53 protein-coding genes are annotated in these 42,694 nt (G+C 44.3%); 11 read left to right on the top strand and 42 right to left on the bottom strand.

Translation table 11 applies throughout. From position 1 onward, the window contains the following. From pdxT to K1X84_08970, 20 genes are all read right to left on the bottom strand, one after another. On the bottom strand, window positions 1–263 hold a 263-nt coding region (pdxT, locus tag K1X84_09065), incomplete at its 3' end, for a pyridoxal 5'-phosphate synthase glutaminase subunit PdxT (GenBank protein ID MBX7151779.1). A gap of 86 nt (window positions 264–349) precedes the next feature. Continuing rightward, window positions 350–1,288, bottom strand: coding sequence for a pyridoxal 5'-phosphate synthase lyase subunit PdxS (gene pdxS, locus K1X84_09060; protein MBX7151778.1), 939 nt, complete (start codon window positions 1,286–1,288; stop codon window positions 350–352). 81 nt (window positions 1,289–1,369) lie between these two features. Then, window positions 1,370–2,323, bottom strand: a complete 954-nt coding sequence (locus K1X84_09055; GenBank protein MBX7151777.1) for an EamA family transporter — start codon at window positions 2,321–2,323, stop codon at window positions 1,370–1,372. Continuing rightward, the gene (locus K1X84_09050) at window positions 2,316–2,822 is read right to left on the bottom strand and encodes an MOSC domain-containing protein (protein ID MBX7151776.1); all 507 of its coding nucleotides are present in this window, start codon (window positions 2,820–2,822) and stop codon (window positions 2,316–2,318) included. The genes K1X84_09055 and K1X84_09050 overlap by 8 nt, the downstream gene beginning before the upstream one ends. Continuing rightward, on the bottom strand, window positions 2,822–3,172 hold the full coding sequence (locus K1X84_09045; GenBank protein MBX7151775.1) for a hypothetical protein: 351 nt from the start codon (window positions 3,170–3,172) through the stop codon (window positions 2,822–2,824). Before K1X84_09045 ends, K1X84_09050 begins: the two co-directional genes overlap by 1 nt. Before the next feature lie 20 nt (window positions 3,173–3,192). Further along, on the bottom strand, window positions 3,193–4,734 hold the full coding sequence (locus tag K1X84_09040; protein ID MBX7151774.1) for a PLP-dependent aminotransferase family protein: 1,542 nt from the start codon (window positions 4,732–4,734) through the stop codon (window positions 3,193–3,195). A gap of 27 nt (window positions 4,735–4,761) precedes the next feature. Further along, on the bottom strand, window positions 4,762–5,091 hold the full coding sequence (locus tag K1X84_09035) for a DHCW motif cupin fold protein (protein ID MBX7151773.1): 330 nt from the start codon (window positions 5,089–5,091) through the stop codon (window positions 4,762–4,764). Next, window positions 5,088–5,555, bottom strand: coding sequence for a GNAT family N-acetyltransferase (locus K1X84_09030; GenBank protein ID MBX7151772.1), 468 nt, complete (start codon window positions 5,553–5,555; stop codon window positions 5,088–5,090). Before K1X84_09030 ends, K1X84_09035 begins: the two co-directional genes overlap by 4 nt. 2 nt (window positions 5,556–5,557) lie before the next feature. Then, on the bottom strand, window positions 5,558–6,334 hold the full coding sequence (locus tag K1X84_09025; protein MBX7151771.1) for a PhzF family phenazine biosynthesis protein: 777 nt from the start codon (window positions 6,332–6,334) through the stop codon (window positions 5,558–5,560). Window positions 6,335–6,344: 10 nt separating this feature from the next. Beyond that, window positions 6,345–7,136 carry an MOSC domain-containing protein gene (locus K1X84_09020; GenBank protein MBX7151770.1) on the bottom strand — a complete coding sequence of 264 codons (792 nt, stop codon included), beginning with the start codon at window positions 7,134–7,136 and terminating at the stop codon, window positions 6,345–6,347. After that, the gene (locus K1X84_09015; protein ID MBX7151769.1) at window positions 7,133–7,882 is read right to left on the bottom strand and encodes a class I SAM-dependent methyltransferase; all 750 of its coding nucleotides are present in this window, start codon (window positions 7,880–7,882) and stop codon (window positions 7,133–7,135) included. Before K1X84_09015 ends, K1X84_09020 begins: the two co-directional genes overlap by 4 nt. Before the next feature lie 84 nt (window positions 7,883–7,966). After that, the gene (locus K1X84_09010; protein ID MBX7151768.1) at window positions 7,967–8,374 is read right to left on the bottom strand and encodes a GNAT family N-acetyltransferase; all 408 of its coding nucleotides are present in this window, start codon (window positions 8,372–8,374) and stop codon (window positions 7,967–7,969) included. Window positions 8,375–8,390: 16 nt separating this feature from the next. Then, on the bottom strand, window positions 8,391–8,819 hold the full coding sequence (locus tag K1X84_09005; GenBank protein ID MBX7151767.1) for an EamA family transporter: 429 nt from the start codon (window positions 8,817–8,819) through the stop codon (window positions 8,391–8,393). Between the two features lie 4 nt (window positions 8,820–8,823). Beyond that, window positions 8,824–9,351 carry a DinB family protein gene (locus tag K1X84_09000; GenBank protein ID MBX7151766.1) on the bottom strand — a complete coding sequence of 176 codons (528 nt, stop codon included), beginning with the start codon at window positions 9,349–9,351 and terminating at the stop codon, window positions 8,824–8,826. A gap of 26 nt (window positions 9,352–9,377) precedes the next feature. Continuing rightward, on the bottom strand, window positions 9,378–9,980 hold the full coding sequence (locus K1X84_08995; protein MBX7151765.1) for a DJ-1/PfpI family protein: 603 nt from the start codon (window positions 9,978–9,980) through the stop codon (window positions 9,378–9,380). Next, window positions 9,977–10,450, bottom strand: a complete 474-nt coding sequence (locus tag K1X84_08990; GenBank protein MBX7151764.1) for a GNAT family N-acetyltransferase — start codon at window positions 10,448–10,450, stop codon at window positions 9,977–9,979. Before K1X84_08990 ends, K1X84_08995 begins: the two co-directional genes overlap by 4 nt. 14 nt (window positions 10,451–10,464) lie before the next feature. Next, a complete protein-coding gene (locus tag K1X84_08985) occupies window positions 10,465–11,439 on the bottom strand; it encodes a GNAT family N-acetyltransferase (protein ID MBX7151763.1) in 975 nt (324 codons plus the stop codon). A gap of 10 nt (window positions 11,440–11,449) precedes the next feature. Further along, window positions 11,450–11,902, bottom strand: a complete 453-nt coding sequence (locus K1X84_08980; protein ID MBX7151762.1) for a GNAT family N-acetyltransferase — start codon at window positions 11,900–11,902, stop codon at window positions 11,450–11,452. Between the two features lie 61 nt (window positions 11,903–11,963). Next, complete coding sequence (locus K1X84_08975) at window positions 11,964–12,590, bottom strand: FMN-binding negative transcriptional regulator (GenBank protein ID MBX7151761.1); 627 nt, start codon at window positions 12,588–12,590, stop codon at window positions 11,964–11,966. A 38-nt stretch (window positions 12,591–12,628) separates the two neighbouring features. Beyond that, the gene (locus K1X84_08970; protein ID MBX7151760.1) at window positions 12,629–13,558 is read right to left on the bottom strand and encodes an EamA family transporter; all 930 of its coding nucleotides are present in this window, start codon (window positions 13,556–13,558) and stop codon (window positions 12,629–12,631) included. A gap of 487 nt (window positions 13,559–14,045) precedes the next feature. On the opposite strand from K1X84_08970, the gene K1X84_08965 reads away from it, so the two are divergent. Beyond that, a complete protein-coding gene (locus K1X84_08965) occupies window positions 14,046–14,624 on the top strand; it encodes a hypothetical protein (GenBank protein MBX7151759.1) in 579 nt (192 codons plus the stop codon). Window positions 14,625–14,697: 73 nt separating this feature from the next. On the opposite strand, the gene K1X84_08960 is transcribed toward K1X84_08965, so the two are convergent. The 12 genes from K1X84_08960 to K1X84_08905 all read right to left on the bottom strand — a co-directional run bounded on the left by K1X84_08960 (window position 14,698) and on the right by K1X84_08905 (window position 25,073). Next, on the bottom strand, window positions 14,698–15,093 hold the full coding sequence (locus K1X84_08960) for a type II toxin-antitoxin system death-on-curing family toxin (protein MBX7151758.1): 396 nt from the start codon (window positions 15,091–15,093) through the stop codon (window positions 14,698–14,700). Continuing rightward, window positions 15,093–15,317 (bottom strand): AbrB/MazE/SpoVT family DNA-binding domain-containing protein, encoded by a 225-nt coding sequence (locus tag K1X84_08955; GenBank protein ID MBX7151757.1) that lies wholly within the window; start codon window positions 15,315–15,317, stop codon window positions 15,093–15,095. Before K1X84_08955 ends, K1X84_08960 begins: the two co-directional genes overlap by 1 nt. A 126-nt stretch (window positions 15,318–15,443) precedes the next feature. After that, window positions 15,444–18,179 (bottom strand): pyruvate, phosphate dikinase, encoded by a 2,736-nt coding sequence (ppdK, locus tag K1X84_08950; GenBank protein ID MBX7151756.1) that lies wholly within the window; start codon window positions 18,177–18,179, stop codon window positions 15,444–15,446. Between the two features lie 98 nt (window positions 18,180–18,277). Beyond that, window positions 18,278–18,487, bottom strand: a complete 210-nt coding sequence (locus K1X84_08945; protein MBX7151755.1) for a hypothetical protein — start codon at window positions 18,485–18,487, stop codon at window positions 18,278–18,280. A 119-nt stretch (window positions 18,488–18,606) separates the two neighbouring features. After that, window positions 18,607–19,902, bottom strand: coding sequence for a 4-hydroxybutyrate CoA-transferase (locus K1X84_08940; protein MBX7151754.1), 1,296 nt, complete (start codon window positions 19,900–19,902; stop codon window positions 18,607–18,609). A 9-nt stretch (window positions 19,903–19,911) separates the two neighbouring features. Next, window positions 19,912–21,000 carry an alanine dehydrogenase gene (locus K1X84_08935; protein ID MBX7151753.1) on the bottom strand — a complete coding sequence of 363 codons (1,089 nt, stop codon included), beginning with the start codon at window positions 20,998–21,000 and terminating at the stop codon, window positions 19,912–19,914. A 14-nt stretch (window positions 21,001–21,014) separates the two neighbouring features. After that, the gene (locus K1X84_08930; GenBank protein MBX7151752.1) at window positions 21,015–21,380 is read right to left on the bottom strand and encodes a response regulator; all 366 of its coding nucleotides are present in this window, start codon (window positions 21,378–21,380) and stop codon (window positions 21,015–21,017) included. A 246-nt stretch (window positions 21,381–21,626) separates the two neighbouring features. Next, window positions 21,627–22,037: a hypothetical protein gene (locus K1X84_08925; GenBank protein MBX7151751.1), complete on the bottom strand. Its 411-nt coding sequence runs from the start codon at window positions 22,035–22,037 to the stop codon at window positions 21,627–21,629. Window positions 22,038–22,061: 24 nt separating this feature from the next. Continuing rightward, window positions 22,062–22,895, bottom strand: coding sequence for a universal stress protein (locus K1X84_08920; protein MBX7151750.1), 834 nt, complete (start codon window positions 22,893–22,895; stop codon window positions 22,062–22,064). Between the two features lie 45 nt (window positions 22,896–22,940). Further along, window positions 22,941–23,609: a Crp/Fnr family transcriptional regulator gene (locus tag K1X84_08915; GenBank protein MBX7151749.1), complete on the bottom strand. Its 669-nt coding sequence runs from the start codon at window positions 23,607–23,609 to the stop codon at window positions 22,941–22,943. A 164-nt stretch (window positions 23,610–23,773) separates the two neighbouring features. Next, window positions 23,774–24,484, bottom strand: coding sequence for a Crp/Fnr family transcriptional regulator (locus tag K1X84_08910; protein ID MBX7151748.1), 711 nt, complete (start codon window positions 24,482–24,484; stop codon window positions 23,774–23,776). 70 nt (window positions 24,485–24,554) lie between these two features. Beyond that, window positions 24,555–25,073 (bottom strand): biotin/lipoyl-binding protein, encoded by a 519-nt coding sequence (locus tag K1X84_08905; GenBank protein ID MBX7151747.1) that lies wholly within the window; start codon window positions 25,071–25,073, stop codon window positions 24,555–24,557. 140 nt (window positions 25,074–25,213) lie between these two features. Here K1X84_08905 and K1X84_08900 point away from each other — a divergent pair, with 140 nt between their 5' ends. Then, window positions 25,214–26,221 (top strand): ROK family protein, encoded by a 1,008-nt coding sequence (locus tag K1X84_08900; protein ID MBX7151746.1) that lies wholly within the window; start codon window positions 25,214–25,216, stop codon window positions 26,219–26,221. Window positions 26,222–26,254: 33 nt separating this feature from the next. Here the strand turns inward: K1X84_08900 and K1X84_08895 are convergent, their stop codons facing one another. The 5 genes from K1X84_08895 to K1X84_08875 all read right to left on the bottom strand — a co-directional run bounded on the left by K1X84_08895 (window position 26,255) and on the right by K1X84_08875 (window position 29,291). Continuing rightward, entirely contained in the window at window positions 26,255–26,620 is a 366-nt protein-coding gene (locus K1X84_08895; protein ID MBX7151745.1) for a 6-carboxytetrahydropterin synthase, read from the bottom strand. Window positions 26,621–26,626: 6 nt separating this feature from the next. Next, complete coding sequence (locus K1X84_08890; protein ID MBX7151744.1) at window positions 26,627–26,863, bottom strand: hypothetical protein; 237 nt, start codon at window positions 26,861–26,863, stop codon at window positions 26,627–26,629. 68 nt (window positions 26,864–26,931) lie between these two features. Further along, window positions 26,932–27,918, bottom strand: a complete 987-nt coding sequence (locus tag K1X84_08885; GenBank protein MBX7151743.1) for a diguanylate cyclase — start codon at window positions 27,916–27,918, stop codon at window positions 26,932–26,934. Then, a complete protein-coding gene (locus K1X84_08880) occupies window positions 27,918–28,700 on the bottom strand; it encodes a VWA domain-containing protein (GenBank protein ID MBX7151742.1) in 783 nt (260 codons plus the stop codon). Before K1X84_08880 ends, K1X84_08885 begins: the two co-directional genes overlap by 1 nt. A 150-nt stretch (window positions 28,701–28,850) precedes the next feature. Continuing rightward, entirely contained in the window at window positions 28,851–29,291 is a 441-nt protein-coding gene (locus K1X84_08875) for a hypothetical protein (GenBank protein MBX7151741.1), read from the bottom strand. Window positions 29,292–29,431: 140 nt separating this feature from the next. On the opposite strand from K1X84_08875, the gene K1X84_08870 reads away from it, so the two are divergent. Both K1X84_08870 and K1X84_08865 read left to right on the top strand, forming a co-directional pair. Further along, on the top strand, window positions 29,432–29,806 hold the full coding sequence (locus K1X84_08870) for a hypothetical protein (GenBank protein MBX7151740.1): 375 nt from the start codon (window positions 29,432–29,434) through the stop codon (window positions 29,804–29,806). 110 nt (window positions 29,807–29,916) lie between these two features. Continuing rightward, window positions 29,917–32,172, top strand: coding sequence for a TonB-dependent receptor (locus K1X84_08865; protein ID MBX7151739.1), 2,256 nt, complete (start codon window positions 29,917–29,919; stop codon window positions 32,170–32,172). Window positions 32,173–32,230: 58 nt separating this feature from the next. Here K1X84_08865 and K1X84_08860 read toward each other — a convergent pair whose 3' ends face one another. Further along, a complete protein-coding gene (locus K1X84_08860) occupies window positions 32,231–32,740 on the bottom strand; it encodes a BON domain-containing protein (GenBank protein MBX7151738.1) in 510 nt (169 codons plus the stop codon). 69 nt (window positions 32,741–32,809) lie between these two features. Beyond that, on the bottom strand, window positions 32,810–33,907 hold the full coding sequence (locus K1X84_08855; protein ID MBX7151737.1) for a PEGA domain-containing protein: 1,098 nt from the start codon (window positions 33,905–33,907) through the stop codon (window positions 32,810–32,812). 225 nt (window positions 33,908–34,132) lie between these two features. Here K1X84_08855 and K1X84_08850 point away from each other — a divergent pair, with 225 nt between their 5' ends. Further along, entirely contained in the window at window positions 34,133–34,639 is a 507-nt protein-coding gene (locus K1X84_08850) for a hypothetical protein (GenBank protein MBX7151736.1), read from the top strand. 55 nt (window positions 34,640–34,694) lie between these two features. Here K1X84_08850 and K1X84_08845 read toward each other — a convergent pair whose 3' ends face one another. The 3 genes from K1X84_08845 to K1X84_08835 form a co-directional block, all read right to left on the bottom strand. Beyond that, complete coding sequence (locus K1X84_08845) at window positions 34,695–35,330, bottom strand: MarC family protein (GenBank protein MBX7151735.1); 636 nt, start codon at window positions 35,328–35,330, stop codon at window positions 34,695–34,697. A gap of 50 nt (window positions 35,331–35,380) precedes the next feature. Beyond that, window positions 35,381–36,958 (bottom strand): GMC family oxidoreductase, encoded by a 1,578-nt coding sequence (locus tag K1X84_08840; protein MBX7151734.1) that lies wholly within the window; start codon window positions 36,956–36,958, stop codon window positions 35,381–35,383. Window positions 36,959–37,054: 96 nt separating this feature from the next. After that, on the bottom strand, window positions 37,055–37,462 hold the full coding sequence (locus K1X84_08835; protein MBX7151733.1) for a response regulator: 408 nt from the start codon (window positions 37,460–37,462) through the stop codon (window positions 37,055–37,057). 150 nt (window positions 37,463–37,612) lie between these two features. On the opposite strand from K1X84_08835, the gene K1X84_08830 reads away from it, so the two are divergent. The 6 genes from K1X84_08830 to K1X84_08805 all read left to right on the top strand — a co-directional run. Then, entirely contained in the window at window positions 37,613–38,164 is a 552-nt protein-coding gene (locus tag K1X84_08830; GenBank protein MBX7151732.1) for a GNAT family N-acetyltransferase, read from the top strand. 216 nt (window positions 38,165–38,380) lie between these two features. After that, the gene (locus K1X84_08825; protein MBX7151731.1) at window positions 38,381–38,992 is read left to right on the top strand and encodes a transporter; all 612 of its coding nucleotides are present in this window, start codon (window positions 38,381–38,383) and stop codon (window positions 38,990–38,992) included. A gap of 120 nt (window positions 38,993–39,112) precedes the next feature. After that, window positions 39,113–40,198, top strand: a complete 1,086-nt coding sequence (locus K1X84_08820) for a hypothetical protein (protein ID MBX7151730.1) — start codon at window positions 39,113–39,115, stop codon at window positions 40,196–40,198. A gap of 21 nt (window positions 40,199–40,219) precedes the next feature. After that, entirely contained in the window at window positions 40,220–40,657 is a 438-nt protein-coding gene (locus K1X84_08815; protein ID MBX7151729.1) for a nuclear transport factor 2 family protein, read from the top strand. Window positions 40,658–40,664: 7 nt separating this feature from the next. Next, the gene (locus K1X84_08810) at window positions 40,665–41,990 is read left to right on the top strand and encodes a hypothetical protein (protein ID MBX7151728.1); all 1,326 of its coding nucleotides are present in this window, start codon (window positions 40,665–40,667) and stop codon (window positions 41,988–41,990) included. Between the two features lie 14 nt (window positions 41,991–42,004). Next, window positions 42,005–42,694 (top strand): hypothetical protein (locus tag K1X84_08805; protein MBX7151727.1); only part of this gene is annotated, 690 nt, incomplete at its 3' end.

The raw sequence follows: 42,694 nt of genomic DNA, 5'->3' as shown, positions 1-42,694 counted from the left end.
TTTTTGGCTACGAGAATCGAACCGGCACATGTACCGAAAATCGGTTTGCCTTTTTCATAAAATTGACTGATCGGTTCGATCAGATCGAACGCACGCATGAGTTTAATCAAAGTAGTACTCTCGCCACCCGGAATGATCAGTCCGCCTATATCATTTAGTTGTTCACGGGTTCGAATTTGTAACGACTGTACGGACAGTCGATCCAGCATTTTTTGATGCGCATCGAAATCCCCCTGCAGCGCCAATACACCTATTTTTTTCAACACTCAGACACTAAGTTTGATTAATTTTTAAGTAGTTGCCGCAACAAATGCATTCAGACAATTCTGGTAACCCAAAATTTTAATTATTACCAGCCGCGGTTGGCCAAAAGTTCACTGGCATTCAAAGTGTCCAGGTTGATGCCGACCATAGCTTCACCGAGGCCTTTGGAAATATCCGCCAAAACCTGAGCATCGCGAAAATGCGTGGCGGCTTTCACGATCGCTTCCGCGCGTTTCGCCGGATTGCCGGATTTGAAAATGCCTGAACCGACAAATACAGCTTCCGCGCCAAGTTGCATGACCAAAGCCGCATCCGCCGGCGTCGCAATACCACCCGCCGAAAAATTGGGCACAGGTAATTTTCCGTGCTGGGCGACCCAGCGAACGAGTTCGTACGGCGCTCCGAGCGTTTTTGCTTCGCTCATTAACTCATCTTCTCCCATCACGGTCAGTTTTTTGAGATGGCCGACGATGGTGCGGATATGACGTACGGCTTCGACAACGTTGCCGGTGCCGGCTTCGCCTTTGGTGCGAATCATCGCCGCTCCTTCACCGATACGGCGTAAAGCTTCACCGAGATTAGTCGCACCGCAAACGAACGGAATTTTAAAATCGTGTTTGTAAATATGGTTGGTTTCGTCCGCGGGCGTTAACACTTCACTCTCGTCAATAAAATCGACGCCGAGCGCTTCGAGAATTTGCGCTTCGACAAAATGTCCGATACGCGCTTTCGCCATGACCGGAATCGTCACCGCATCCATGATACCGAGAATCATTTCCGGATCGCTCATCCGCGCGACACCGCCGTCGCGGCGAATATCGGCGGGCACACGTTCCAAAGCCATGACTGCGCATGCGCCGGCATCTTCAGCTATTTTTGCCTGCTCGGCATTGACGACATCCATGATGACGCCGCCTTTCAGCATTTCGGCTAACCCGACTTTGACTTTATACGTTCCTTTCAAAACGTTATCCTCCTGGCCATTGCCGCCGGAGACCGCTTGTTTTTGATTATTTACTGCCATGAGTTTTCCTTTCCTTGCTATAAAATATATGAATTTTTTAAAAAACGTGCGTTTTTATAATACGCAAAACGAGTAATCAAATTAAATTTTTGCCTCATTGACGACGTCAGCAACCTCTGCAGGTCCGGAGGAAACAGCTGTTTTTTTTCTAAACATCAATTGAGTTTTTAAAATATTAACAAGATATACTCCTGCAAGAATCAAAATTCCTCCGGCAATCACATTGATTCCCATCGCTTCATCGCGCATTGCCCAACCTAGAATTACAGCGGCAATCGGCGTCGTCAATGGAATCACAGAAGCTTCAATCACTGAAACTTTTTTAATAACCCACATGTACAAAACAAACGCAATCGCAGAGCCGAACAAACCAAGATACAGAATGGACAAGGCGCCATCCATTGTCAAATGGAATCGATTTACATCTTCTAAAATCAATCCCATCGTACACAAAACAACAGCCGATACGAGCATTTGCGTGAATGTATTCGTAATCGAATGAATATTATTGGCATGAAGTTTCGCGTAGACGCTGATAAACGCCCCACAAATCGATGCAGCAATAATCGCGATGCCACCCCATACAGAATTATCTGAAAGTGACATATCTTTGATAAAAATCAGAACAACACCAATGAAACTAATTGCAATACCTACGATTTGTACAGGCTCGACTCCGTGTTCATCGGCCATGAAATAATTAAGGATCACAACGAAAAAAGGCATTGTCGCAAACAAAATCGCGCCCAGCCCGCCGCTGATATACTGTTCGCCCCAAAATACAAATACATAATCGCCCGCCTGCGCGAGACCAAGAATCAGCATGATCTTCCACGACTCCCAATCGCGAGGAAACGTGATCTTCCATACTTTCATCATCAACCAAACTAAAATCGTCGCGATGATAAAGCGTGAACCTCCGAACAAGAAAGGCGGCAAATCTTCCAATCCAAATTTGATGGCAATCCACGTTGAGCCCCAGATGACGGAGAGAATGACGATCACCAGCGTCGGCCAATAGCTCTTTTTACTCATTAGAGGTAATCCTGTTAATTTTTTCAATCGCGTCACCGGTTTTGACGGATCCTTCTTTCAGTATTTCGGCATAAAAACCGGACATGCCCCATTTTTCAGAACGAAAATCATGTTCGTTCGCAGCTCTATCGAAAATAGCTTCGCCGATCGCAGCACCATAGACTAGAATAGTCCTGCAAGGCGCACGGCGTTTGGTAATGCGAAATTCCAAAGTATCGCCCGCTTTGAATACATCGCCATAACGAATATTTTTGTAATCAATGCCGGTCGTCGTAAAATTTTCTCCCAGTGCCCCTGGGAATATTGAAAAGCCTGTCTTTGCAAGTGTATCAATATTTTCTTGAGCAATCATCAAAATGACTTGTTGCGCCCCTCCATGCACATCTTTATACCGCCAATCATCACCCTCAACCCGTTCGAAGCTGACAAACGCCGATGCAACCGGTCTCTTGGGCACGCCACCGGAAGAGACATTAATTTGAATTATTTGACCAATCATCACTCGTGAATAGTTAGCGTTTTTTTAAGACGGATAGCCAAGTCAGTAACTTCCGCATCCGGTTCGATCCCAACACTGACATGGCCGTCTTTGATTCGAGACATGTATTCAAAAAAATGGCCGTAACGAATTACGATATACTCGCATCCGCCGCAATCGATATTGCCACGTTGCGTGGCCAGTGTAAGCAACGTCGGGTTGACAATCAACTCCTCATATTTATCCGATTCGGACGAACTGGTGTTTTGTAAATCTTGCTTGCTCGACGAAATCAATTCACCGTTTTTGTAAATCGCAACGTACCTAATTTTTTCCGATAGCTCGAAGATTTGATTTTTTAAATCGTTCATGATTTATTCTTCCTTTCGAACTAAATCACCGGTGCAATGTTTTCGCTTACAACGACCGTATTCGACTGAACAGCAATGGCACGCTTCAAATACTCACCAAGGATCCGCATGCCTTCCGCAATTTTCGAAGGCTCGTATGAAACGTAGCCGAGCCTCATACCGTTATCATCGTCTGCATGAGCGGAGAAAAATCTTTTCGGCGTAAACAGCACGCTGCGTTGGCGTGTTTCCATAAGCAATTCATAAGCGTTTAACTCGGGAGGCAGTTCCGCCCACTCGAAAAGCCCGCCGCACGCCCGTTCATAGAACACTTCTTCCGGAAAATAATTTCGTGAAGCTTCGTACATCGCATCACGGCGTTCTTTAAGAATTTTTAATTTTTTCTTCAGGTATTTATCGAAATAACCACGTTCGCAAAATTCAAGAATAGCGCCTTGAATTAAATAATTGTTTTGCCAGTCGGTAATACGTTTAGCGTAACACAATTTGTTAAAAAAACCTTTGTTGGGCGCAACGACCCAGCCGAGGCGGATTCCGTGAAAGAGAATTTTTGAAAAACTTCCGAGCACAATCACTTGTCCTGTTTTGTCCAGCGCCGCCAGCGGCAGTACTTCTTCACCGTCGAGCCTCAGTTCATTGGCGTACTGATCTTCGATGATTGGAATCTGGTATCGCTGCGCTAACTCCAGTAACTGTTTACGCCGTTCGAGCGGCATGACCGTTCCGGTCGGATTTTGGAACGTTGGAATCGTATAAATCATTTTAATTTTCTGCCGCTCAAGAATAGTTTCCAGCACGTCGGTTCTCATGCCTTGACGATCGGCGGGAATACCGATGACATTGACACCAAGCGAACGGAAAATACGCAGCGCGCCGCGATAGGTCAATTCCTCTGTAACGACTGTGTCGCCGGGATTAAGCAGCAAACGGCTGATCAGATCGATGCCTTGTTGAATCCCGCTGACAATGATGATGTCATCGCTGTGCACGGTCATACCGCGGCGGACAAAAAATTTAGGTAAGTATTCCAGAAATGGGCGAAATCCCTGCGTGTCACCCATTTCCAATAAATCAACGCCGTATTTCTGAATCGTGTGATACGTACAATTTTGAAATTCGCGTAAAGGGAAAATGTTTTTGTCCGGCACTACGGAAGAAAAAGCAATAACGTCTTTAGGTTTATGGCAGGTCCGAACGATGTTTTCAATGGTCGTCATCGTAATGTCTTCGGGGCTGATCCAATTATCAGAGTACAATCCGTCGTAAGAAAATTGTGCACTCGACATCAACGATGAAAAAGTCTCGCGATGCGATTCGGGTTTAATGTATTTGTTGACAAAGGTGCCACGCCCGACTTCAGAAAACACAAACCCTTTCACTTCTAATTCACGGTAAGCCTGAACGACCGTATTGCGATGCACATTCAGTTGATCCGATAATTCCCGAGTTGCCGGCAACCGTTCCAGCGGCTTCAGTATTCCCTGATGGATCAGCTGCGTCAAACGCGATTCAATCTGAATATACAGCGGAATACCGTTGTCTTTGTTAAGTTCGAAAAACATAATGGCTCCTTCAAAGAAGCTTGGACGTTAATCTACAATAAATAATTTTGCGCCTTTTTCCGTGTATGACCGATGCGGAAAAAGATCATCGGCTACCTGATAACTCATACCCGGCTTTAACGTAAATTTTCTCCCGTCTTCAAGTTCGGTAGTTAATTCACCTTCCATTACCAATAGTACGTGCCCTTTTTTGCACCAATGATTGGCATGATAACCCGGCGTATATTCGACCATACGAACGCGGATATTGCCTTCCTGAAAAGTTCTCCAGTAGGCCTTACCTGAATCGCCGGCATGTTCAGTCGTGTCAACTGCTTTCCAATCAACAACCTGAAAAGGAACAGTTTCGATTTTCATAATTCCAATTCCATTTTAATATCGGCCCGTTTGAATTCCATGTGATCGAGAGGAATTTCGCGGAAGCCTAATTTTCTATACAATTGCACGGCATTGGCCGAACCGGTCGTACTGGAATACAATTCAATTTTTTTTGCGCCCATCTGTTTTGCTTTATCGACAATGGCTTTTCCTAACTCATGACCGATTTTCAAACCGCGAAAACGTTCATCGACAGCCATTTTGATCATTTCTACGACTTCCGTATTCATTCTGATCAACGCGCATGTTCCTACGATTTGGTTATCATATTGAGCAAGAATAATGCATCCGCCGTCTTTCAAAATCGCTTCTTCCGGATGATCCAATTGATAATGATCGATGGGTTCCATTTCAAAACTTTTCTCGATCCATGCTACATTAAGCGCTTTGAACACCGGTTGATGTTCTTGGGAATAATCGATGATAAGTACTTTATTTTCCATTATTATATTTCAATAAAACCTTCAAAATATTTCGCCGCTTCTCCGGCAATGTGCACGCGATCCCCGTGCATTTCACAAAAAATTTCCCCGCCGCGTTTGGAAAGCTGTTGGGCGTACAATTCTTTTTTGCCAAGAGCTTCCGCCCAGTAAGGAATCAGATTGCAATGGGTCGAACCCGTCACCGGATCTTCAGGAATACCGGCGAGCGGAGCGAAATAGCGGGAAACGAAATCCGCCTGATTACCCTTCGCGGTAATAAGCACATCGGCGTCGAGAGTCATCAACAAATTCATGTCCGGAATAACGGTGCGAACTTGTTCTTCCGAATCGAGCACGCAAAAATAGTCCCGCGATTTCAACACTTCAATCGGTTGCACGCCAAGGCCTTTGATTAAATTGGCCGGAACTTCACAGGCTATCGGATCGCGCGTCGGGAAATCCATTACCAAATGATGACCACGGCGATAAACCCACAACGGCCCGCTTTGAGAAAGAAATTCAATCCGGTCGCCGTGATAGTGCATCAAATTAAAAATTACGTACGCCGATGCGAGTGTAGCGTGCCCGCACAAATCCACTTCAACACGCGGTGTAAACCAACGCAAACGAAAAATGTCACCTTCACGTACAAAAAACGCCGTCTCGGATAAATTATTTTCCGCAGCGATGTTCAGTAAGATCGTATCATCTAACCACGATTCCAACGGACACACGGCAGCCGGATTACCTGAAAACACACGGTTGGTAAATGCATCAATTTGATATAAAGGAATTCTCATAAATCTCTCCTTATTGAATCACTGTGACGGTATCGCCGGCGCGCACTGAGCCCGATTTCTGATCGTGAATGATATTCTGGCCAAACATGACTTTGCCATTGATGGTACGATACGTCGCCAGTGTGCGTAATGGTTCTTTTCCCGGCACTCCGGTTTCAAGGTTGATCGTCGGAACCACACAGCGCGCACATAATTTGACCGCGCGAAAAGTCATAGAACCGATTTGTATTTTTTTCCAACTGTCTTCGGCAAACGGTTCGCAACCTTCAACCACAAAATTCGGACGAAAGCGTTTCATCGTTATTTTTTCTTCGAGCTTTGAATTCAAGTCCGCGAGCGATGCCTCAGAAATGATCAATGCCGGATAAGCGTCGGCAAAACTTACGTGCTCGTCAAGTGACGAATAATTTCTGTCAATCAGTCTCGTAAAGCCATGAGCCATTTTTACCAATCGACACCGTAATTTTAAATATTCGCTGAACCACTCGGCTGCTTCATCGCCACAATCCTCGGCATCGCAACGATCATCCCACACTTGAACTTTTTGTCGAAAGTGATTATGAGAAACGTCAATTTGAACTTTGTTCATTCCCGGGGCTGACAGTGAAAGAACTTCTCCATCGGCTTGCGGCTCGACAAATGTCAAAGTATGAAAGTCACGTTGCGTCATCGCCACACCTTCCGAATCGACGATCAGAAAACGACGGTCTCCTTCAATTCCATATTCGTCAAACGTCACATGATCAACTAAAAGGCCACGGCACGCTTTGATCGGGTAAACATAAATTGATGAAAGATTCATACTCGTCCTATTCTGACGTATACCGGCCAACGAACCGGAATTTCTTTTCCGGGGTTTCCCCATGCGGTTAATAAATCATGTTTTATTTCATCAACCGGATCTTGGCCATTGATTTTAATGTATTGCTGCACGCTCGACCATGTGTGGAGATAACCTAAAAAATCTTCAAAATTAAAAAATTTATCGATGAAGAATTCCGGCGCTTTGAATTCGTCAATCGGAAAAGGAATGGTTTTATATTGTTCATCCACCCAGCGCCGTTCTTTCGGCCAATAAGACCCGACAACTTCCGTATAAAAATGATTGATAATCTGATCGATCTCAGCATTCACTTTTAAAAGATCATACGTCCATACCGCAACAATAGCTTTGGATTTAGCTACGCGACGGACTTCTGAATAGAATTGATCGAAATCAAACCAATGTAACGCTTGTGCGACGGCGACAAAATCAACGGTTCCGTTTTGCAGGCTCGTTTGTTCAGCCGGTTCGATTCTGTATTCAATTTTATCATGGTGAAAGGCTTTTTCGATTTGTTTGGCGCTTGGATCGGTGGCAATGACACGATCAAAATATTCAACTAATGCTGCCGCCACCTGCCCGTTACCTGTACCACAATCCCATGCAAGTTCTCGCCCTTGCACATGCGAAAGGATGAATTCGTACATTGCTTTCGGGTAATCGGGACGGAATTTAGCGTACAAATCCGATTGCTTTGAAAAATGATCTTTAAAAGTTGCTTCCATTTACTTCCCTTTGCTCTATACCGAACGAAGCGAGGAATCAGTTTCGTAATCTCTGCGCTTTCAGTGTTCTCTGGTATAAATAATTTATTTCACTCTCTCATCCGACTTCAACCACCACGCACTGAGATGCTGCGTAAATCCGATACGTGGATAATAATCCACAGCCTTAGGTGCGGCTAAAAGGATGACGCTGGCTTGTGGAGCCGCCGCTTGTGTCCGGCGGATCAATTCCTTTCCGATACCGGCTTTTTGATGCGACAATCGTACGGCAAGATCCGATAAATACGTTGCGTATACAAAATCCGTTATGGAACGTGAAATACCAACCATCAAATTTCCTTCCCACGCCGTCACAACTAAATTTGCATTTTTCAACATTTCGCCCATTCGTTTACGATCGTCCACGGGCCGCCGTTCGCCTAAAGTCGAAGCGCGATATAACTCAATCATTTCATCCAAATCCAGATCATTCCCGATGCGGTAGTCGATCATATTTATCCTTAAAAATTTATTTTTTTATAATCATCCACAATCCGGCAATGCACAACAGGATGCCGGTAATATTGATCCATGATATTTTTTCTTTAAAAAACAGCAATCCAAGCGGAATCAGCAGCAACGTTGCCGTCGCATTTGAAAAAATGGCGCCAAAGCTGACGTTCCAACCGATGCGGTACGCCAGCAAAAATCCAACTTCAATTCCTACGATTGCAATTCCAACCGTATACGTCGACCAGTTGATTTCCTTCACTTGATTGGCAATGCTTTGCCCATCGGCGAAAAACGGATACAAAACGATTGACGCCACGAGCGCAACTCCGTAGGCAACGATCGTCGATACTATCGGATTCACGCTATGCGGGATCGATTTTTGGGAGAGATGATAAATGATGTTAGCGGCGACAACCAGGACAATTGGCCAATAAAAAGCATTCAAAATTTTATCCTTTCAAATAACGTTCTTTAATAACGTTCATGTGATGCAATTCGTGCCCTGCGATAATAAAACCAAGAGCGCGTACGGAGATTTTATAATTGCTTGCCGTTCCGGTTTGCGCCAACATTTCACTGTCGAAATTTTTAAATAGTTCAATGGTTGCGCGGCGAACAGCTGAAAATTCCGATATCAGACTGCTGATAGATCGAGCAGAGGCTTTGGCGTTCGGTACGTATAAATTTTCGTCAAACCCGGGAAGAACGGTTTGATCTTTGCGTGAAATCCGCATCGCGCGGTAAGCAAATACCCGTTCGCCATCGGTAAGATGATTGATGATCTCCTTGATCGACCATTTATCCGGAGCATAACGGTGGTTTAACTGTTCTTCCGATAACGACAGGATGAATTTTTCCGTCTCACGAAAATCTGATTCTAATAGCTGTAACAAATCGCTTTCCGGGGGAATGCGATCGATATACCGTTTAAAATAGTCGTTGTAGTCACCGGTTGCGGGGCGCGTTTTAAAATCCATGTTTTCTCCTATGAATAAATCGTAACTTATTGATCGGTCTTATCGATTTCCCAACGATACTCCATGTATTGGGCTGTTTCAACCGCTTGCGCTTTGCCCAATAATTTTTCTACAACGTGAAGCGACATATCCAGTCCGGCCGAAATACCGGCCGATAAAATGATCCGGCCATTGTCAATAAAACGTTTTGATGTGTCGACGCGCGTTTTTGGCGCGACTTCTTTCAATAAATCGACTGCACCGTGATGCGTAGTCGCCGATAAACCGTCAAGCAATCCTGCCTTGGCTAAAATTAACGCGCCCGTGCACACAGATAACATTAATTCAGCTTTTTGATTAACTTCACGAATCCACTCGAGCAACACCGGATTATTCATTTCTTTGCGCGTTCCAAACCCTCCGGGCACCACCACAATATCGGGAGCCGGGCAATCGTTAAAATCAAAATGCGGTTTAACACTCAAAGCATTCCGCGCCAAAATTAATTGATGGTGTTGGGCAACCGTGTACACATTGAATGGATTGGAACCATCCCGTTGTCCCGTCACGGAAAAAACTTCAAACGGACCGCAAAAATCGAGCACTTCGACTTCGTCAAAAATAATTACGGCAACATTACGTTGTTTCATACGCCTACTACCTTACTGCGCCTTTCCATCAAAACGACGTCGCGCCACACGCCTTTGAGTTGTCCCAATTTTTCGCGTACGCCGACTTCGCGAAAACCACACGATTTATGCAATTCGATGCTGGCGGTATTTTCTTTTAAAATTCCGGCTTGCAGAGTCCAGATACCATTCGCTTCTGATGTTTCTACAAGCGATTGCAATAATTTTTTACCGATGCCTTTGCCTTTGAAAGAATTACCGATATACACGCTGACTTCGGCCACGCCGGCGTAGACGCAACGCCCTGAAACGGCTGTCAATGCGGCCCAACCTTGAACGGTACCGTTTTCTCTGAAAACAAGCCGGCATTCCTCCACGTGTTCGGCATCCCACTTCGGCCAATCCGGAACACTGACTTCCAGCGTCGCATGCCCGGTCGCAATGCCTTCCTCGTAAATCGCCTGAACAAACGGCCAATCGTTTTCAGTCATGCTTTGAATCACAATCACACCTTCAGAAAATATTGATGCGTTTCGACGTTCCTGACATAACCAAGTTTTTCGTACAAACGTTGCGCGGTGATATTTTCAATTCCGGTCTCCAATTGCAATCCTTTAGCATGCGTTTCCACTGCAAATTTCCGTGCCGTTTCCATTAAAGCTTCGCCAACGCCCTTTTTGCGTGCTTCCGGGATGACAAACAAATCATTCAAAATCCAAATTTTTTTGATTGAAACCGATGAAAACGACGGATACAATTGAACAAAGCCCAAAGCTTTCCCGGAATCATCCAAAGCCACAAAGACAATGGATTCAGAATTCTTCAGCCTGTCGGATAAAAATTTTTCTGCGCCGGTGATATCGGAGGTTTGATGATAAAACCCGCGATACGCGTCGAATAGCGGTGCAATCACTGCTGCGTGCTTTTCTGTACAGCGAATAACATTCATTGAAACCAGCCTTCCGTGCGCGGATCCGTCATAGTGTTCTTCAGTTTTGTAAATAGTGAATCCGCATTTTTGATATAAGGGCAAAGCCGTCGGATGATCGAGGCTGCATGTATGTACCCAAAAACGTTTTGGATTTTTTTTCCACGCGGCGTCAACGGCCCATGTGAGCAAATATTTTCCCAAACCTTGCCCGACAAAATCCGGAATCAGTCCAAAATATCCGAGCTCGATTTCACCCGGCTGGCGTAAATCCAACTCCGCATATCCCGCCGGCGTGCCTCCGACGTATAAGACATTCACTTCAATTTTTGGATCTTGAATGATCGTTCGCAACTCCACGTCTTTCATTTTTCTTCGATCGACCCACAGCCACGACGCGCCGACGGTGTTATATAAATAGCGGTAAAACGAAACCGTCGGTTTTTCTGCACGAATGACTGACGTCCCCGGTTTTTGTTCGAAAAAAAACTTCGGCTTTTCGAACATCTCCAAATAAGTCGTGATTACCTTTATTGAATTACTATTGTTCATTAATCATTACTTAATTGTTCATTGTGAACATTTCTGAATAAATAGTCGGTCGTGCAATCTCCATCACGTGTTGTGGACGCGCTGCAATCTGAAACCCGTATTGTTCATATAATCCGTGCGCATCGCGTGTCATCAGCATCCACCGGCGCAAACCCTGAAGATCGGGATAATTCATAATGCATTCCATCAACCACTTCGACAACCCGCGACCGCGGTACGTTTCGATGACGAAAACATCGGCCAGATAAGCGAACGTCGTGTAATCCGAAATCACGCGCGCAAATCCGATTTGTTTCGATCCGTCGTAAATGCCGAAACACAGCGAATGCTCGATACCGCGCAAAACAATCGTCGGCGTAATGTCTTTCGCCCAATACGACGTGGTCAGAAAACCATGAATCGTTTCGATATCTAATTTTCGTTTGTCCGTGCTGATCGTAAATTCATTTTTGTAATATTCCATATTTCCTCACACTGAGTTTTTTGTCACTCCGAACTCGGTTCTGAGTGAATTCCCCATCATCCTATTTTTTGTGCGGGTTTTTTTTCTTCATCCATTCCGCAACGTTTTTCTCGGTTGCGTCGTCGCTCTGTGACAATTGATGAACAATATTTTCAAAATCCCGCTCATGCCGGTTTTGGCTCAGCTTAAACGCCGCTTCGAATTTTTCAATTTTGATTTTAAATCCTACGATCCCTTTCATTTCATTGTCCAGATACTCTTTAGTCATGGAATGGATCGTATATTTGTTTTCATAACGCGCTTCATGTTTGTCAATTAACCGTTGAAGCATGGTATATAATTCGTCATAATTTTCAACGATCGAAAGTTTGCCATACACGTGAATGGCGGTGTAATTCCACGTCGGAACATTCATATGATCGTACCACTGCGGCGTGATGTACGCGTGCGGGCCCGTGAAAATGGCCAAGACCGTCTGATCGGTTTTCAATTTTTTCCAATGCGTATTCGCTTTTGAAAAATGTCCGTACAAAAATTCGTCTTCGTCCGTTTGCACCAGATCCAACGGCAAATGCGTTGCCACCGGCGTCTTTTCGTCGCAGCTTACAATGGTCGCAAAGTTATTCGTTTTTATAAATTCACGAATAATGGCTTCGTCTTTTTCTTCATATCGTTTAGGAACGTACATCTCAACCTCTCAAATACACAAAAATCGTGTTTTTCCTTTTAGGCAACTTTCTTTACGGATTCCTGCGATTTGTAAATGCCCGTTTTTTTCGCGGCGTGGCCGATCAGTTCCCAATTGAAAATCACGATCGCAATCGCCATCAAACTGTAAGCAACTACCGCCAGCCAATCCAATTCCTCGCCGTAAATCGTCACGCCAATGATGAAACTGATGATCGGATTTATATAAATCAAAAATGCGAGCTGTGACGACTCCATCCCGTTCAGCGCGTAAAGATTCAACAGTAACGGCGTAATGGTAAAAAACAACGCAACCAGCGAAATAAACAACCAGAAATGAAAGTCCAATTGCGCGACCGGCGTTTTGATCGGATCGATCAACAGCATCATTAAAACGCCCGCAACCATTTGCATCGACAAACTGATCCGGCGATTGACATACAAATTCCTCCGCTGCGTGATCATGTAAAACGAATACGACAGCGTGATCGCGGCGATGTACAGAATCTGATTCACGTCTACGTTAGCCATGAGATAACAACTAATGCCGCTGAGTATGATGCCGGTCCATTTATTTTTGTTCAATTTTTCGCCGAGAATAAAAAACGCAAGAAACGTAGTGGCGATCGGCAGGATCAGGTAGGCGAATGCTGCGCCGTGAATGCTCACGTGATTCACCACGTACACATACGTCACCCAGTTCACCATCAATAGCGCGCCGCCCACGAGTGTCAGCGTCATCATGATCCAAAAATCTTTTTTCGACTGGCGAAACACATCCGCCACCGCATTCCATGATTCTCTCAAATCCAGCGAAAAAACAACCGTCATCGCGATTGCGGCCACGAACACGCGATAGAAAATAATCTCGTAATCATCGAACGCGCTCAACTCTTTGAAAAGCAGCGGCACAAATCCCCAGATCACATACGAACTCAAACCTGCTGAGAAATGTTTTTTGGACGACATACGACGCCTTTATGGTGTTTATCTATAATTGGACTGTATGATGTGACAAAAATAACGAATTATAGACCAATTTCAAACATTTTATACAGGCCAATTGCAGATATTGGACTAAAATGATAGGCCAATATACAGTACAGACTTAATTCTGTAAAGTGCCATTTTAAGAAAAAATTTCCTAGTCCATTTAAATCAATACGAATGGGTTATCTACGAATTAGAGAAATTGGCACATGGGGATGGGAGCCTCCTTCACTATTATTCCCACGAAAGCGGGAATCCAGCGAAACAACTAAATTTCTTCTTGCAAATTCTGGATTCGTCCAGTACAATTAATCGTATCTCTATCAAAATTAAGTTAACGAGAAGCAATTCAAGAGGAAGATAATGCTAAAAGATAAAACGTGGGTATCAATTGGTAAGATAACTACAGTAATAAGTTTAATTTCAATGATTATAACTCTGATTATTTTAATAAAAGGGTGGATGGATGAAGACTTATCTGCAACTGGTCGGAGATCACGGTTTGAAGTTCCTTCTTCTTGGAGAAAAGATATGGATAGTCTCCAAACGACTTTTTGGAACTATAGACGATTACAATTTGCAATATAAACTTAGTAGAAGTTTTCATGATCTACGTAACCAGTTTTTAGACTATTATCAAATCTGGTTTTTTGAAATAAAAAATGAAAAAGAAGGAGAGTTAAACGATTTAATACTTCATCTTCCTTTCAACGGTTACTATTCAATTACAACAGATGAACTTGACGCACATTCGGCAGGTATCTTTTCAAAGCAAATCAAAATTGGAAATTTAAGGCCTATAAACAGAATTCGAATAACAGTCTGGGAAAAATATCATATCGGGTCATCTTTTTCATCGCAAGAAGATTATATAAAAGTATCACATACTCAAGGGACATGCAGAGTTAAATTTCCAGTAGATGCAACTGGCTTCTGGGCATGGATTATCAAACTTTCTGATCACTGGATATTGATTGTATTCATTTTGCTATTTGTTATTAGGTTTAGTCTCTCGATGAAAAAAGAAGTGCCCGACAAAAAATGAGTGGAACAACATCCCGCCCTACAAAAATAAATCCGTACAAAATCCGTCTGTCCGTGTCATCCGTGTGCAATAATCACTTCTTTATCTTCCGACAATTTTTCTTGAGCCACGAAACCACTTCGTTTTTCGAAAGCCTGCCATTAGCAAGTTTCATCATCGCCAAGTACGCTTCTCCTTCTGTAGCAACAATTTCATAAGCGTTATTAAAAAGAAAAACGTACATGGACACGAAAGCTGTACGTTTATTCCCGTCTACGAATGGATGATTTTTACAAAGGTGAAAGCCGTAAGCCGCGGCTTGTTCAAAAATATTTTTATGGATGAGACGGCCGCCGGCACTCATTTTTGGCTGAGCCAAAGCCGATTCCAGCAAACCGTGATCACGTATCCCGGGCAAACCGCCGTAACGATGGATCTGGTTGGCGTGAATGAGCTTGACAAGTTCAAGCGGCAAAAATTTAACGGCCATTATTTGGCAAGTTTATGAAGGGTATTACGGTATTTACGATTGACTTGATCGTACGCTTCAGCCCATTCGGCGAACTCCGGATTGAAGGGTGATAAAACGATGCCTTCATTCGTTTCAATTATGTGAAGTTCATCCCCCTCTGACAGATTGTAGGTTTCAATAATGGCCTTAGGCAGAGTAATTCCAAAACTATTGCCTACTTTACGAACGGCTGTTTTTTGCATGTGACATTCCTTTTTTTGAAATTATAACAAATGTAATAACAAATGTCAAGTGCATTAAAAAAGAGCGGAACATTAGCGTTCCGCTCTCTAAAATAAATCCGATAAAATCCGTCTTATCCGCGTGCCTTACTTTTTCTCCTTCACCACCGCTTGAGCGGACGCCAATTTCGCAATAGGAATACGGAAAGGCGAACAACTGACATAATTCAATCCAAGCTGGTGGCAAAATTCCACCGAGTGTGGCTCGCCGCCGTGTTCACCGCAAATGCCGATCTTCAGGTCCGGGCGCGCCTTGCGTCCTTTTAAAATCGCAACCTGCATCAGCCAGCCGATACCTTCGCGATCCAAAACCTGGAACGGATCGACCGGTAAAATTTTCTTATCGACATAATGCGGAACAAAAGTTCCGATATCGTCACGCGAAAAACCGAATCCAAGTTGCGTAAGATCATTCGTACCGAATGAGAAAAATTCCGCTTCAGCGGCAATTTTATCCGCCGTCACGGCCGCACGCGGCACTTCGATCATCGTTCCGACGAGATGCGGGATTTTTTTCAAACCAAATTTTTCAAGCGTCTCCTTATATACACGAGCAATTACTTGCTTCTGATGCGCCAGTTCCGTATCAACGGTCACCACGGGAATCATGATTTCGGGAAATGCTTTTTGTCCTTCTTTGAGTAATTCCGCCGTCGCCTCGAAAATCGCGCGGATTTGCATTTCGGTGATTTCCGGGTATGTGATGCCCAGACGCACGCCGCGATGACCCATCATCGGATTATTTTCATGCAGATCGTCCGCGCGGGAATTCAATTGATCCGCCGAAATACCGAGACTTTCCGCTAATCGCTGACGTTCTTCATGGCGATTGGGAATAAATTCATGCAGCGGCGGATCCAGTGTGCGGATCGTGACGGGATAACCTTTCATCGCCGCGAGTGTTTGTTTCATATCGTTTTTTACGTACGGGAATAATTCATCTACTGCGGCCTGACGTTCCTTCTGGGTTTTTGAAACGATCATTTTGCGCAGAATGAAAAGCGGCGTCTCGGAATTTTTGCCGTAGAACATGTGTTCCGTCCGGAAAAGCCCGATGCCTTCGGCGCCAAAATCCATCGCGCGTCCCGCGTCTTCGGGCGTATCCGCATTGGTGCGGATTTTCAGGCGGCGCACGTCGTCGCACAGTTTCATGAATGCATTGAAGTCGGCGTTTTCTTTGGTCGAGCGCATCATCGGCAACTGGCCTTCGTAGACGTAACCTTTGGAGCCGTTGAGCGTGAGCCAATCGCCTTCTTTGACAGCCGTTCCGTTGGAGTGGAACGCGCGTGAATCGTAATCAATTTCCAGCGACGATGCGCCGACGACGCAGCATTTGCCCCAGCCGCGGGCGACCAGCGCCGCATGACTCGTCATACCACCGCGCGCCGTAAGAATCGCTTCCGCCGCACGCATACCTTCCACATCTTCGGGATTTGTTTCTTCACGAACTAAAATTACTTTTTTACCTTGTTTCGCCCAATTCACAGCGTCTTGCGCATTGAATACGACCATTCCGGAAGCAGCGCCCGGCCCGGCGGGAAGACCTTTCGCAAAAGGTTTCGCTTTGATTTCTTCATTCGGATCAATGATCGGATGCAACAGTTCGTCGATCTGATCCGGCGTAACGCGCATGATCGCTTCATGTTTGGTGATCAATTTTTCTTTCAGCATTTCCAACGCGATCTTGACGGCGGCGACGCCGTTGCGTTTACCGACACGGCATTGCAGCATCCAGAGTTTTCCATCTTCAATTGTAAACTCAATGTCAAGCATGTCGCGGTAATGTTTTTCCAGTTTTGTACGGATCGCATCGAGCTGTTTGTACACCTGCGGCATCGCTTCTTCGAGTGATTTTAAATGATGACTGTGCTCGTTTTTACCGGAAACGTTGATCGGGTTCGGCGTGCGTGAGCCGGAAACGACGTCTTCGCCCTGCGCATTCGAAAGCCATTCACCGTAAAACATCTTTTCACCGGTCGCCGGATTACGCGTAAACGCCACGCCGGTCGCGGATGTATCCCCTTTATTGCCGTACACCATCGCTTGCACATTGACCGCAGTGCCCCATTCGTCGGGAATGCCTTCGATGCGGCGATACGACACGGCGCGTTTGCCATTCCACGCTGCGAAAACAGCTCCGATGGCGCCCATCAGTTGCTCTTCGGGATCTTCCGGAAATGGTTTTCCTAAAACTTCCTGAACTTTATTTTTATACAATTCGACAATTTCTTTCAGATCGTCCGCCGTTAAATCAGTATCGGAATGTGCGCCGCGCCGTTTTTTCATGTCGGCGAGAATATGTTCCAGTTGTACACGAATGCCTTTGCCTTCTTCCGGTTCGATGCCTTGCGCTTTTTCCATGACGACGTCGGCGTACATTTGGATGAGCCGGCGTTGGGTGTCGTACACGAAACGCGGATTATTGGTTTTGCGAATCAACGCGTCGCGTGTGGTATTATTGAGACCGACGTTGAGAACGGTTTCCATCATGCCGGGCATCGATTTGCGCGCACCGGAACGAACGGACACCAGCAACGGATTTTCCGGGTCGCCGAAAGTAGCATTCATCGCTCTTTCAATATGTGTCAATGCTTTGCGCACGTCGTTTTTAAAAGTTTTGGGCATCTGACGCTTGTTGGCATAATAGTACGTACATATGTCCGTCGAAATCGTAAATCCGGCCGGTACCGGAATGCCCATGCGTCCCATTTCAGCCAAGTGAGCGCCCTTACCGCCGAGCGTATTCATCATTTTGGCATTGCCATCGGCTTTGCTCTGTTTGAAAAGATAAATCAGTTTCTTCGATCCGCCGGATTTCTTCATGATATTCCTCCGTATGAAAATTTATGACAAAGATAATTGTAATATAACACTAGACTTCAAATGGTGTAAGTTTTCAAACATATCAGCAGACTATTGTTTCACTTCGCTTTCTTCATGTAAAAAAACCATGCAAAAAATGTACACGCTAAAGTACTGATCGGCGCATTCGGGCACATCGACATATAACCAAAAAAATTGCTTGAAGATGCGGTCGATGACGGAACAAGCGTTGCCAATGCGGCGATCCCCAGTAAAGTTGTCGGCCAGAATTTGATTAAAAAATTGGTGTTTTCTGATTCGGAGCTCATGATTGGGTCTGAGTTATATTTGGGTCGGTTAATGCAAACTAAAAATTTTTATTTGAAAAAACAAACCCGGAACGGCATTCAGCCGTTCCGAGTATGACGTTAATTTCAATCGTGGATGATCACAGGTAATTCATTTTTCTTGCTGCGGCTTCGAGCTGTTCATGAAATTTCGGATCGGCGATCGAAATCAACGCTTTAGCGCGTTCGCGAATACTTTTTCCAAACAGATCGACGGCACCGAATTCCGTCACGACATAATGCACATCGCCGCGCGACGTTACGACGCCGGCGCCTTCCGTCAGCGTCGGGACGACGCGTGAGATAGCGCCGTCTTTGGCGGTCGACGGGATTGCGATCACCGGTTTGCCGCCTTTTGATCGTGCCGAGCCGCGAATGAAATCGACTTGCCCGCCGATGCCGCTGAAAATGTGGCGGCCCATCGAATCGGAACAAACTTGCCCCGTCAGATCGATTTGGATAGCCGAATTAATAGCAATCATATTGTCATTCTGAGCGACGATAAAAGGATCGTTGACGTACTCCGACGGATGAAATTCAATGATCGGATTGTTATTGACGAAGTCGTATAATTTACGCGTTCCCAAAATAAAACTCGAAACGATCTTGCCGGGATGCAGCGACTTTTTTTCGTTATTGATGATGCCTTGTTCGACCAATTCCATGATACCGTCGGAAAACATTTCCGTGTGAATGCCTAAATCTTTTTTGTCTTTCAGATAATACAACACGGCATCCGGAATTCCGCCGATGCCCATTTGTAACGTCGAACCGTCTTCGATGAGTGAAGCGACGTTTTCCCCGATTTTGCGCGTTTGTTCCGTCATCCGAACGCGGGGCAATTCGACTACCGGCGTATCCACTTCAACCACGGCGTCTAATTTTGAAACGTGCACGAACGAATCACCTAACGTCCGGGGCATGTTAGGATTAATTTGAGCGATGACAATTTTGGCGGTTTCGGAAGCCGCTTTGGTATTTTCAATGCCGACGCCTAAACTGCAAAAGCCGTGAGCGTCCGGAGGCGATAAATGTAAAAGCGCTACATCTAATTTGATTTTTCCCTGGCGATACAACGAAGAAATTTCCGATAAAAAAATCGGAATAAAATCGGCGCGGCCTTCATTGACGGCTTCACGGCAATTCGCACCGACAAATAAGGCGCGATGATGGAAGTTTTTGGAATATTGCGGTAAAACGTAATCGGCATAACCCAAGGTCAGCAAATGGATTAATTCCACGTTCTCCAGTTCCGGTGCACGTTTCACCATGGCTTTGATCAACGTTTCCGGATTGGCGCAGCCGGGATGCACGTGAATCCGGTCGCCGGATTTAATCAATTTCACGGCTTCATCGGCCGTAGCGCGTTTGCTTTTGTAGTCATCTAACCAGTTCATAAACTCCGTTTATTTCAATTCAAAAAGTTCGACAATTTTAGGATGCAGACATTTTCCCTGGAAAGTATACAAACCCCTCCGGATCGCCGGATTGATTTTTTCAACAGTGTCGACGCCTGATCCTGCAACTTCCAGAATATAGGGCAGTAAAACATTGTTCAACGCAAATGTCGCTGTACGCGCGACGCTGGATGCCATATTGGGGACGCAATAATGAATGACGCCGTGTTTCACAAAAAAAGGATCTTTCGGATTAGTCGGACGGCTGGTTTCAACGCATCCGCCCTGGTCGATCGACACATCGATTATCACGGCGCCCGTTTTCATCGTTTTCACCATACTCTCAGTAATGAGTTTTGGAGTTTTGGCGCCATGAATCAATACCGCACCGATGACTACATCGGCAAATTGCAACGCTTTCGCGATGTTGTATTCATTGGCAATGATCGTCGTAATTTTTTTCGAAAATAAACGGTCTATCGTCTGCAATTTTTCTAAATCGGCATCCATGAGCAGAACCTGCGCACCCAATCCAAGTGCCGTTTGCGCGGCATGGTGTCCGACCACACCGCCGCCGAGAATCACCACCGACGCCGCCGGAACGCCCGGTAATCCGCCGAGTAAAATGCCCCGGCCTCCGGAATTGCATTCCAGCAACTGAGCCGCAACCATAATAGATAATTGACCTGCTATTTCGCTCATCGTATGTAGGACCGGCAATCGTCTCGTTTCTGTTTCAATCGTTTCCAGACCTACGGCGGCAATGTGTTTTTGCATCAGTTTTTCAACATGCAGTTTATCCGCGACCGCGAGGTGAAAGAATGAAAATACGATCTGATCGCGATTAAGCATATCGTATTCCGCATCCGTCGGTGCGCCGACTTTGAGCAGGAAATCGACACGGCGAATAGCTTCTTCGTGAGAGAAAACGATCTGGCCGCCCGCTTCTACAAATTCTTTATCGCTGATGCCGCTCGGCGTACCGGCGTCGCTCTCAACCATAACCGTGTGACCGGCACGAACCAGTGTTTTCACGCCTGCCGGCGTCAATGCCACCCGGCGTTCACCGGGTTGCTCTTTGGGAATTCCTATTATCATAGCCGTAAGTTGTTTTATGAAAGTTGCCGTTGCTGTAAAATCTTTTTCACTTCCGTTTTGAGTTCCGTCAAATCCGATGATTTGATCAGGTACGCATCCGCACCCCAACTGATAAAATTACTTTTATAATGTGCGTGGGCTGAATAAATAATTACGGGTATCTGAATATGGTTGCCTACTAGCCATCGTAAGTAATCGATTCCATCGCCCTGCGGCATCATAATGTCCAGAATAATCAAGTCAGGGTGATACGCGAGCGTTACAGGCATTGCATCCCGTCCGTTGTCGGCACATGACACTTCATAGCCTTGCCGTTCCAGTTCCAGTTTGTAAAGCAGGCGAAGATGATCATCGTCGTCGATGACTAAGATTTTCTCCATAAAGCCCTCCGATCCAGATCTCTTCCAAGAGGGGTTCATCATCGTCGCCTATCCCGTTCCGCAGTCGGTTTCAATTTGATCTGAATTCAACAGACACGTGTGCCTTCAACGGCTTTCTAACATACGTCTGAAATCCATAAAAACATATGACATTTGTCAAAAGTCCGAATGATTTTGATCACACGTAAATTCAAAAAATTAAATAAGATAATCGCCTAAAAATGAATTTCCATAAAGCATGGAAAACTAATTTTCGCGCATCGTTCGCATGGTGGATTCAAATTCAGGAAACATCTTATCGAGCAGCCACAATGCCTGCGCCAACTTTTTGTAGGCTGCTTCATCTTCGGATCGTTGCCCGCGCGATAACGCATTATTGATGTCATCGAGATCGCCCGCGATATGGCTCGTCAGGATCGACAGGTAGCGTAGATTCCGAAGCGTACTTTCGGAATATTTTGTTGCCACCCCCGTACGATCGCGCAATTCTTCCATCATGCCTTCCATTTTTTTGGATAATTCATCCAAACGCATATTGACACGATCGATGTCAAATTCTCTTTCCATCGGTTCGCTGGTACGTCCGGCTATCGTATGCATACGGTCGTGCAATTGATGAACTTTTTGTGCGAGTCTCAAACTACTGTCTAATATCATAGACACTCCTTTCTAACGAATTGCTTATTGTTGTGTCGGCAGGATCCACACAGGCTGATGGGCATAACGGATGATTTCCTCGGAAATGCCCTCAAGAAAAACATGACGGCGGCCGACGCGGCTGTCTTTGCCAAAAACGATCAGATCGGCATTTTCGATTCCGGCGCACTTCACAATTCCTCCGTATCCGTCGGATTCGGCGTATGAACGCTTACTGACAACGATTCCCCGCAGATCGAATCCCTCGAGAAATTTACTCAGCGCGACCACTCTTTCTTCAGTTGCCATTTCATCAGGATGGCAAAGAATAATTTCTGATTCAAAATCTCTGACCATTGCCATTACTTTTGAAAGCGTCAGTTCGCTGACCTCGGAGAAATCATAAAACAAAAGTATTTTTTTGAACGGCGGTTCTTTGTACTTGCCATGCACCGTCAGCACCGGACATTTCGTCAACGCCATCACGCGTTCCGCCGTACTGCCCATATAATAATCCGATAAAAAGCTTCGCCCGCGCGTACCCATGACGATCATTCCGATCTTTTCTTTTTCTGAAAGGCGAACGATCTGATCATAAGCGGCACCCTCGGAATAGTATGTTTTAACTTTAACCTTTTTTTCGATTTTCCCTGCTAACTTTCGCAATTTTTCTTTGGCAACTTTTTCGACTTCGTCTTTGAGTTGATAGGAACCGCGGTAACCGTAGGCGTTATTGGGATCGATCAGCGATGCAAATTCATTGACGTGGAGCAAGGCGACGACTGCACGGTAGCGTTTGGCGAGAAATATTGCATAATCCAAAGCCATTTCCGCGCTCGACGAAAAATCGGTCGGATAAAGAAGCATGTCGATCTTCATGGTTTCGTCCTTTCTATAAGGCCGTACGGCTTCGCGCCGGAAAGATCAACTTGGGTCGGAGTTCAGGATTTGAATTTCGGCGCCGGAACAGCGGATGAGTTGCCGGGACTGGAGGTCGTTGAGAATGCGGTTGAGCGAAGACGTTTTGACGTGAATCAGGCCGGCCAGTTCTTCTTTATCAAAATTATAATTAATAACCTGCCGGTCATTGGTGCCGTAAGTATTTTTCATCATATCCAGCGTCTCCAAAAGTCTGCCCTTGGCGCTGCGAAGCCGGATACGCGTGATGCGACATTCTTTTTCGCGCATTTCATGCGACAATTGATCCAGAATGTTTTCAAAAAATATACGATGGCTCCCGCCAAACTGGATCAAAGCATTTTTAGTAATCATCAACGTTCGGGCGTCTTCCATCGCAGTCGCTGATGTGTGGTGTAAGCCATCGGCAAAAATTGAATGAAGACCGAGCACGTCACCGGTGCAGGCGAACCGGATCAGAGTATCGCGATGCGCCGCATCTTTTTTGGTGATTTTGACTTTGCCATTCAACAAACAAAAGATGCCGTCTGACAATTCGCTCTCGCGGAAGAGTTGTTGATTTTTTTTATAGTGTACGATCCCTTGCTCGGATAGTACATTTTTTAATTCGTCGGCTGGAATATTTTTGAAAATCGGAAAACCGGATAAGGAAATGTGAGCGTCTCGATCACCCATGGCTGAAACCGTTGTTGCTAAAACTCGAATAAAATTATCAAAAAAAATATCATCCCCTCAGCATGATACTGTACAAAATACGTACAGTATCACAAGTGACCAATGATAAATATCATAGTTATGAATGATTTAAAAAGGATGGGGAAAAGCGGAGACGGTATCGGTCAATCGTAGATGTTGGCGGCTTGAATGAGTCCCTGATGATCGAGGATTTTAATTTTGCGGCCTTCGAGATCGATAAGTTTTTCGTGTTTGAAATCGGAAAGTAGACGGATGGTGGTTTCCGTAGCGGTACCAACAATATTCGCGATATCTTCACGTGATAAGGTAATATTCAGTGTAACATGGTCGTCCTCGAAACCGCAAAATTCACGCAACATCAGCAAGGTTTCAGCGAGACGTTCACGTACGGTATTTTGTGCGAGATTGGCAATGCGGTTCTCAGCGGTTTTCAGGTCGTGCGAGAGCAATTGGATCATCCGCATGGATAATTCCGAATTGTTTTGAATGAGCCCAATGAAAGCGCTTTTGGGAATAAAACAGATCATCGCATCTTCAAGAACGGCTGCGGACGAAGAGAACGACTCGCCGCTGATCAGGGACGAGTACCCAAGCACATCACCGTCTTTGGCAAGACGTATAATCTGCTCTTTACCATCCTCGTTGATTTTATAAACTTTGACCTTGCCTTTATTCAGACAATACAAACCGGTTGGTTTATTACCTTCGTAGAAAATAACCTGATTTTTTTTGTATAAATTGCCGCATTTATTGGCCGACAAAGACGAAAGTTCTGATTCTTTGAGGTCGTTAAAAATGGAATGGACGCGGGATTGGCAGTTATCGCAGAGCGGTATTTCGAATTTTTTATTCATTGATCCGATCTTTCGGCTTGTAATCTAACTTTTCATGTTTTGGAAGTCAATGTTTTTTTGCCGAAACGGGTCAATCTCCGATGGCAAACAGCGGCTGACCTTTTTCGACATTTTTTCCCGCAGAGACGATTAGTTTCTTGAGTATTCCTTCATGCGGCGCTTTGATTTCGTTTTCCATTTTCATCGCTTCCAGAATCAGAATACCTTGCCCGGCGGTAATGCGATCACCTTCTTTGACCATAATTTTGGTAACCAATCCCGGAATTGGCGCTTTGATTTCGCCGTCTGATTTGGTTTTTGAATTGCCAATCAACGACCGCATCAGATGCGTGCGTTCATCCTCGACAGTGAATTCGAACCGATGGCCGCGTATATAAACCGCGTGCTGATTTTTATTTTTGCTGACAATTGCCCGGTATGAATCGCGATTGACCAGCAATGAATACAACGCGCCTTTACCAACAGTCCTGAAATCAACATTAAAAGTTTCGGCATTCGGTTCCTTACCTATGCGAACCGATAATCCGTGGTCTGATTCGATGATCTCGATATCGTATTCTTTCGAAGCGGTAGCAATTTTGTACTTCATAGAAAACTGAAATGTCCCTTTTGGGTCGTGGTGAAAGTAAGACATTTTTTTAAAAAAGCAAAACAGAAACAATTGAAACTTGCTTCCTGCGCCATTCGTGTCTAAATTTGTTCGTCATCATTTTAACAAAACGCAGGCTCATGGCAACTATTCCAATCAAAACTACCTTAACCGAACAACCGGCCGTACGCGAATATACGATCGGCCTTGATCTGGGTGGAACGAATTTGAAGTATGGTATTATTTCCAACCTTGGTGAAATCGTTTACAAAAATCTGACTCCAGCTCAAACGTCGAAAGGCGGTCTCAAAGTCATCGAAGTGATGAAAGATGCTGTCGACGAATGTTTGATGTTTTCAAAAAAAGAAAGCTTTTCAATTAAAGCCATCGGCGCCGGTTGTCCGGGAACCATCGATTCGGTTAATGGCCGTTCTCTCGGTCCTGCACCGCACATTGTGGAATGGGAAGGAGTGGAAATAACAAAACCTTTGTCGGACATGGCCGGTGTGCCTGCATTTGCCGACAATGACGCCAATTTTATGGCTTATGGAGAAACAACCTGGGGCGCAGCGCGCGGATATCGACACGTTGTGGGATTGACTTTAGGAACGGGCGTCGGAGGCGGAATTATAATAGACGGATCCATCTATCACGGACATCGATTCAACGCAGCAGAACTCGGACACGTAGTGGTTGAAACCGATGGGCGTGCGTGTGCATGCGGTAATCATGGTTGTCTCGAAAAATACGTCGGGGCACACGCCATTGTCCGCGACGTGATCGATGCCATTGATCGCGGAAATTCATCGCGCATTATGGAACTGGTTCAATCCAAAAGCGACATCAATCCGGCATGGATATTCAAAGCGGCTGAACTCGGAGACGAATTGTGCAATCAAATCGTTGAGCAGATGATTAAATATCTTGGAGCAGGAATTTCAACGATGGTCAATGTGCTAAGTCCGGAAATAGTTGTCATCGGGGGCGGTGTATCGGATGCGGGTGATGAATTTATCAACAAAGTGCGGGATGAAACGCTCTCCCGTGTCATGAAACCGGTAAAACCTCACTTAAAAATTGTTCGGGCTAAATTAGGGAATGATGCCGGTATTATGGGAGCGGGAACATTTGCGATGAGAAAATTATAGAACACCTTTCGGCAAGCCGGGCATATAGTCGTTTTACTTTCGGTACGTTACCAAGAAATTTTCCGTCTCGGCGATCTGAACGTATTCCAACTGAATGCGGTCGAGTAATTGCGTTTCCAATCGCCCGTACAAGTATTCGGCAATTTTTTCAGACGTCGGATTGACGGTTTTAAAATACGGGTGATCGTTAAAAAAATTGTGATCGAATTCTTCGATCAATTTTCCAACAATCTTCTTGAGATCGGCGTAATCTATCGTCATCCCTCGTTCATCGGTAGTTTGGGCTGTCAGCCCGATTTTTAAAGTCCAGTTATTTCCGTGAATTCTCGCGCAGACACCCGGATAATCCCGCAGTGCATGTGCCGCTGAAAATTTTTCAACAATCTCAAGTTGATACATAAATTTTTATTCCGGTGAAAACGTTCTCAAAAATTGTAAAGCCGCCGGTACATTCTCAAAAACTATTAATTGAGAAAGCGCCGTATCGGAAAAATGAAACACAAAAACTTCATCATTTAATTCATAAACGGCCAAACGATGATTTAATTCCGTACGTTCTTCAATCAACGACGCATCAGGATTCGTTTTGAATACCTGAACGAAGATTTCCAGATTTTCATGAAGTAGGTCAATGTATTGCATGAGTAGATTGAAGAATTGAAAAGGAAGGCTAATTACTACGAAATTAAATTTTTAATTTCTTACTCGATCTATAAGTGGCTAGTGTCCAACTTATTTTTCATCGAATGTAATTCATGCGAGTAGATTACCACTTTATTTCGGCCGGTGTTTTTGGCCTCATATAACGCATCATCCGCGGCACGAACGAGTGAATCGTAATCCGCTGCATCGTCCGGATACTGGGCGACACCAACGCTGATATGAACATTAAAATCCATATCGTCGTAAGGCGAATAGAAGTACCGTTCTTGCAGGTCGGCGCGGATCCGGCTCATGACCATCGCGGCATCGCTGCCTTTGGTCATCGGCATGATGATCGCAAATTCTTCACCCCCATAGCGGCAAACAAAATCCTGGGTTCGCAACGATTTTCTCAGGTGTTGACCGATCGCACTCAAAACAAAATCACCGGCACGATGGCCATACGTATCGTTAAACGATTTGAAAAAATCGATGTCGATCATCACAAGTGACAATGGCTGTGTGTAGCGTTTGGTGCGATTGATTTCGATCGGCAAACGTTCATCAAAAAGGCGGCGGTTGTATACGGCAGTAAGCGCATCGATGTAGGTCAACTTCATAAAGTTGCGTGAAATCTGAATAGCGCGTTCAATCCGTACTTGCATTTCCTGTAAATCGAAAGGCTTGATCAAAAGCCCGTCGCCTCCGGCCCGAAAAACATTGATTTTAGTATCCAAGCTATTGATAGCCGTTAAGACAATAATCGGAATCAACATTGTACCGGGTTGCTGGCGAAGTTGGCGAATCATCTCCAAACCGTCCAACCCCGGCATGATCAGGTCGGTCAAAATCACATCCGGCTTCTCAGTCGTTGCAAGCTCCAATCCCTGTTCACCGGTTTTGCCCTCGTAAATTTCGAAATTACGTTTCCCCAAAAAATCAATGATCATGTTACGCACAGACGGATCGTCTTCAACTACGAGGATGCGCGGGCGGTAATCGCTTTCCGAATTGGGCTCTTGTTTGGTCTGTGTTTTTTTGTGTTTGTGTGACATCAGGATAAATTTTGCAAAAGTTTTCGTTTGGATTCGGTCAAAACGCCTTTTTGTTTGAGTTCATCCGTATACGCTTGCAACAATAAAGGATTGGACTCCTTGATGCTGACCGCTACAAGTAATTCCACTAAATCGTGTATGGCTTCAAGCCGGACGAATTTTCCGCCGGTTTTTTCGGCAAACCATTGGAAGTTATCAATCGTTTCGGCGACATTATTGCACAAAACTGTATACATTTTCACGCTTTTAGCGATCAGCTTATTGGTTTCTTCGCGGTAATCGCGACCGCTGGTACATTCGTCGAAGCTGTCCATGACGCCGTGAGGAGGTTTATCGCCGATCAGAATGATCGCCTTGCCCTTTGTGCCCTGAGTCCAATCAAGTTGATTGGCGTCATGCAATGCACATTCTACGGCTTCCGCGCCGCCGCCGCCCGCTCCGGGAGCTATCTCTGCCGATCTCAAAAACGAAATGATCATTTCTTCTTTGTCCGTAAAAGGCAAGGTTTTCGTCACATACGGACCTTGTTCATGATCTTTATAGGCAATAACCGAAATGCGCGCGTCCGGAACACGTTTGCGAATTTCCCGTACAATGAGCTGAATATGCATCTGCACTTCCGACAAATAAGTGTCCATGCTTCCGGTCGTATCAAACATAAATACGATTTCGAGCGGAACGCCTTGCCGCACTTTATCGAGTACCGGTTTAGAAAGCGTTTTATGTTCGGCAATTTTCTTAAGCAAAGCTTCTTTTTGCCGCTTGATCAGATCGCCGCTCATGCAAAACCCTTATGCAATTCTACTTAGACGAGGCAAAAAAAGGTATGGTTGTCTGGAATATATGGTAAAATCAATACGGAGACAACAAAAAGTTTATCAAACCGCCAAAATGTAGGCTCAACTGATAAACCGTAAAATAGCTGGATTTATCTACTTTTTATTACGTAGTAATCTGGGATATAAAAGGCTGTTGGCTATCGCTACCAAGGCAAAAACAATTATGCTATCGATAATATTGTAGAAATAAAACATTTTCGTATGGCTGTAATGATTCATGTAAATAGCACTCACGCTTGCGAAAAAAAGCCATGTCATTGAAAATATTTTCAGGCTTTTTGTCATCCAACTACCGCTAATAACCGGATGCATCCTGTCAAAAATCAAAACACAACTCAGCCACATCATAAAATTATAAAAATAGGATGTAATCCAATCGGACGTAGTAAAATTAGTATTAAAATAAGACGGATTGCCCGCCATCGTACCCATCAAACCATCAAAAACAAATAACATTTCCAACGGCATTCCGACAACATATCGAATCACGTTTAATACAACGACTAACAAAATGAATCTTAAAAAATACTGCATTTTCATTTTCCGGCTTCTATATATAAAAGAATATTATTTCATGAAGATAAAAGAAAACCGGCATAAGTCAAGAATTTCTACAGTCGAAATTAATTGCAGAAGACGTTTTTTTATTGTATTGTTCCTGACACTTCAGACCTATGAAAATTCGTTACTACATCCTATTTTTAACCGTTTCTATACTTTTTTTTAGCAGCCACCCGTACGCTTTTTACATGTTGTTTTCATCGTCCTTTCGTGTAACGCTGTATCTTGACACTGTCGATCATGATGAAGATTTATTTATTTATCAGGATAGACAGAATGCCGACTCTTTTCCGATTCATCAGGAAGAGAGCAAAAAAGAATCGGGTCAAAAAGCTAAATCGATGAAACGAAAGATCAGTTTTTTTTATATCCCATCCTTCAAATTATCCGAACGACCGATAGTTATTGAACTTATTCCTCCGCGTAATCCTATTGAAAGCGAACCCTTTACGTTTCATATCTTTCATCCCCCAAATATTCCTTCCTGACATTTTTCTACAAAAAACTGTGCTCTCATGAATCTTGAATATTATCCATTTCAGGTTCTCTGAGCATACCTGCACATTATTTTAAACGATACTACAGGAGTATTATTGGTATGAACCGATTTATATTACTGCTGCTGGTTGTGTTTGTACCGTCGGTTTTTTCTCAGCATAGTGTACGGGGAAAAATTACCGATCAAAGTACGCGCGATCCGCTCGACAGGGTTATTGTTTATATACCCGATTTACAAAAAGGTACCATGACGGCCGATGACGGAAGCTTTACGATTGAAAAATTACCGGCCGGCCGCTTTCAAATGCAATGTTCCCGGCTTGGTTATCGCACGGCAACGATCAGTATTTCAACGGACAGTGAAACAGAATTAGCTATCGAATTAATGCCCTCGCCGATCAAAGCCGATGATATTATTATCACAGCGCCCTACACTGCGGTCTCCGAAAAAACCACGTACCCGGTTGCCAGCCTCAATAAAGAATCAATCGATCGTGGTGGCGCACTGACATTGACAGAATCGATGAAGCAGATTCCCGGCATCGATCAATTATCTACCGGTTCCGGTATCGCTCAACCGGTCATTCGTGGATTACATGGCAACCGTGTGCTGACCATGATCAACGGTTTTCGTTTTGATAATCAGCAATGGCAAGACGAGCACGGGCTTGGATTATCCGACGTCGGTATCGACAAGCTCGAGATTATCAAAGGGCCCGCTTCCCTTTTATACGGATCGGATGCGATGGGCGGTGTGATTCACGTCATCGATGAAAAACCGGCATTGATTGGCCAACGCGAAAGTGATATGGGGTTTAAATTCTTGGGAAATACTTACGGTATCGTCACCGACTACGGTATCAAACAATCCATGGACGACCATTATTGGAAATTGCGCGCGGGGTTTCAGTCCCATGCCGATTACATTGACGGCCATTCAAAACGTGTTCCCAATTCCCGGTTACTCGGCGGCGATTTGAAAACCGAATACGGCTGGAACCGGCCGAATCTTATCGGTAACTTACGGTATGATTTTTCATATTATGCATTCGGTATCGTCGAAAATGAAGAAGGCAAAAAAGAAGAGGAAGAACGCCCTTTTGCCCGGGGCGCGGAAGAAGCGCACCATGGCGTCAATTATCATTTACTGACTTTGCAAAATACTTTTTTCAAAGGATCATCCAAATGGATGATTGACGCCGGCATTCATTTGAATAACCGTAAAGAAATCGAAGGCGAAGAAGAAAAAGATATCGGCGACCTGGATATGCAATTGCTCACGTATGCTCTTACCGTCAAATACGAACGGCCATGGTCATCGAACAGTATAATGACGCTGGGCGCTGCTGGAACTTTATCATCTAACAGCAATAATGGAAAACGCGTGATCATTCCCGATGCGTCAACGCAAGAGTTTTCCGGATTTGCCTATTTAAAACATCAATGGGATCATTTTCTTATTGAAGAAGGTGTCCGCGCCAATGCCTATCATTTGAGTACCGATCAACGCGGTGAAATCGACTCGATGGGATATTTTTCCAAAACATCGAAAAATTATTCGACGATCAACGGCGCTCTCGGATTGGCCTACCAGCCTGCAGAATCATTCACTATCAAAACCAACTTCAGTAGCGGCTACCGGGCACCAAATCTGGCCGAACTGATGTCCAACGGACTTCATGAAGGTACACTTCACTACGAAGTCGGCGATTCAAAATTGAAGAGTGAGCAAAATTTTGAAGGTGATCTCGGATTGATTTACCGTTCCGAATCATGGTCTTTTGACGTATCGGGATTTTATAACCGCGTAAAAGATTTTATCTATCTTTCACCGAGCAATGACACGACCGCTCAAGGTTACCGGAAATATTATTTCCTTCAATCCGACGCGACGCTTAAAGGCGGTGAAGCGGTCGTCGAATGGTCGCCGGTTTCATTGCGCCGCCTGACACTACACAGTGCTTATGCCGTGGTCATTGCCAAACGGAGCGGCGATTATATTCCTTTAATGCCTGCCGACAAATGGACATCATCGGCTCTTATTCGTTTTTCCAAATGGAGTTTCCTGAAAGAAAGCTTCGGCAAAGTGGAATTAGTCAAAGCATTCAGACAATCCCGTGAAGCCGATTCTGAAAATGAAACGCCGGGATACCATTTAGTCAATCTGTCTGTTGGCGGAAAAGTGCGCTTCATTGGCCATGACACTGAAGTCACTCTGGGATGCAACAACCTGCTGAGTGAGAACTATTACGATCATCTTTCACGAATTAAACCGGGTTCGTTCAACGATCCTGCAGTGGGCTTCAATAATCCCGGACGAAATATTTATTTTAACTTACGCATGACGCTCCAGTAAAAAGCAAAAGGGCTGTCATCATCGACAGCCCTTTTTTTATCCTGAGAATGAAAAAATTTTATTCTTTTACAGTTAATGCATTCTCCACGGAGACAGTGTTAGTATTCCAAAATGCCAAAAATTCAGCACGTTCCTTTTCGATTTCTGTCGTCACTGTTCCCGCAAGAATCAACTTATTATTTTGAATGATTACATGAACGGGCCTTTCGGCGTCGTACAAACGATATTTAAACATTGGATCTTTATAAATAGCCGCTATAGCTCCATTGGCTATACGATCCGATCCGTAAGCCAGGGCGATATCATTCTGAACGTTTTTAACACCCTCTACTGATTTTACAATTTTTGCAATTTTATTAGCCGCCCACAGCGTCGTCGTCCATCCCGACAAAGCTACTTGCCCATCTTTGACGTCGGCTTTGACATAATCGCGGACACCGTAAAACAAGCAAAGATTGATCTTATTCTGAATGGTTTCGCGGAGCATCTCGTCCGATACGCCGTTTTCAGATTGAGCAAAAACCGGCATAGTCAAAATTATGACCAACATGCTTTTTAAAACGTTCATAAACGTCCCTCCTTAAAATTAAATGATGTTCAATGCTTAGACTACCGAATGCCTTATAAAGTTAAATCTCTAAAATTTCCAGCTGACAGCTAATTGTACCGGCTGGTTTTTATCGGCGGGGATAATACCGATTTGCAGTTCTTTTTTCAATTTCTGATTATAGGCTTTTACAATCCGTTGCGAGTCAATGTAATCGTAAATCCATCCGGCAATTATAACTAAAGGTATGATCGCAGCGTTCTCTTTATCCGTACGTTGGCCTGAAGTAAATACGGTAACTAAGGTTGTTCCCAATATCAAACCCCCGCGTATGGGAGCGCCGGCATAAAAATGGCCGCCGCCATAAGGACCCGACACCAACGACCACACCATCGCCGCACCGGGTGATTTCTTTTTGAAATCGTACAGTTCGTAACGTTGCGTGAGATCATTAGAAGACGTCTTGCTTTTCAATAGTTGTGCGTTGACGATCAGACGCTCGCCTTTTTTCGGTTTCACTTCCTGGAACCAGTCCTGGTACTCGGATGCCTGCAATGTGATCTTAACTTTACGATCGTTGTCGAGAATTAATGTCAGCGGCGTGCTGCCTTTTGGTTTGTCATTAAGAAGTACGCTGGCCCCGGCTGGGTCGGAAGTCACATAAAGTGAATATTCCTGATCGGAAGCTATGACCTGTTCACCGCCAATCAGGCGCCGTGAAATTTTGATCATGCTGGCATCCAGGTCTTCAATGGCGCCGACGTGGCTCTCATTTTCTATTTTCTCGATTTTGCCGGTTTCAATATCAACCATTTGTAAATTGATAATATATTTTTTCCCTAGTGTTCCAATCGAGCCGTAAATCATTTTTTGTACGCCGAGCAATTTACCGACTTCCACGGCACATTCTTTTCCGGAACAATTTTCCGATAAAATAAAATCCTGTTCTTTTAAAATGGTCGCCATATTGTTCCGATCAAGAATCTGGTACGATTCCGATTTCAAAAATTCTTGCCGAACAATATTGGATAAAACGCCGGAAATACTTTGTTGTAAATCGCTGGAAACAGTCAAATCAAGAAGCGCAACCGAAATTTTTTTTTGAGCAAACGATGAAGATATCAGTGACGAAAGGATTATAAACACGCAACTCATTTTTAAAAAGACTCGTACGAAATTACCGAACATAAAACCCTCCATGTTGAAAACTTTTCATATCGGCTAAAAGCCACCCTTTATGGTAGTTTATGTTTTTATTTTAATAAAACACTGTGAATAAACAACCCTTTATGGTAGTCTGTTTTGAGAAATCATGTATTATCTTTTACTTAGAGAAATACTTCTGCGTAGAAAATATCACGTGTAGTTTAGAAAATATCACAATTTTAAATTCTTATCCAAAAAGGTATCCAAATGAAAGGTTTATTTGCAGCTGCAGTTTTTTTTCTATTATTAGATAATCAAGTTCAATCGCAAATTACTTTTGGTCTGGGTCCAAGGATTGGTTGGGAACAAAAACCAAAAGCTATTCTTATAGGAGGCCAGGTAAACGTCAAAATTCATTCGATTATTTTGACTCCTTCCTATGAAACTTTTTCAGAAAAAAGCATTCGGAATCATAAAATGAATTTTGATCTACTGTACTCATTCTTTTCAACACCTAAAATGCAACTCTACTCGGGATGCGGCTTGGCGTCACAATTTAACGACGCTGACATCATAGTATCGCTCGTACGCAAATCCAAAATTCACACCGGTTTTAATCTGCTCATCGGCACTCAGACGCAAATAAAACGCTGGAATATATTCGGAAATATACGATATACAATTATCAAACAATCTGATTACTTTGATGGAAGCTCGAAATCTGCCAACTCGTTAGGCTTAGTTTTAGGCACTAATTTCAACTTCACAAAGTGAATTAACAGGAACGAAAGAATTATACATGCTTTTCTTTATCACTGTTTAATTCGAATTATTTTTCCAATATACCTCTCACAATCGGTCGTAGCCCGGCAAAGAAAAATTCAACAGCGATCACCATAATAATCAATCCCATCAGACGCATCATGATTTTATTGCCGGTATCCCCGAGCATTTTGATAAATTTTCCAGCCCAGATCAGACCAATAAGCGTAATCAGCATGACTAATAAAATCATGGTAATCAAAACGATTTTAAGCTGGATTGAATGCGCGTCCTGCATGAGAACAATTGCGTTGGTAATCGCCCCGGGACCGCAGATCATAGGAATGGCGAGCGGCGTAATCGAAATATCTTTGACGTAGGTACGAACGGATTCTTCATCGATCTCGACCCGGCTCAGTCGTGCCTGAAGCATTTCATAGCCCATCATAAAAAAAATGATGCCGCCAACGATACGAAAACTATCGACGGAAATACCAAAAAATTTGAATAGCAGTTGCCCGGAAAGCGCAAAAATCATGAGCGTAACGAACGCTACCAATACAGCACGCTCTGCCGTTTTGCGGCGATGCCGTTCATCAAGTTCCGACGTCATGGTCATAAAAACCGGCATCACGCCAAGAGGATTCATTACGCTGAAAAATGACGTGAAACACAGCAGGGCAAAAGCGATTGATTCATTCATAACTTTTTGAACAAATATTTTAGAATTATATCACCAATCTTAACAGATTTTTAATTGGCAATTAACGATTGAAAATCTGGAATTTTGCTCATCGCTCGTTCGCTCAAAGCCGTGATGGTAAGCGAGGGATTTACTCCCGGATTAGCCGAGATCATCGAGCCATCACAAATGAGCATGTTTTCATATCCGAATACACGATTATTGTTGTCAATCACACCTTCGGATGTATCTTTTCCCATAACGCATCCGCCTAGAATGTGCGCCGTTGTCGGAATCCCCAAAACCGTTTCCGTCAATAACGCCGTCGATTTACCGTTGGCCTGAAAAGCAAACTGATCGGCCAATTGCTTCGCTTCAGGAATAAATGCCGTCGGGCTTTTGCCTTTTTCGAGCGACGACTTCATGCCAAATAATCCTTTCGAAAAACGCAGCGTCGAATTGATCGTCTGCATGAACAACAAAATCTGGGTTTTTTTCGCCCAATCCGAAACAAAATATGCCCGGCTATTTTTTACTGGATGCAATACAATATCAACGAACGCTTTGGCCACGCGCACCAGTGCATTCGAACCATGCGCAACCGGTGACATCAGAATGCGCCAGAAACCCGATCCCGCCGGATAGCGCACAGGTTCGAGATGGCTGTGTTCATCCGTGTGCAAAATCGATCCGATCGCAATGCCGTCAGAAAACACGGTGTTTTTGTCAAAAGTTGTTACACCAAGCAAACTTTCCGAATTAGTGCGAATGTGCGAACCGACTTTATCTGACAAACGGGACAACGATTGTTTCTTTAATTTCAGCAATAATTTCACCGTACCCAATACTCCGCCTGCAAAAACAATTCCTTTTGTTGACCACTGTCCTTTGCCGCCAAATAGTTTCGTCGACGTTTTCCAGTAAACGGTGTACCCTTCGCTGCCGTCGTTTTTGCCGATCGGCCGTACGTCGTACACTTCCGATTCCGGTTGAATTTTTGCACCGCGCTGTTCGGCAAGATAGAGATAATTTTTGTCGAGAGTATTTTTTGAATTATGACGGCATCCGACCATACAGCCGCCGCAAAAACAGCATCCGGTGCGTTCCGGGCCACGCCCTTCAAAATAGGGATCGGGTTTGGTAACCCCTGGTTCACCAAAATAAACGGCTACATGGGTCGCTTCAAAATGTTCTTCTTTTCCGAGAGTTTGAGCAATGTTTTGCAAAACACGGTCGCCGCTTTCCAGACGGGGATTGCGTGTTGCGCCCAGCATCTTCAACGCCGTTTCATAAAACGGTTTGAGTTCGTTTTCCCAATCTGCTAAATGCGCCCAGGTTTCGGCTTCAAAAAATTTTCGTTTTGGTACGGGTAACGTATTCGCATAAACGAGTGAGCCGCCGCCGACGCCTGTCCCCGATAAAATGGTAATATGCCGGAAAAAAGTCAATTTGAAGAATCCGAAAAACCGCAACCTCGGCAACCACAACCATTTTTTCAAGTTCCAGTTCGATCGTGGAAAATCCGTCGCGGTTAATCGTTTACCTTTTTCAAGGACCAGAACTTTATACCCTTTTTCGGATAACCGTAGAGCAGAAACTGAGCCGCCGAAACCGCTGCCGATAATAATGTAGTCGTAATCGAAAACCATTTTTATTTAATGACTAATGTGTGATGAATTAATGAATAATAATCGTAAAATGCCATTGAACTTATTATTCATGCCTCATTTGTTCATCAATCATTGTTAATTGGCTTTGAGGTATTTATTGCGGATACGTTCGAGAGTCACGAAGTCGAGGGGTTTGAGGATATAATCCGTCACTTCATTGTACGATTTGGCGCGCTGCATATCGATTTCATACGCTGATGACGATTGCATGAAGATCAGGATTTTTTTATTGAGTTGAGGAACGATTTTTTTATAGGCCTCCAGAAATTGCCAGCCATCCATGACGGGCATATTGATATCGAGAAAAATAATATCCGGCAGGATGGACGGATTATCTTTCAGCGCGGTCTCGAAAAAATCAATCGCATCTTTGCCGTTAGTGCAGACACGGATGCTGTCGGCAAAATCCAGCGCGTTGATGATTTCTTTGGCAATGCGATTCGTCATCGCATCATCTTCGATGAGCAGTACGGAATGAGACATGTTGAATATTGAGTATAGGTCTGAAAAGCGGACTAAAGTTAGCGAGAACCAAAGCCGTTTGCAAGAAAAAAATCCCCGTTTTTCCCGTTGAAATAAGCCAAAAATTCATCGACATTTCGATAACACTATCGAATATCTTAAGGAAATCCTATGCTTGCAATGCCGATTGAAAATGGATTGAAACTGACCATGCTTGAGAAACGCCATGCGCCGGCGTTTTATGAATTACTTGAAAAAAACCGCGATTACTTCGGGGAATTTCTGGCTTTTCCTCACACCATGTATTCCGTCGCCGAAGCCGGTGAACTGATCCAGAAATATGTCGATTTCTATGCGAAAAATCTCGGCTGGTTTAACGGTATCTGGGACGGAAAGCAACTCATCGGAGTAATTCTGGTGAAAGACATTCAGGAAAATATCTATTCCGCTGAAATCGGCTATTTCATCGATCAACGTTATCAAGGCAGAGGCATCATCACCGGTCTTACAAAAAAACTGATCGCTTATCTTTTCGAAGATATGGGAATGAACAAAATCGTCATCAATTGCGGCATCAATAATTATCGCAGCCAAGCTATTCCCAAAAAACTGGGATTCAAACAAGACGGAATCATCCGCCAAAATTACAGAATCGGTGAAAAGTTGGATGATACGGTGCAATTTAGTCTGTTGCGATCGGAGTATTTACAGAAAAAACCCTGACACTTCATCTAAAAATATCTTTTGTAGTCATCCAAACTATCTTTCAATCCTGGTTCCTGAATTTACTTTCAGCACTATAAAGAAATTGATCCCAAATTTTACAGGGTTTCGGATCGTGAGGATGTGTTCGATTAAAGCCAACAATTATGAATTTTCGTTATTCTTTATCTTGGAGAAACCATTAAAATAAAGTTCCAATAAAACCTGAGGAGTTCTATGAAATCAATATTCTTATTTATCGGCTCATTAATGCTAAGCGGATGCTATGCTTACTCGTCTTTTCAAACTGCGAAAACCGTCGAAAAAGGTAAGTGGCAAGGTACAGCCAGCTATTCGTCTAATTCTTTTTCAAACAGCGGTGGAAGTCATCTAATCAATGGTACGATTGAAGCGCAACTACGAACGGGTTTGAGCGAAAAAAGCGATATCGGGCTCCGTTACGCCTACATCGATATCGACAATGATTCTAAGGATTATGGAATGATTGCGATCGAACCTAAATTCATGCTCGTCAAAGATCGGTTTTCTTTAATAGCGCCATTGGGAATGTACGTAGGACAACATGTGAATGAAGATGAAAGTTTTCACTTCAGCCCCGGCTTTATCGCCACTTATCCGTTTAATAAAAATTTCGATGCATCTGTGTCGTCACGTTATATGATTTTCTTCGACTCCGATTCGGATAATCTTGTTGCTTTAAATCTTGGTTTTGGCGTTAGTACCGATATTGATAAATGGGCTATTCGCCCGGAAGTCGGATATTTGTTCAATCCCGGAAATGACGGTCATTATTTTCAATGGGGAATCGGTCTATCGTTTAATCCGTAAATATATATCTCAGCTAAAGCGTGTACCGCTCACCGATTCTAATAGCCGCTTATCGAAAAAATTGCTCCTTGTCTTTTTTTTGCGCGTATGTTGATACGCAAAAAAACAAGGAGCTTTTTTATGAAATTCGCCATCTTGCTTATCTTATTGGCTTCTTCGGCATTTCCTCAAATGTCGGATAGCTCCGTTGATTTCCAAGTTCTTCACCGAAAAATCAATGAACTACCGTTCGGCCCTTACTCACTGGGTCTTACAATGACTGATTCAATGATCATATGGTTTCCTTCCGCAACCAACCGTTCATCGGAAAAAATAACTCTCGGAGATTATTTTCGTTTGATTCCACGGACAGAATTGTCCGAAATGCGACCGTGGTTATCGGTTTTGATGACCGGTAAAGATGATCTGGATAGCCTCACCGCTTCGCGGATACTGGCCTTACCTATGATGGCCGCTCGCACATCGCAACCCGTAAACACAAAACAACCGTTGATCGTATGGGGAGCGCGTCACGATGTTTATCTTTATCAGCCGTTGCTCTGTGAATTCCTGGCATCACATGGTTACGTCGTCATTTTTCCAACCGTCAGCTTTCCATGGCCCTGGAAAATTCCGAAAGACGAGCGGGTACAATCGCTCCAAAAATTAATGCATAGCTGGTTCAGGGAATTACAAAAAGCTAAAGCCTTACCTTATGTCGATTCGTCACGAATAGGAGTTCTGGCGTGGAGTTATGCTGGCGAATCTTCGGAATGGATACAAACAACCGATCCGAACGTCAATGCTGTAATCAGCCTCAGCTCCAACACTCTTGACGACGGCATTTATTTCGGACCCACAACCCGAGGAAACAGGAAAATAGATCGTCTGAATGTACCCTACGTTTTAATGAGTGAACGTATTAAAACTAATGGAAGTATTCAAAAGATACCGGCGCTCATGGATTCTCTTCCGGCGCAAAATTTTTTTGTGTTTTATGATTCGTTATCCCACGGAAATTTCAATTTTCTTGAAGGGTATTTGCCGGCAATAGCCGGTCTGGAATCCGTACAACCCTGGTCCCGCAAAGGTGACGATGCGATCAACGGATATATCGACGTATTAAAATTAACTCTTTATTTTTTTGATGCTTTAGTCAAGCAAAAGCATCAAAAAATTGACGAGCCTGATCATAATCATAAAATCCGAATAATAACTTTTAATTAAATTTGCTTAACAAAGAGGTTTATGAAAGCGTTACTTACATTTTTCTTATTCATGGCCTTGCCATTGTATTCACAAAACAAAATCGCTGACGAATTGATAGAGATGGAACTTCGTCGAAGTAAAGTCATTGCAGCGCATGATTCCGTGACGCTTGACCAAATGTATGCCGACGATTTTACCGGTGTCACAGCTATTGGTTTTGTGGTGACCAAAAAAGATTTGATGAATCTTTTCAGAAGGGATAATCCTGATGTCGTCTTCACCAATGACCGCCATACAGCTACGGTCATCTGCAGCGAAGCAGCAACCCTTTCAGGAAGGCTAACGGCGCGAGATAAAAATGGCAAAGTAATTTCTCAATCCCTGTATATCCACGTCTTGGTTAAAAGAAACGGGCGTTGGCAGATTCTTAAAGGACAAGGAACAGCTATTCCTGCGGAAAACATTAAACCTAATTGAGGATGACATGAAATTTTTAAAAACTGTACTTTTTTCAATTAGTGTTGTCTGGTTCGCATGCAAACCTGAAGCATCTACTCCCTATCTGACTGCAGCGAAAGAAGCTGCTCAGTGGATTCGTTCCACTGAACGTAACGGCATCTGGCCTGACGCCGAAGGCGACAGCGTTGCAAGTTACGATATCGGCAGCGGCATAGCCGGAAAGACGGTTTTTTTCGCGGAGCTTTATTTACGCACGGGCGATGAATCATACCGACGCGATGCGCGCAAAGGCGCCGATTATATTCTTTCGCAGATTCCGCCGGTTTTGAAAGATTCTTTTCCTCCGCAAAGCGGATTCTATAATGGTATTGGTGGAGCCGGATTTATTCTCCACGAAATGTTTAAAATCACCGGTGAGAAAAAATACGACGACGGCGCCCGGCAATGTATTCAATTAATTCTCAAGAGCGCCAAGCGCCATAACGGCCGTGCATCGTGGTCAGCATTTAATGATCTGTTGTTTGGCGACGCCGGTACAGGATTATTCCTGATGTACGCCTATTCAGAAATGAACGATCAACCATCTTTGGAATTAGCCAAAGAAATCAGTAAGAATCTTCTCGACAGCGCTCAACATGAACCGATAGGACTTAACTGGAAATTCCGGAAAGGCGCACCGTTTATTTTGCCTAATTTTTCTCACGGCACGGCCGGCATCAGTTATTTTTTCCTTTCTCTTTATAGTCTCACCAAAGACGAACGTTATTTGAAAACGGCTTTGGAAGGCACGGCCTATATGCAGTCCATTGCGAAAACAGACGACGGAATTTTTCTAGTGCCGTATGGCTGGCCTAACCCTGCATGGAAAGATTTATACGAAACCGGATGGGCGCACGGCGCAGCAGGTACTGCTCGTTTGTTTTACCGTCTATCCATCGTGACCGGCGATAAAACCTGGATGGAGCGCGTGAAGGCTTGCGGCGATGGAATTCGGGCGTCAGGAATTCCGGGCGCACCAGCGGCTGGTTTCTCAACAACGACCGACGACATGCGTTTTGGCCTCGCGAGCGTCACCGATTTCTTCTCGTTCAAATTTTCGGTTTCACGCGATTCTGCCGACATTCATTTTGCAAAACAAATTGCCGACACGCTGCTTTCGCGTTCCGTCATCGACGATAACGGCCGAAGATGGATCATGCCTGCATTCCCGTTTTTGTCAAAATCCGATACACCCAAATTTCCCACCGGTTATTTTTATGGCGCGGCAGGTTACGGCCTGATGCTTTTGCATCTCGATGCCGCTATGACCGGACGATCGCCGGCCATCCGATTTCCTGATAATCCATTTTAATCAAAGGAGTTGACATGAAATTTTTGATAATCATTTTGTGGTCTGCATTGAATCTAAATGCTGCCGACTCGGCATACGTTACGATCACATTCAAAAGTACCGACACAGTAACTGTCACGGCGGACTGGTACGACAATAAAAAAAGCGGAGGCCCGGTATTTTTATTGCTTCATCGCTCGGCCTCCAGCCGGGGAGAATACCGATCAATTGCGACGGAATTAGTGAAACTTGGTTTTAGTTGTCTCGCCGTCGATCTGCGCTGGGGCTTAAAAGACCGAACTACGTCGGTGATGAATCACACGGCATTGCGCTACGGTACGGATAAAGTCATCGAAGAATTCCAGAAAACCCAAAAACGTGAAACGATTGACTATACAATAACGGAATCCCGAAAAGATATTGAAGCGCCCATTCAATGGGTACGCTCGAAGTATCCTGACAATAAAATATGGATTTGGGGTTCTTCCATCACGGCGATGCACGAATTTGAAATGGCGTTGAAATTCCCTGCCATTCAAGGAGTGATTGCTTTTTCACCGGGTGAGTACGAACCAAATGACACAACAATTGTTCAACGCTGGGCTTCACAGATAACGCAACCGTGCCTGATCGTTTGCGGCACTCAAGAAGTTGATCTATCCAAACCTATTTTCGACGCTATCACGCATCGCAACAAACAATTTTGTCACTCCGCCAAAGGATCG

Source organism: bacterium (assembly GCA_019695335.1).
In the GTDB taxonomy this organism is placed as follows: domain Bacteria; phylum CLD3; class CLD3; order SB21; family SB21; genus JABWBZ01.
Note: the sequence above shows the minus strand (reverse complement) of the source record. Positions and strands in the feature narration are given on the sequence as shown.

Coding starts and splice junctions, on each gene's coding strand:
- K1X84_08985 (MBX7151763.1), bottom strand. CDS start 11,439: ATGAACAATAGTAATTCAATAAAGGTAATCACGACTTATTTGGAGATG.
- K1X84_08965 (MBX7151759.1), top strand. CDS start 14,046: ATGAAGACTTATCTGCAACTGGTCGGAGATCACGGTTTGAAGTTCCTT.
- K1X84_08955 (MBX7151757.1), bottom strand. CDS start 15,317: ATGCAAAAAACAGCCGTTCGTAAAGTAGGCAATAGTTTTGGAATTACT.
- K1X84_08860 (MBX7151738.1), bottom strand. CDS start 32,740: ATGAACGTTTTAAAAAGCATGTTGGTCATAATTTTGACTATGCCGGTT.
- K1X84_08875 (MBX7151741.1), bottom strand. CDS start 29,291: ATGCAGTATTTTTTAAGATTCATTTTGTTAGTCGTTGTATTAAACGTG.
- K1X84_08870 (MBX7151740.1), top strand. CDS start 29,432: ATGAAAATTCGTTACTACATCCTATTTTTAACCGTTTCTATACTTTTT.
- K1X84_09015 (MBX7151769.1), bottom strand. CDS start 7,882: ATGGAAGCAACTTTTAAAGATCATTTTTCAAAGCAATCGGATTTGTAC.
- K1X84_08815 (MBX7151729.1), top strand. CDS start 40,220: ATGAAAGCGTTACTTACATTTTTCTTATTCATGGCCTTGCCATTGTAT.
- K1X84_08975 (MBX7151761.1), bottom strand. CDS start 12,590: ATGTACGTTCCTAAACGATATGAAGAAAAAGACGAAGCCATTATTCGT.
- K1X84_08895 (MBX7151745.1), bottom strand. CDS start 26,620: ATGTATCAACTTGAGATTGTTGAAAAATTTTCAGCGGCACATGCACTG.
- K1X84_08900 (MBX7151746.1), top strand. CDS start 25,214: ATGGCAACTATTCCAATCAAAACTACCTTAACCGAACAACCGGCCGTA.
- K1X84_08835 (MBX7151733.1), bottom strand. CDS start 37,462: ATGTCTCATTCCGTACTGCTCATCGAAGATGATGCGATGACGAATCGC.
- K1X84_09055 (MBX7151777.1), bottom strand. CDS start 2,323: ATGAGTAAAAAGAGCTATTGGCCGACGCTGGTGATCGTCATTCTCTCC.
- K1X84_08830 (MBX7151732.1), top strand. CDS start 37,613: ATGCTTGCAATGCCGATTGAAAATGGATTGAAACTGACCATGCTTGAG.
- K1X84_09050 (MBX7151776.1), bottom strand. CDS start 2,822: ATGATTGGTCAAATAATTCAAATTAATGTCTCTTCCGGTGGCGTGCCC.
- K1X84_08845 (MBX7151735.1), bottom strand. CDS start 35,330: ATGAATGAATCAATCGCTTTTGCCCTGCTGTGTTTCACGTCATTTTTC.
- K1X84_08885 (MBX7151743.1), bottom strand. CDS start 27,918: ATGTCACACAAACACAAAAAAACACAGACCAAACAAGAGCCCAATTCG.
- K1X84_08810 (MBX7151728.1), top strand. CDS start 40,665: ATGAAATTTTTAAAAACTGTACTTTTTTCAATTAGTGTTGTCTGGTTC.
- K1X84_08970 (MBX7151760.1), bottom strand. CDS start 13,558: ATGTCGTCCAAAAAACATTTCTCAGCAGGTTTGAGTTCGTATGTGATC.
- K1X84_08905 (MBX7151747.1), bottom strand. CDS start 25,073: ATGAAGTACAAAATTGCTACCGCTTCGAAAGAATACGATATCGAGATC.
- K1X84_09035 (MBX7151773.1), bottom strand. CDS start 5,091: ATGAAAATCGAAACTGTTCCTTTTCAGGTTGTTGATTGGAAAGCAGTT.
- K1X84_08960 (MBX7151758.1), bottom strand. CDS start 15,093: ATGGCCGTTAAATTTTTGCCGCTTGAACTTGTCAAGCTCATTCACGCC.
- K1X84_08935 (MBX7151753.1), bottom strand. CDS start 21,000: ATGATAATAGGAATTCCCAAAGAGCAACCCGGTGAACGCCGGGTGGCA.
- K1X84_08930 (MBX7151752.1), bottom strand. CDS start 21,380: ATGGAGAAAATCTTAGTCATCGACGACGATGATCATCTTCGCCTGCTT.
- K1X84_08855 (MBX7151737.1), bottom strand. CDS start 33,907: ATGTTCGGTAATTTCGTACGAGTCTTTTTAAAAATGAGTTGCGTGTTT.
- K1X84_09045 (MBX7151775.1), bottom strand. CDS start 3,172: ATGAACGATTTAAAAAATCAAATCTTCGAGCTATCGGAAAAAATTAGG.
- K1X84_08910 (MBX7151748.1), bottom strand. CDS start 24,484: ATGAATAAAAAATTCGAAATACCGCTCTGCGATAACTGCCAATCCCGC.
- K1X84_08925 (MBX7151751.1), bottom strand. CDS start 22,037: ATGATATTAGACAGTAGTTTGAGACTCGCACAAAAAGTTCATCAATTG.
- K1X84_08880 (MBX7151742.1), bottom strand. CDS start 28,700: ATGAGCGGCGATCTGATCAAGCGGCAAAAAGAAGCTTTGCTTAAGAAA.
- K1X84_08890 (MBX7151744.1), bottom strand. CDS start 26,863: ATGCAATACATTGACCTACTTCATGAAAATCTGGAAATCTTCGTTCAG.
- ppdK (MBX7151756.1), bottom strand. CDS start 18,179: ATGAAGAAATCCGGCGGATCGAAGAAACTGATTTATCTTTTCAAACAG.
- K1X84_08995 (MBX7151765.1), bottom strand. CDS start 9,980: ATGAAACAACGTAATGTTGCCGTAATTATTTTTGACGAAGTCGAAGTG.
- K1X84_09025 (MBX7151771.1), bottom strand. CDS start 6,334: ATGAGAATTCCTTTATATCAAATTGATGCATTTACCAACCGTGTGTTT.
- K1X84_08820 (MBX7151730.1), top strand. CDS start 39,113: ATGAAATTCGCCATCTTGCTTATCTTATTGGCTTCTTCGGCATTTCCT.
- K1X84_09010 (MBX7151768.1), bottom strand. CDS start 8,374: ATGATCGACTACCGCATCGGGAATGATCTGGATTTGGATGAAATGATT.
- K1X84_09040 (MBX7151774.1), bottom strand. CDS start 4,734: ATGTTTTTCGAACTTAACAAAGACAACGGTATTCCGCTGTATATTCAG.
- K1X84_09000 (MBX7151766.1), bottom strand. CDS start 9,351: ATGGATTTTAAAACGCGCCCCGCAACCGGTGACTACAACGACTATTTT.
- K1X84_09030 (MBX7151772.1), bottom strand. CDS start 5,555: ATGGAAAATAAAGTACTTATCATCGATTATTCCCAAGAACATCAACCG.
- K1X84_08940 (MBX7151754.1), bottom strand. CDS start 19,902: ATGAACTGGTTAGATGACTACAAAAGCAAACGCGCTACGGCCGATGAA.
- K1X84_08980 (MBX7151762.1), bottom strand. CDS start 11,902: ATGGAATATTACAAAAATGAATTTACGATCAGCACGGACAAACGAAAA.
- K1X84_08915 (MBX7151749.1), bottom strand. CDS start 23,609: ATGGGTGATCGAGACGCTCACATTTCCTTATCCGGTTTTCCGATTTTC.
- K1X84_08825 (MBX7151731.1), top strand. CDS start 38,381: ATGAAATCAATATTCTTATTTATCGGCTCATTAATGCTAAGCGGATGC.
- K1X84_09020 (MBX7151770.1), bottom strand. CDS start 7,136: ATGAATCTTTCATCAATTTATGTTTACCCGATCAAAGCGTGCCGTGGC.
- K1X84_08990 (MBX7151764.1), bottom strand. CDS start 10,450: ATGACTGAAAACGATTGGCCGTTTGTTCAGGCGATTTACGAGGAAGGC.
- K1X84_08920 (MBX7151750.1), bottom strand. CDS start 22,895: ATGAAGATCGACATGCTTCTTTATCCGACCGATTTTTCGTCGAGCGCG.
- K1X84_08865 (MBX7151739.1), top strand. CDS start 29,917: ATGAACCGATTTATATTACTGCTGCTGGTTGTGTTTGTACCGTCGGTT.
- K1X84_08850 (MBX7151736.1), top strand. CDS start 34,133: ATGAAAGGTTTATTTGCAGCTGCAGTTTTTTTTCTATTATTAGATAAT.
- pdxS (MBX7151778.1), bottom strand. CDS start 1,288: ATGGCAGTAAATAATCAAAAACAAGCGGTCTCCGGCGGCAATGGCCAG.
- K1X84_08945 (MBX7151755.1), bottom strand. CDS start 18,487: ATGAGCTCCGAATCAGAAAACACCAATTTTTTAATCAAATTCTGGCCG.
- K1X84_08840 (MBX7151734.1), bottom strand. CDS start 36,958: ATGGTTTTCGATTACGACTACATTATTATCGGCAGCGGTTTCGGCGGC.